This window comes from Vibrio sp. 10N.261.46.E11, from assembly GCF_041472735.1.
GTDB lineage: Bacteria > Pseudomonadota > Gammaproteobacteria > Enterobacterales > Vibrionaceae > Vibrio.
In genome coordinates this window covers 94,799-145,888 of the sequence record NZ_JBFRQW010000004.1, presented here as the reverse complement: position 1 = coordinate 145,888, position 51,090 = coordinate 94,799, and the positions used below count along the sequence as shown (strand labels likewise).

Genomic DNA, 51,090 nt, shown 5'->3' with positions numbered 1-51,090 from the left:
AATCCGCGATGAACCAAAAAGAAACCCCGTTTGGCTTTCACCAAACGGGGTTTATTCTTTTTCGTAGCCATCCTGCTACTGACGTTGTTACTTATTTTTTAATAAGGTCACGTATGCTCCTTGCATCGTTCCTTGATTTGGTTAAATCCTTTAACCTATCCAATCCATCGCCTTCCTAGCGGTGTCCATGCTAACTCATTATCCTGACAAGTAACTCTATCCTAGAGTAAAACTTCCTTGCTGATCACTCATCCTAAGTCATCAAATCTTCGTCCTGAAGATACCTAGTCCGTTAGGCTTTTTCCTGTTCCTGCCAACTTCCTGTCGACATGAGTATTAAACACTTTGGAGGCTTTATTCGCAATTGGCCTTAGGAAATAAATATCCTCGTTAACTAAAATAAATATGCGTGGATTCATATAAAACAAGGGGTTGGGTTTGTGATTTTTCTTTTTTCTGCGAAGCTTGACTGTGATCTCTTACGTTCGGTGTGAGAGATCTCTTACAAATGTTCGGGCGCGGATATCATACTTTGTTGAACTCATTCGTCGATAGGTGAGCAAAATACGCTCAACAAACTCAAAGTAATAGGAAAATATAATGGTTACAGCACTTTACGCAGCCTTGCTGACGGTCGTAATGATTTGGTTGGCGATAGAAGTTATTAAGCAAAGACGAATTAATTTGGTTGCTCATGCCGATGGCGGTGTTGAGTCGCTACAGATAGCACGTTCTGCACAAAGTAATGCTATGGACTATATCCCAATCACGGTGATTTTGATGGGATTTTTAGAGATGAATGGTGCCAGTGTGTGGTTTGTTCATGCCATTGGTGTTGCCTTTATTCTGGGGCGCGTGATTCATGCAAAAGGTATTCTGGCAAAGAACTTAAAAGGTAGAAAAGTGGGTATGGTGTTAACGCTTATCTGCATGGTCTCGTTGATTGTCCTAAACTTAGCTTACCTACCTTTTGATAAAATGTTCTAGGGAGCATTATGGCATTACGCCTTCCACCTGCTTGGGCGATTGTCCTTGCGGGGCTAATACTCAACATCATGGCGATTGTCATGTCGAGCTTGGTGCTCGACAAAATTGAAGCGGAGAAATCGGAATACAAGGATCGTAAATACGGCAATGTGTACTCTATACAATTGGCCTGGAATACGATCGAAACCCTAGAGCGTAAGCGTGAAGCTATTCTTATTCACCTTGATAAGTCATCAGCAGAAATGGCTCAACCCGCCACTATTCTTGATGAAGCGCTGCGCGGCCAACTTCGGAATTGGGTGAGTGATGAGGTGCCGGCCATCTCACTGGCAAATTTGCCCAAGCTTATGATGCTGATCAACAGCGCCCAAGAATCGCAACGTTCACGAATCGATGACTACTATTTGGATAACCTGACGTTGGTTGAATTAATCCAAAGGCTCGATGAGAAAATGGCTTTTTATAAGAATATTGCCCTGTTTCTTCAGGTGTTTGGTTTAGCACTTATCTTAGCTCGCGACCTCGCTAGAAGGCCTTAGTATCTATTTATCTACCACTTATCTACTCACTTACTTAGCTACCTAGTTATCTACCCATCGACTGGTATCGCTAGCGAGACTCACTTGGCAGGTTAGGGTGCTGCTGGCCTTGGTACTTCTGTAATTGTTCTTTTAGCCCTTTAAACGTGCTCAGTGCACTATCAATCGATAATTTGTTCATCAACCAATTTGGCAGGATTCCACCTGCGTTCGCGTAAGCGGTATAGGTGATATAGGTATTACCATTGGTGAGCGGTTGCAGAGTCCATAAGGCATCTACATCATAAATTCGAATGTACCCCGACTCTTTCGCCAAATAATCAGACGCATCCTTGATCGACAAGACAAACTGCCCATCCTCGACGCTGTATTTTGAGTAGGTCACCATATCACGATCTCTGGCAGGCCAAGGCGCTTTGAACTGGGTATAGACGATATTTTCATCCTCAGATATCTGCATTAAGACACGACTTTCCGATACGTTATCTATCCAGTTTGGCACGTTCTCGCTGTCTTCCAATAACAGCAAAAAACTAGAGTAAGTGGTGGGTGTTTGCATTTGTGCTCGTATCTCTACTAAGCCTTCACTGTGAGGTCTCTTGTCAATGATGATGCCGTCTTCACTTTTTACGAACTGCCATGGAGCAGCGTAAGTCAGTGTTGATAAAGCATAGAGTCCGATGGCTAAAATTCTAGGTAATATCATTATTCTTCCATGAAAAGAAAAGCTTATCTTTAGGAGTATAGAATATAAATGGTTTTGATTCGTGCTGAAATCGCACTGATTTTTCTCTGATTTGAGCGTTACATCGCTGTTTATCTTGGTGTAAAACTGACGCTTGATGTTGAACTGGTGTTTTAAGTTGGCCCGTGTCAGCAGGTGAGTGCGTTCACGGGCTTCGCTCGATGTAAAAAAGGCTAGAAATGATTCTTGTAGCAAATGCGCATAGGGGCTCTGAATTGAAAGCGACTAACGAAGTAACCAGTGGCGCAGTGGCGTTTTTTCTATACCAGCGATCAATATAAAGCTCAGGGTAAAGGTGCCGAAGAACACGGCAATGTCTTTAGCGAGTTCAGTGATGCCCAATACTCCGCAGACATTGAATAGCAAAATAATGATCAACAGATGGCAAACGTAGATACCTAGCATACGATTCGAGATAGCGCGAAGCCATGCGTAATCGCCGATGTTTGGACTAGCTAAAAGCCACATGAACACACCAATCCCCCACAAAGCTGTACCAAACAAGAAATCGTGAATATTAAAGGCGATATCAAATTGGGTTAGCCATGCCGCTTCGGCAAAATGGATGACCATGCCTAACGCCAATAACACTAATGCTTTGGCTGAGGACACTTTCCATTGATGCTGACGAATGAGGAAACCTAAGGTCACCATTAACGTGCTGAAGAACGGGCCGTTACGTGTGAAGAAAGGGGCCTCTAACCCGGTTAGCGTTGCGTAGCTTCCTGCCAAAACACCATAGCCATAGAGTGCAACAGCGATAAGAAATAGAAATTTTTGGAGCTTTAACTCAACCAATAGAGCGATGAGCAACACTGCGCACACAAGGGCAGGAATGAACCATAAATGTACCAACCCACCCTCTAACAAAGAGTTAAGTGGGGTATTCATTAAGAAACCCCAATAGCCTTCACGTTCACCTAGATAGCCAAATTCTTCTACTTTCGCGAGATTGAATGGCATCACTAAGCAAATGATGCTCCATGCCAACCAAACTTTGAGTAGTGGTTTGGAGTAGTTGATGAAGGTTGTCCAAGGCGATGCTGTGAGCTTAGGTTGGATCAGATAGCCTGAAATAAGGAAGAACAGAGGTACCGCAAAGCGAGCGGTTTGGTTGAGCACATAACCAACCCATGGCACTTCATCTATTTGCCAATAAGTGAGTGCCATTTGGCCGTGCAAACCAATGATCGCCAAGATAGCAATCACTCTGCCTAACTCGATACTGGCGATGTGTTGTGAAGGCGTATGTTGAACGGAAGACATATCAGATCTCTCAGTAAAATTTTTACGAAATCTAGCAGCCTTTATGCCCAACCAGTTAGTCCTAAATCAAGGCTTATGACCTTTGTTTCGAGGCTTGTGTCGGTTTTTTGAAGCTTGTCGCAGCTATATTAAATCCATTGCAGTGAGTGCAAATATACCTAGTGTACAAGTGATAAGAGAAACAACAGTAGTAAGAGCGATGATGTTAGCCGCGAGTGTTGAGTTTCCTCCCATCGCACGAGCCATAACATAGCTTGCCGCTGCCGTTGGTGCTGCGCTCATCAAGAAGATAAGTCCGAGATCGAGCCCTTCAAACCCTAAGTACCAACCAGCCAGTGTAGTCAGTAAAGGTGAGGCGATTAACTTGTAACTAGAGGCGAACCACGTAGACAACTTTTCTTGTTTAAGCGAACTAATATCTAGAGAACCACCAGTACAAAGTAGAGCCAAAGGCAAAGTCATGTTGGCAAAGTATTGCCCAGCATCAGTCACCATTTTTGGAATGGGAATTGAAAGTGCATAGAAGACGACCGCTAAGAAAATAGCGATGATTAACGGGTTTTTGGTGATGGACTTGGCGATCACTTTAATGGCTTTAGCGCCGGTGTCTTTGCCTTTGGGTGTCAGTGCTATCACGGCTTGAATGTTATACAGTACGGTCAGAGATGCGACATAGATAGCAGCCAATGCCACGCCTTGGTTGCCATAAATATTAGCCACGTAGGCGAGGCCGATGATCGCGGTATTAGCGCGGAATCCCCCTTGGATGATCACACCTTGATCTTTAGAGCTTTTGAATACCAACTTGGTTGAGAAAATCGTGAACAAGAAAAAGACAAAGTTAGCGATGACGCCAAACGCAACTAACGCGCTACTGGCTGAAAAGTTGTGATTCGATTGAACAATACTCAGAAATAGCATCGCGGGTAGGGTGACTTGAAACACCACTTTGGACGCGACATCAATGAAATTATCATTGATCAAACCGATTCGCTTGAGCATCACACCAAGAAACAGCATTAAACAGATAGGGCCTGTTACCGACGCCGAAAACGCAAACTGTTCCCAAAGTGTGTTCATTGTTTTTCCTTTAGTTAGTCGATTTCAATTTCCCTTGAATACTGTCGCATTTTTCCACAGTTTCTGACATCAGAGAAAACAAAATAAGTGTTTTGCAAATAAAAATTGCAAAAAAGAACGAACGTGCTAAAAATGAAACATGAGATTTATTATTGGTGAATAATGAGCAAGGGAAAGATAACCAAAGAGTATATTTTGAGCCATGCATTCGCGCTTGCGAGTGAGAATGGTCTCGAGAGTTTGACGATTGGTGAGTTAGCCAAGCAGTGTGGTATGTCTAAGAGTGGCTTGTTTGCACACTTCAACTCTAAAGAGAACCTGCAACTCTCTGTACTGGAATATTCCAACGCCATATTCACTGAGAGAGTCATTATTCCCGCGCGAGAGCTCGGTGATGGTGATATTGAAGCCAAGCTTAAACAACTGCTCGATAACTGGCTGGGTTGGAACCATTCATTCCAAGGCAGCTGTATGTTTATTGATGCTTGGAAAGATGCAGGCAGCGAAACGTCTGTGATTCAGAAGGCACTGCAGAAAACCATTTCAGTGTGGATTGATTACTTGACGATTCAGGTAGCAAAAGCGGTTGAGAGCAAACAGTTCAGGGCCGATTTAGATCCCAAACAGGCAACCTTTGAATTATATGGCCTTTATTTGAGTGCAAACTTGTTCTACTCATTGCGAGGGCAGCAAGCGAGCCACACGCATTTTTGGAGTGGTGTAGATCGCTTAATCGCTAGCTGGAAAGTCGCTTAATTCGTTTTTAAGCGGAGCATTGTTTAGGTAAGTTAAGCTAGGTAACAGTGACAAATAATTTTAAGAGAAATGGCGGAAAGCTACGATAAACGTCTATAAGTAGCAGCGCCATTTTTTATACTAACAAATAGCACGGTCGTTCGATTTTAGGGCCGAGCTCGATCCGCCAACAATGATGGCGATACAAGGAACGGTCATGAGTGACAAAATCTATTTCAATACATCGAACAAATTTAGCTTCAAGCGTAGCTTGATTGGCGCTACAACCAATCTGCACTACATTTTAGCGCCAAGTCATGCGAAGAAAACTGCGCGTAAACTGCTGCTCACTCCAATGCGTACCGAGCAGAAAAATGCCGATCCGCAAGGGCTTATCAAGAGTGAAATCAAAGGTCGTGATGGCGTTTTAAAAACGTATTCTTTGGGTATGGGTCCAGTTTGGGTTCTGACTCATGGTTGGTCTGGCACCGCGAGTCAGTTTTTCCCTTTAATGGAACATATTGCAGCCAAAGGTTTTACGGCTCTGGCTTATGATCACCCGGCGCACGGTGGCAGTGATGGTGTACATGGCCATATCCCTGCATTTGTGAACGGTCTTGAAGCCATTCTCGATTCAGTGGGAGAGGTAGCAGGTTTGGTCGGTCACAGCATGGGTACCGCTTCTGCATTGGAATGTAAGCACGTTAAATTGGAAAACAAACCTTTGTTGCTAATAGCTCCTGTGTTGGATTATTTAGAAAATCTATTTGGCAGCGTGGCTCGTTCTGGTTACTCAATAAAACTGTTTGAGGCGGTCGTGGGTGAAGTGGAAGAGCAGTTTAACTACCCAATTCAGTCTGTTGATCCTTATGGAAAGCTAGCGCTTCGTGAGTCACAGACGATCATTGTTCATGATGAGCAAGACAAGTTTACTAAGTTTGATGTGTCTCAGCGTGCCGCTAATGAAATGGGTCGCGTTACCTTGATTGCCACTCAAGGCCAAGGCCACGGCCGAGTGATGAAGTGCCCACAAGTATTCGAGAGCTTTGATAACTTGATTAGCTAAGTTTAACGAATCAAGCAAGTAGAACGCAGGTTAAGAAAACCAACACTAAAAAGGCCAACCAGACATTATCTGGTTGGCCTTGCTTTTAGGTGTTTAGTTGCTTTAACTAATCTTGTCCTTAGTTAGCACAGCTTGCTGGGCCGATCTCTTTCCACACGCCCCACGGGCCTGTCGTTGTTGGATCTTCACCTGTTGTCCACCATTTCGCTTCCCAAACCTTACCACCTTGAGTCACTTGGTCGCCGCCAGTGTAAACCGCACCTGAATCCCAAGCGTTAGTACACGTACCGCCGCCTGTGGTTTTCTTAAGAACTTTCACTGAAGTAGCCGCTACCGATGTTTCTGTACCATCACTCACTGTTACAGAGAAGTTCAGTACAGTGTCTTGCGTGTATTCCGCCGCCACAAAGCTTACTGAAGCGCCTTGTACTGTTGCGTTGATACCTGCTGGTACATCCCAAGTGAAGGTTAATGTGTCTTGATCCGCATCGCTAGACGTTGACGCATCAACCACAACAACATCACCCGCATTCACTTCAGCCGGAGCCGTAACCACTGCAACTGGTGCTGTGTTGACTGGGCCTGTGTTTTTAGGGTTTACCGTTACAACAACCGTGTCTGTTGACGTTGCGCCTTCGTTGTCTGTTACGGTTAGGCTGAATGTTAGAGTTTCTTGTTGTGCGACTTCAACAACATCGAAACTCGCAACAGCCGCATTCGCGTTGGCCAGTGTTACGGCAGTTCCGCTTACTTGTGACCAAGCGTAGCTCGCAATCGTGCCGTCGCTGTCTTTTGAAGCACTACCGTCTAGAGAAACAGAAGCTGGGCCTTCAACCGATTGGTCGGCACCCGCAGCTGCCGTTGGCTTGCGGTTGACTGGTGGAGTGGTACCGCCAGCAAGGCCTTCATGCATTGCATTTAGGATATCGCCGTTATCCGCATCAATTTCCCAAGAAAATAGACCCGCAAGGCCAAGGCTACGAACGTATGCGCCTTTTGCTTTTACTGAGCGGTCATCATCAAATGTGATTAGCTGACCTGAAGTACGGTTCCAAACGTAAGGCGCTTCTGCCATTTCGTCGTAGCCATATTCAAAGCCGTTGATGCCTTGGTTGTTTGCACCAAGCATGTTCGCTTTAATGCCTTTGTAATCGATAACGCCATCTTCCCATACACCCTGAGCAGAGCTGCCGGTCAGTTTGCCATTACCCACGCCAGTCATTGGGTCGCTTGGATCTGAAAGTGATGAGGGTAATACGCCTTCCCAACCACGACCGTACATCGCTGTACCAACCACAAGTTTGTTCGCTGGAACACCTTGCGCAAGAAGCAATTGGATGCCGTTGTCTGTGGTGTAAGCAGGGCCTGTGTACTGTTCGCCATTTTCATCAATGCCTGTGCCATCACATTGACCAGGGCGCATGAAGTTACCGCAGTTGAGTGCTGTTTGGTGACCTAACACGTTGTTCCAACCGCCGTAGAAGTCGTAAGTCATTGCAAAGATGTAATCCATGTACTGGATAGCCTCGCCGTAGTTCACGTCTTCAATCTTATCGTGACCAACGCCGATCGCAGATGTTAGCTCGTAAGTACGGCCGTTTTCCGCTTCTAGTTGATCAAGCATAGTGCGCAGCTCTGCCATCAGTGCAATGTAAGCTGGGCCATCATTCACAGGGTCACCAAGGTCTGGCGCCGCACCGCCTCCTCCAGGGAATTCCCAGTCAATATCGACACCGTCGTAGAATTTCCACGTGTTAAGGAATTTCTTAACCGATGCAACGAAGGTGTCTCGGTTAGCTTTGGTTGTGAAATCGAAGAATGGGTCAGACAGCGTCCAACCACCAATTGATGGGATGATCTTCAAATCTGGATTGCGCTGTTTTAGCGCCATCATCATTGCGTAGTTGCCCTTGATAGGGGAGCTGTATTCATGACCCGCTTGCGGGAAACTCTTTTGAAAAGCCGCCCAAGGGTCGTGAATCACCACTTCGTAATCGTTAACGCCCTGACATGCTGTCATGAGTGCGTTGTAACTGTTGCCGCCCACTGATTTCACTGATTCGTTAGGGCCACAAATTGGGATGAAGCCATAAAGGATATGGGTCAAATTGTCAGCAGGTAGGTTATCGACTGTGTAATCACGGCCATAGATGCCCCACTCAACAAAGTAAGTACCTACTACCGTGTTTGGGTCTGTGTTGTATGACTTGTTGTTTGGGTCCACATTCATCGCAAGAGGTGCTAGGTGTGATCCATCGGTATCGGCAATCGTGATTTTAGCGGGTGCGCTTTTGCTACAACCTGTTTCGTCACACGCTTCAATTTCCATATCAAATAAGCCGCCTTGGCCATATTCGAATGAAGCTGTAGTTTGGCTGCCAGTAATTGGGCCAGTAGCAACTTTAACGCCATCAAAGTAGATGTTGTACGTGTTTCCTGATGTTCCGCTCCATTGGTTGAACTTGACATCGACCTTTGCTTTGTCGTGATACTTAACCATCTGGTTGTAACCAGAGGTGGTTTCCATCGCGAGTTCAATTTTAGAAAACTGTAGGTTGTTGGAACCGTACATATCAATGCTAGGTGCTGTTGGCGCGGCCAATGCTGTACCAGATAGCGCTAGAGCAATACTCGCAGCACAGGTGTTTATACGAATCATACTATTTCTCTCATTCCTTGAAGGTTTAGAACCAAGTGGCCCTAGAATCGGCTCCCGTCAGTTTTGAAGGAGCTTCCCCGTCAGTATTCGAGAGAGTTTTAATTTCATGACTGAAAATAAATCCGTTTTCGATGGACAACTAAAAAATTGTATCTTGTTACAATTCTGTTGCTTAATGAATGAGAGGCTGAGTCCATGTTTTATAAAATAAAACTTTACTCAGAAGGAAAGTCTCATAAGTGAAAATACACGACATGAAGTTATGAGAAATTGCTACAAGCTACAATAAAATATCGAGAACTGAAGCAGTATCACAACCTGAAGCACGTCATGCCGGTGCTTGTAAGGGGCATGACGTGTTGATGTAAAGGGGTTTACTAAGCAAAGCGCTGTTGAAAGTATTATTTTTTGAATTGCTCAGCTAATACTGAGCGTCGTTGCTGCATGAGTCCTTGAGTATCACCCGCTACAGTATCTTCATACCCTTCTTTTATGAATTGTTTGGATGGTGTGTTAGGCACTAAACGCTTTAAGCGAGGTGAATTGTAGGTACCGCTAATGGTATAAATCGTTGGGCCTGAACCTGTGTTGATCGTGACATCGTTACCATCAAAATCAAACGAGGTACTGATGAAACGATAGTTCATCATCACACCGTCATCGGAAAGTGTAAGAATATCTGTTTTGTAAGGTGGAGCACCAATCTCGATCCATGTGCCATGGACGTTACTTGGGCTTACAGATTTTTGGTAGGCTTGGTAGCCAAAATAGCCGACGGAGAGGGCAATTATAAAGCCAGCCATTAAGAAGGCGTAGAGTAACGAATTGGCCAATATATCGCTGCTTTTCGTGGTGTTTTTAGCCATTATCTCTTCATTTTAGTTACTCATACTGGTGATGATTCTATAAAATAAAACGATAGGTTGCAAAGGTTCTTATAAGAGTTAGAAGCAGGATCGAATGTTCTTTTGAATCAAACTGCCTCAGTGATTTTTTACCCACACATTCAGTCTTCATGCTTTGTTAAGGAATATTTACTTAGAATGATTAGGTTGTATACCCAATGCCACGCCTAAAATGATTTCATCTCGAACGAAATTTAACTTCGAAAGGTCAAGAGATCCTAAGCTATATTCATTTATTTCTTGTAGGACAGTCTCGAATTGGTTAAAACAATTAGCACCTAAATTTACGTATAGGCTTATTCGTTGAGCCTAGTAATGCAATTTTGAGATAACAAGGAAGTACAATGATTAAAGAAAATACATACTTTGAAGGTGGTGTTAAGTCGTTAGCGTTTAACCAGTCTGGTGCTGATGTGAGTGTTGGTGTGATGGCCGCTGGTGAATACACATTCGGTACTGCAGCTCCGGAAAAGATGACTGTGGTTAAAGGTGCTTTAATTGTAAAGCGTGTTGGCGATGACGATTGGACGACATTCCAATCTGGTGAGTCTTTTGACGTTGCGGGTGACTCTTCATTCGATTTACAGGTTAAAGAAGCGACAGCTTACCTGTGTGAATACTTGTAGGAAGGCCTGAGTTCGTTCAACCAGAGTATCGTTTATCTATGGCTTAATAGAAAAAACCACGCTCTAGGAGCGTGGTTAAATAAGTGATAATAACCGGCAGTGGATAGTGTCACTTGTTTTTACAGTCATCAAATGGATGACCAAATTGTTGTTCGTTGCAAAATCTCTTCAATCTTCAATCTTCAATCTTTAACTTCAATTCAAAGCTAAAAGCTAAAAGCTAAAAGCTAAAAGCGCAAAGACGTCGTTAATCAGTAAGTCTCAAATACGCCGTTGTTGTAATCCTGAATCGTCAGTTCAATCTCTTCCATCGAATTCATGACAAACGGACCATAGTGCACAACAGGTTCATTAATCGGCTCACCAGAAAAAATCAGTACACCTGAATCTTTTAAGCTAACCAAAGACAGCAAGTCAGCTTTAGTGAGCAGTGCAAGTTGCCCTTGGTTGATGACTTTTTCGCCGATCTTAATACTGCCTCGGTACACGTAAGTCATGGCATTGTGATTAACATTTGTCCCTAACGTTATTTCTTGCCCAGAATGAGAGCGCCAATCCGCCACGCTTAACGGCACACCAGTTTGTTGCAGTGGGCCTTGCGTCCGTAAAGCCTCTACATCATGGTCAGCTAGGTTATGCAGTTCGAATACACCAGCAATAACTCTCAATAAACCATTTTGTTCATTTTGATGCTCCGCGATGCTTTCACTTTGGAAGTCGTGATATTGCGCTAGCTGCATTTTGTGGGTTGCAGGTTGGTTTATCCAAATCTGAAATCCATGCAGTGCACCTTCTTCCATCATTGGCATTTCGCTGTGAATCACACCACGACCCGCGGCCATCCACTGTGCACCACCGCTGCGAAGCTCTCCAACATTCCCCATGTGGTCTTTGTGCTGGAAGTGACCTTGCAGCATGTAAGTGAGCGTTTCTATCCCGCGGTGAGGATGTGGAGGAAAGCCGCCAACATAATCTTTGCTTTCATCCGACTTAAGTTCATCAATCATTAAAAATGGAGAGAAACGCGTGTTATTGAAACCAGCGAGTCTTTGTATTTTTACGCCATCACCATCGGAGGTAGCGTGTGCTGCAATCACATGATCTACTGCTCTTACACTCGTCATTTTGAAATCCTCATAAACTTGAATAGCTGTAGTTTATGTAATTTGATTTAAAAAGAAGATGGCACAGTGTTGAGTGACTTATTCGAAAATTTTGAACAGGTAAGAATATAAAATTATGTCTATACTTGAATAGAGAGCAGACCGCCAAGGAGGCCGCTATGGCAGTACAGCAAAAACATGGCGAAAGGCAAGGTCGGATGGGCTTTGATAACGATTTTACAACGGAGCAAGGTCAGCGTTTTACAAAGGTTGCGAATAAAGCGGTTAAGCGCCGTGTTAGAAAGCACCAAGCAGATGGGCCTTTTATACACTCGGCCAAGCAAGCCGCTTTTAAAACCGTTGCTAAATCTAAGAACGAAAACCGAAATTTAGTACGACAAGTCGTATGGATTATTGTTATTGGCTTAGTGAGTTTATGGGCCATGTATATGGCAGGCTAGCGTGGACGCGTTTTTAATAACGTAACATTGCTCCCTTCGACCTTCGCTTCAAGACATCCTTCAAGCTCAGATGATTCCGATTCTGAGAAGGCTAAGTTCGTCGGTAGCTCTTCTATCAAGGTTGATATGGGATTGTCGTGATAATAAGCGTATCGGTTTTTTCCTGAATGTTTGGCAACATACATCGCTTTATCAGCACATCTCGTCAGCTCATGTAATTCTTTAGCATCTTGCGGGTACAACGAAACCCCAACGCTGAGTGTCAATTCTTTGATTCTCTCGTTTGTCTGGCAACCACTTTCGAATAACCCACAAATCCGATCTAAAATACCGTCTAGATCTTTGCGAGTTGGCACATCGTAGAGCATCAAAACAAACTCATCTCCAGCAAAGCGCGCAATCGAATAATCGTATTCATGGCTTACCCTATCTCTGGTTCGGATGTTGTTGCTTAAACGGTTCGCAAAATGCTGCAGGACACTGTCTCCGACGTCGTGCCCGTAGCTATCATTAATGCCTTTAAAGTCATCAATGTCCAAAAAAACTAATGCAGTCAGTGAGCGTTCACTATCCACTGTCGCAAGTTTTTCTGTTGCCCAGCGTTCAAAACTCCAACGGTTTGCCAAGCCTGTTAGTTGGTCTCTATAGGCCAGATCTTCAATCCCCTCTTTATACAGGCGTTGAATATAACTGACGGCTTTTGTGTAGTAATAAGCTGATGTGTGACATACCAAGCTCATTGTAAATAAGCTAAGAATAAACCGGTGTGAGCTGCTAAAAGGTAAAGAAAAGCTGCTAGGCATCGCTGTAATCAAGGTGCTGATAAATACACAAAATGAGGTACTGAATATAATACCAATTCTGAAATCGTTTATGAAAATAACGGCAGCCAAAATCGGGTAGAGCCAGAGTGTCCGCTCGGGAATGGCGTGACTGTACAAGAATAGGATGACTCCTTGAACGAGCAGAACACCACTTAGAATCAATTCTGAATACTCAGCGGCAGTGACTTTTTTCACGTAAAATGCATTGGAGATAGCGATAAGTGCAAAACACAGCTCGAAAATTGACAGTGTGTAATGCTGACCTTGGAAGTAAGCCCAAGTGTAGAATGTGAATAACGCAGCGGCAGCCAATGAAAAGGAGTGGACAATTTTTTGCTTGCGAGTGGATCGTATGTCCGCCATTTCTTCTAGGTGTCTGCCGACGAGCCTTTTCATGTGATTTGTGCCAAAGATTTCAATAATTGGTGTTAATAGTAGATGAAATAAAAGTGATAGCAGAGTGTTAGTGGTCTTTTTAGTGTGACTACTATCAAAGTTCCATATTTAAACAATGATTGGCTCATAATAAATAGTGATTCGTGTCACTAACGGTGCGGACAAGTCCGAGAATGAGACAATTAAAGTTCGAGTTGCAAGAATTGATTTGGTTGTTATCTACTTGCTTTCCAATGCGTTACTCAACATAGTTTGTAGATAGCTAATGTTTATAGATACCTAAATTTGATAGAGGCTCATAATGTTAATTACCTTTAGTTGCAAAGCTCATGCTAGCGTCACGATGTTTGGTGAAGCCGGTCTTCAGTTCATTAAGATGCTTGGACATAGTGGCACTATCCCCGGAGCAATTGATGCTTCAGAGGTTTCTCAAGCGTTAAGCCATTTTCGTGCTGCGATCGCCGCTGAGCAGAGCAAGCAGGTAGAACAAGAAAATACCGATGACGATAATGAAGAGGTTGTTGAAGCGTCTGTTAATATCGGTAGCCGAGCTTTCCCGTTAGTTGAACTATTGAAAGCGGCCATTAAAGACGAATGCGAAGTGATGTGGGAAGACGGTAGCGGTAAGCGATTGTAAGAGTATTCGAGCTCTTTGAATCAGAAAACAAACGTTTTCATAGGTTGACTAATAAATGCAAACTGAAACAATACGCTGCATTTATAGAAGTGTGTTGATCTAAAGGAAATTTGATGAGCTCTTATTCTCACGTTCGCAGTTACGCCAGTTTATTCAGTGTTTTATCGTTGGCGGCTGCGTCAGCTCCGAGTGCAGCTGATATATCAACAACGCCCGTCATTGGTGGCGTGTTTAGCTCCAGTGAAGTGTTGAAAAATCAGGTGCTTTCAAGCCTCAATTATTCTGCCAAACTCACTCGTGATGCGGCTCTTTTCACCATTGGTGGCGTTACATTAGATGCGTATATTCTCGCACTTCCTTTAGATGTCAAAACAAAAGCCAGAGTCGTTGCTCAGTTATCCAACCCGACGTACTCAATTCCTTTGGGTTATTTTCTCTATAGTTATTACGACCGCTATTCAGGTTTGGGCAGTGAAGATGTGTTCAAGTCTTACTTGTCGACGGTTTATGATGAGCAGGCATTAAAGGGCTTTGAACATAGCCTCTATCATGTTGGAGATAAGCCAACCTCAGAGCATCACGAGCCAGATACCTCGACTGAAGCAACGGGACATCATGAAGGTATTCGTATCGATGAACAGTTCATTGCCAACATGGTGGTTATCTACGATGCGTTATTCGAAATTGGTGTTTGGCAGGATATGGACACGCTCCCTGCGAATTACACATACTTAACCAATAGCCCTGAAGATCTAGCGATCATCGCTCAGATTCAACCGATCATTGTTGATTTGATCGGTAAAGCGGCATTGGGAATGGATGACGGCGACATGAAATCTGCAATGTTGGCGATTGCAGAAGATGGTAAACCAGAAAACGCTGATAAGCCGAATAACAAAGCACAAGCTCTTACCATCACGCTTATTGATTTTGTACGCTTAAACTTGCTGAAAGCTTACCGACAATTTGTGTTTAAAGAAGAACGTGCAGAAGCGCTCGATGATTGGATGCAACAAGCGTTCAGTGACCAGCCTGATGCGCTAATACAATTCTTAGAATCCCAACAGCACAAACGTTTTGCGGTCCAAGTGACCGTCGACGGTTTACAGCAGGGGTTGATCGAAGGCTTGGTCGATGAAGATTCACCTTTCATTTCTGTTGCTTACCAAAATCATAAAAACCGAGCGCAATACAAACCTAAGCTAGGAACGGTTATTGAACCTGAACATCAACAGCAGGTGAGGTTCATGGAAGTTCTGTCTGAACAAACCTACCGTGATCCGAATTATCTTCCGTTCTTCAAAAACCTCTATCAAGAGCATCGAGACAATATTAGCCGAGTGGGTATCTCTTCAACTCCCACAATCAGCGTACGTAACCTACCTATCATCAAAACGGGCGCAAAAGTGTCTGGTAACGGTGGTACGGGTATCCCTAATTTCCACTTTGTCGACCGAGAGATCGACCGAGCGTATTACTTCTTTGGTAATGATGCCCTGCAGTTAGATGTGCTGATGGCAGACAACAAGGTGCAAACCATGTTTGATCGCCTTGATTACCTTAAAACGCTGAACTGCAACGCTCAATACGATTGGAATGCTCACACCACTTACGATGGGTTAGTAAACCTAGGTTTGGGTGAGTCACTGCGTGATTATGGCGAGAAACGCTGCGTTAAAGAACTTCAGGAACGTTCTGAAGTCGAAGTAACACTGCGAGAAAAGCGTGCTGCCTTGATTGAAGATATCGAAGCGTATCTGTCTATATCTGGCTTTGATTTTTTCACTAAGTTTTCAAAGAAGGCTCAGGTTAAACAATCGATTACTCAGTTTGCCGAGTTAGATGGAAAAGGGATGCCAGATTACACCTTGGTGTATAACCCATGGCCGGATCACTTTGCACACTTTACCGGTCCTTTTAGTGACGAAATTCTGATGCCGACCGGAGAGCTTAATCGACTAGACTATTGGATACGCCAGATTGAAGCGACCTACCGCAGTGCCGGCGTTTACGATAAAACGCTGTGGGGCATGGCAGGGGATCATGGTTTAACGCCGGTGTTCTACGCGCTCAATCCCGAAAAGCAGGTATTTGAAGGCTTACAAGCAGAGCTAGCGTATCCAATTTTGGTTAAGAAAATATCTTCAGACGAGGGGGAAGGGCCTAAAATCACCAATACCCTAAGCTACCCAAGTTCAAAGGCGTTGGATGTTGTGGTTGCTTCTACTGCTGGTGGTAACTTCATGATGGACTTCTTTAATTCGGCTCACGGGTGGCAGGTTCAGCCGGTTTACCAAGAACTCACGCAGTGGTCTCCGATTGCGGCGCCAACTGGTCAGAATATCGACATCATCAATCAGATAGCGCAACGCTTGCCTGAGAGTCTTGATTATATGGTCGTCAGAGAAAGCATATGTGATCAACAACGTTGCGCTGTTCGTGTGATTGGCAACCGTGATTTAAAGCGGGTCGATGAATTGATCACACGTGAAGGTGACAAGCTTTTTTATGAGTCATTGGAAGACAACCGAGCGCCGATTTTGCTCGATACGCAAAGGTTAAATCCATACCTAGCATCACCAAGCGAAGCTGATTTTGCACAGTATTCTCGATTGGTTGAAAAATGTATTAACCGAGCGGTTAAGGCGGATGTGACAACGTGGTGTAGCAGTGCTGAGTGGACTTCATTGACGCAACCAACACCTCGACCAGATTCAGTAAATCAACTGGCTAATATCTACCTTGAAGATAGGGCTGGCACGGTTAACTTGTTCCCTAAAGCGGGAATTGGCTACAACACTAAGGTACCGGGGCGTCATGCTGGTGAGGATTACTTAGAGAAAGATGCTTTCATCGGATTCTGGGGAGCGCCAATTGGCGATAACTCTCAGAAATTGAAAATCGAAGCTAACGGATCTTTAGCGCCAACGCTGTTTGAGTATTTGACCGGAGAATCGGTGGTCGAAGGCGAGAACGGTTGGGGTTTTCCTTCGTTGCTGAATAAGTTGGATGTTTCAAGCGCGCGCTAAAGTCAACGCTCTCTACCTACTCGCTATCTGTATTTTCTCTATGGTTAGCGAGGCTGAGAGTTAGCTAGATTGAGAGCCAATCCCACGAAATCCTCATCGCTGTCATCAACAACTTGATAGCCAAGCGCCTGATAAAAACTAATGGCACGGGTGTTACTTCTAAAGCTCGACAGAGTGACTTGGTTTCGTTGTTCTTGGTGGGCTTTTTCGTGGATGAGTGACATGACTTCCTTACCAAGCGTACGGCCTTGATATTGAGGGAAAATGATCAGCAAATGAACATGGTATGCGTTGTCATAAGGCTTAAAACATACAAGTCCACCCCTTTGTTTTCCTAGGTATGCCCAATGAAACCAAGAAGGATGGTAATCGTTTAAAAGTCGTTGACGTTGGAAGTCGTCGTCCCAGCCGAAAACGTTATTTACGTGTATGAAAAGCCCTTGTTTAACACACGCAAACAGTTCTTCAAATTCTGAGTTTGAAACGAGTAGGAGTTGTAGTTTTTCATCCTTGACTGTCACTATTTTACTTCCTTATTTTGAGCTCAGTATAAGCAAACAATACCATAATAGATTTATAGACGGATTAAACTAAAAGCCACGCAGTGTGTGCGTGGCTCTGAAAGTCGTATTTGTAGAACTCGTTTAAACGAGCTTAAGCGCGTGATGTCGAGTGAGCTGCTTGTGAAGTGAGTCTTTTAGCTCCATGCGTTCTACTTTGAGGTTGTGCATGCTGTCGTCATCGATAGGGCTGCCAGAGATTTCTAATTGGCGAATGTCGTAGTCGAGTTGGTGGTACTTCTGCATGTCTGCTTTGAATTTTTCGTCGTCGTGGTTGAGCTGAACAATGTCTAATTTAAGATCTGGGAAATCTAAGATAAAGGCATGGTTTTCATTGAGCATTGGCACTTCCTCACTTGTCTAATTAACTTCAGTATAGAGTCTATTTTTGAAGATAAATGTGGTTCAAAACACAAAGCCGTAAAGCGATCAAAAAAGGGCACAAACTCGAGGGATCATCCTCGAACTTGCGCCCTTTTTAATGTTCATAGCTATATATTCAAAGCTATACGTTTAGAGCTATGCAGTTATAGGCCTAAATCAGAAAGCCTACTTTGCTTTCTTACCAGAACGTTGTTGCTCTTTGTGCGCAAGCTTCTCTTTTTTACGTTGCTCGATAAGGTGAGCAGCATCGCCGCCTACGTGGGTTTCGCCACGAGCATTCGATAGCTGAACTTGCTTTTCACGTTCGCGGAAACGCGCTTTCTGCTTGTCGCTGTGTTTATCAATACACTTAGGACAGCTTACGCCTTTCTCAAAGTGCTCAGACGCTTTGTCTTCGTCTGTGATTGGCAGGCGACAAGCGTTACACACGTCGTAACCGCTCTTCTCTAGCTGGTGGTTAACTGCAACACGACCATCAAATACGTAGCAGTCGCCTTCCCACATGCTCTCTTCTTCTGGTACTTCTTCTAGGTACTTAAGAATGCCGCCTTCAAGGTGATAAACCTCATCAAAGCCTTGCTCTTTCATGTAGGCTGTTGATTTTTCGCAACGAATACCGCCAGTACAGAACATCGCGACTTTCTTGTGCTTCTTAGGATCAAGATTTTCTTCAACGTACTGAGGGAACTCACGGAAGGTTTCAGTGTTTGGGTTTACAGCATTTTTGAATGTGCCGATGTCCACTTCGTAGTCGTTACGAGTATCAACCAGAATCACATCAGGATCAGAGATCAGAGCGTTCCACTCATTTGGTTTCACGTAAGTGCCTACAACGTGGCGTGGGTCGATACCCTCTACGCCCATGGTTACGATCTCTTTCTTAAGCTTAACCTTGGTGCGGTTGAATGGTTGTTCTTCGTTGAACGACTCTTTGTAAACAACATCAGCCAAACGAGAATCTTGTTTGAACCATTGAAGAAGAGCGTCGATAGATTCGCGCTTACCTGCAACAGTACCGTTGATACCTTCGCTTGCAAGTAGCAAAGTACCGCGGATTTGGTTAGCTTCTAACACGTCAGTGAGTGGTTGGCGAATTTCTTGGTAATCATCAAGTGCTACGAATTTATACAGAGCACATACAACATATTGAGACATGGTTTTTCCTTTCTGCGAGCTGGAACGTAAATCCAGAGCGGTTGCCTTTTATGATGCAGACTGAGTTTAATTCACTCAGGTTTGCTCATATTGGCTTATTAAAATCCGCCGCAGTATAACCAAGCCAAGGATGGACAAAAACCAACCAAATGTAGGGCTATTTATCACCTCACTTTTTGTGGACTTACAGTTTGAGGAACAAAAAGGCCCTGCTGTAAAACTACAGCAGGGCCTTGGTATTAATCTGCCTGACTTAATCAGCGGCTACGCTTGGTTAAGTACTTCCGCTAAGCGTTTTACCGCTTCGGTTAATTCTTCTGGGTTGGCGTTAGTGAAGTTTAGGCGCAGTGCGGCTTTCGCTTCATCGGCCTTTGGATAAAATACTGGGCTTGGCACAACTGCCACGCCATTCGAAAGCAGAGTTTTAGCCAGTTCAAAGGTGTCGCACTCTGGGATTTCTACCCAAATGAACATTCCACCATCTACGGATTTTAATACGCAGTCAGCAGGCAGTTGTTTCTCTAGTTCTGAAAACAGCACTTCATAACGAGACTTGTACAGGGTGCGAATGTTTTCCATGTGCAGATTGAAATCTTCATGTTTTAGAAGACCAACAAGCAATGCTTGCATAGGAACGCTTGAGTGCAAATCCGCGCCTTGCTTCACTTTAATCAGTGGCTCAAGGTAGCTGCGTTTACCTGTCACCGCACCAATACGTAAGCCTGGCGATGCAATCTTAGAGAATGAACGAAGAACGATAGAGTTATCAGGGCAGAACGAAGAGACCAACGGCAGTTCCGTACCTGTGAAACGTAGCTCACGGTAAGGCGCATCTTCAATAAATGCCACGTTGTATTTGATACAAAGCTCAGCTACTTTTTGACGAGTTTCTGTTGTCCAACATACGCCAGTCGGGTTATGGAAATCTGGCACCGCATAGAACATCTTCGGAGATTGCTGTGCAAAGCACGTTTCTAGTTCGTCTAAGTTCGGACCAAATTCAGTTTGAGACACAGTCACTATATTCGCCTGAACCAAACCAAACACCTGCATCGCACCCAAGTAGCTCGGCGCTTCCATTACAACCACATCATTCGGATCAACATACGCACGAGCAATCAAATCCAGACCTTGCTGAGAACCGGTACAGATCATTGCTGTGTGAGATTCTGGCAATTGGTAGCTTTGTGTTAGGTGATCAAGCAACGGGCCATAACCCGCAGTCGAACCGTATTGAAAAACTTCAGGCATGTTCGCTAGGTTTTCTAACGTAGGCTTCATTAAATCGATAGGGAATGTTTTCGCATCGGGTAAACCACCGGCCAACGAAATAACATTTGGATCGCTTGCGGCTGCGAGGATCTCTCGAATGTATGAAGATTGAATCTGTTGTAATGACTGTGCGATTTCCATGTGTTGTGTCTCGTCGTTTATCGTTTTTATTCTATCGCTTGATATTACACGGCAATTGTAAAAATTGGCGTGTCCGTTTATGCTCTTAAACATGTCCATTTATGCTATTTAAACGATGTCGCGTCAACACATATCCCGAATCAATGATGTTTTGTTCCATATTCACCAAGACATCAGCCAGCCTTTGTCTGCCAAAGCGCTCTCTGAGATCGCTGCGTATTCAGAGCAACACTTTCATCGTACCTTTAAAAGTGTGGTAGGGGAGTCATTGCATCAATACATTCGACGCACTCGAATGGAGTATGCGGCCAATCAATTAATGTTCGATACCAGCTCGTCTGTGGTTGAGATCGCCCATAAATGTGGCTTTAGCTCGGTGTCTTCGTTTAGCCGCGCATTTAAAGCGACCTTTAATATGTCGCCGGGCGAGTGGCGTAAACATGACTTACAGATCGCAGAAAAACCTTACCTTAAAGATCCCGAAGTGTCGGCAGGCTATTTGAATGTCTCGCAGCGGGAGTTGCCGGAACCTAAAATTGTTGAAGTATCAGACCGAATGGCAGCTTATGTTCGACATACGGGCTATAACCGATCCATTCGTAATGCTTGGTTGATATTGAAAGCATGGGCGAACTCTGAACAGCGTGACTTTTCGAGTCAGTTTGGTTTGCATCACTCTAACCCTGCTTGGGTGGAAATGGACCAGTGCCGCTATGTAGCCTGTATCGCTATTGATGAGCCGATTAAGTACCGCAGTGTGGTTAATCAGATGGTGATTCCCGGCGGTTTGCATGCGGTGTTTAGGCTCAATGGTCGTTATGGTGAGCTGCTACCACAGATCAGTATGGTATTAGAAAAGTGGCTACCTACGTCTGGCTTCAAGCAGCGTTCTACCCCGGCTTATGTGCATTATCATCAGAATCACTTTCTCAACACCGATGAAGTGTTTGAGCTTGATTTCTATCTGCCAGTGAGTTTTTATTAGTAACCCCACTTTTGAGGAAAAATTATGTATCTCGTTTTGTATTGCCACAATATTGGTATGACCGATTTTTCATTCTTTGAAACGGAAGACTTCGACAAAGAAGAGGGCTATATCGTGCGAGGTAAATGGCCGAACGAGAAAGCGTTTCGTGATTACTTAACCAAAGAGCTTGGTGACATGAGCGAATTTAAAGTGATCGACCTAATCGCCAAAGGTGCTGAAGCAGAACACTACTCACCAGAAGAGTTGATGAGCTTATCTCTCTAACTGTCAGCTCAGTAACATCTAGCTCAATATCATATTAAAACCGAATAAAGAAATGGCAGCCTGATTGGGCTGCCATTTTTCGTCTTAGGTGTAAGCTATTTGCTCGACACCTTAAGTAGTGAAATTGGGGCTATTGCGCCACTTCGTTAACCAAGTACAAGATTGACTGATACGGAATGCCGCTGTGGTGTGATAAACCGATCTCACAGGTTCGGCTGTTACTAAAGCCGCGAGTACAGTTGCTCGGCACTTGTTCTTTGAGTGGATGCACTGCTGCCTCATTCAACTCTGGTGTAGTAAAGCCTTTGTCACCCGCCCAACCACAACATTGAATATGCTCAGGAACGATGACCTCTTCGGTACACGCTTTAGCAAGGTTCAACATCGCGCCTTCTAAGCCCATTCGACGAGAACTACAGGTGACATGCAGCATCACGGTTTCTTGTAGCGGCTCAAGTGTTAGATGTTCAAGCAAGTATTTGTTCACAAACCCTGTTGGTTCCAGCACCTCTAGTGGCTTGGTGAACTGCTCAATACTGCGTTTGGCACACGGGCTGGTATCCATTAATACTGGGTATTCACCCTGACGACTCGCTTGCCACAACACTTCTTCGAGCTGTTGCGCTTTAGATTGGGCTAAATCGGTCATTCCTTTGCTGTCGTAAGGCATGCCACAACATTGGTCATCGAGCTTCTTCGGAAGAATTACCTCGAATCCTGCCTTGTTGAGCAGAGACATGGTCACTTCAGTAAGAGGGCGTTGATCACCCGCATCGCTTTGCTGTCCCATGGTTCGACTTGCACACGAAGGCAGGTAAACCACCTTCTTATGATTGTTTGAATTTTCTGCCGTCATTGGTGAAGAGGTCAGTGTATGACTGTTGGACTGTGGCATTTCTGGCATCCAAACGGGTGTCGCGCCTTTAGTCATCGAGCGCAAGCCATTGGTTAGCTTACCGACTGTGTTTGCGCCTAATACTTTGCTCGCCACTTGATTGGTTTTGAGGCCAGCCTTGGTGAGTTTTGTAGTGGTCGAGAAATGATCCGCTGTCCACTTAGCGATTGGCGTAAATTTCTCGTACTTGGCAATACGAAGCTTCTTGATCAAGTCGCCAGTGTTGATGCCAACAGGGCAACGCTCGGCACACAGGCCAGTTGCAGCGCAGGTATCGATGCCTTGGTATTCGAAGGTTTTCTCTAGTTCGCCTGCTTCTATTTCTTCACCCGCAGCTCGGCGGCGTTGCAGTTCTCGGTAGAGAACAATGCGTTGACGTGGCGATAGGGTTAAAGTGCGAGACGGACACACAGGCTCACAGAAGCCACACTCAATGCAGCGGTCGACAAGGTCATCGGCAGCAGGCATTGGCTTTAGGTTTGTGATGTGTGAATTCGGATTGTCATTAATAATAACGCCGGGGTTGAGCAGTCTTTCTGGGTCGAACAACGCTTTGATCTGTTGCATCAAGGCATAACCGTCTTTGCCCCACTCTAACTCCACATAAGGCGCCATGTTACGACCAGTACCATGCTCTGCTTTCAGAGAGCCTTGGTATTTCACCGCAACCAGTTCGGCAACGTCATCCATGAAACCGCCGTAGCGATCGATTTCTGTTTGGCTGTCGAAGCCTTGAGTGAATACAAAGTGCAGGTTGCCTTCGAGGGCGTGACCAAAAATGATCGCTTCGCTGTAGTCGTATTTATCGAACAGCTCTTGCAGTTCTCGAATGCCGTTAGCGAGGTTTTCAACGGGGAAAGCCACGTCTTCAATGATAACGGTAGTACCAACTTCACGAACCGCGCCAACCGCTGGGAACATACCTTTGCGAATGCCCCACAGAGTCGCGACTGTCTTTGGATCGGAAGTGAAAGGCACTGATTCAACAATCGTATATTCCGATAACGCATCCAAAATTGATTTACATTGTAAATCTAAGTCCTGCTGGGAGCTGGCGTGTGACTCAACTAAAATCGCCGCTGCTTCTAAATCTAAGCTCGGCATAAACGCAGGCATACCCGGTTTATCCGCGACTGAACGCAGTGCTCTGCCATCCATCAATTCCACCGCAGCAACCGGCGTTTTTGATAGCGTAGTTACGGCTTTACTGGCTTGCTCTATGTCGGCAAACACTAGCAGCGCCGAAGCTTTGTTCGGATGTTCGATCACCGTGTTGTAGGTGATCTCAGCGATGAAGCCTAGCGTGCCCTCTGAACCAATCATCAGATGTTTAATGATCTCGATTGGATCGTGATAATCGACCAAGGCATTGAGCGCGTAGCCCGTGGTGTTCTTAAGGCGGTATTTATGACGGATTCTGTCGGCCAGTTCTTGGTTTGAAGCTGTCTGTTGATGTAATTCGACAATGCCTTCAAACAGCGCTTTGTGTGATTGCTTGAACGCCTCAACACTGGCGTTATCAGCAGTATCAAGCAGGGTGCCATCGCTCAGTACGACTTTCATGCTCTCGACGGTGCGATAAGAGTTTTGCGCAGTACCACAACACATGCCACTGGCGTTATTCGCCGCGATACCACCGATTTTACAGGTGTTGATTGAGGCTGGGTCGGGGCCTATTTTACGTTGGAAAGGGGCAAGATATTTGTTGGCATCAGCACCAATTACACCAGGTTGAAGAATGATTTGATTGCCGTTATCGACGATTTCGTGGCCACGCCAGTCATCAGTCAATGTGATGAGCACCGAGTCTGAAACCGCTTGCCCTGAAAGGCTGGTGCCCGCGGCGCGAAAGGTAAAATGAATCCCCAGTTCGCGACAGCTTTGAATGGTGAATATGACTTCGTCTAAGTTTTTGAGCCTTAGAACCATTTTCGGCACCAAGCGATAGAAACTCGCATCGGTGCCGTAAGCCAAGCGCTTTGCCTCTTGAGTGACAATGCGTTCCGTTTCTATTTTTTGAGCCAGTATCGCTTCAAGCTGCTGATAAGCTTGTGCGTCTACTACTCGCTCATTAGATGTGGTTGTCTCCATCTTTGCTTCCTTGTGCTTCTTATTTGGCACTGATTTGTTTTTTGTTTTTTGTTTTACTTTCCAGTGCTTAAACGGTGTCACAACGACAGTGGAATTGCTGTGACACCGATTGAACTTCAGCCTAAGTAGACCAAAGCATGAGTCTGAATCTTAGTCATGGAGATTTAGTCTAGCCCCACCAAAGATTCACGAGTTAAGTCTTTGATTGTCTTTGCGCCTGTTAATGTCATCGCAACACGCATCTCTTTGTCGTAAAGGTCGAGCAGGTTCTCAACGCCGGCTTGTCCTTGCGCTGCTAATGCGTAGACGAAACAGCGACCAAGCAAGGTGCAGTCTGCGCCCATCGCCATCATGCGAACTACATCTAAGCCAGTACGAATACCAGAGTCGACCAGAATCTTAGTGTCGCCTTTTACGGCATCTGCAATTGCAGGCAGTGCTTTAGCACTTGATAGAACACCATCAAGCTGACGACCACCGTGGTTTGAAACTACGATACCGTCTGCACCAAATCTTACGGCATCTTTTGCATCTTCTTCATCAAGAATGCCTTTGATGACCATTGGACCGTCCCAGAAATCACGGATCCACTCTAGGTCTTTCCATGAAATCGACGGGTCAAAGTTTTCACCCAACCAACCGATGTAGTCTTCCAATTTGGTTGGAGAACCTCGGTAAGTTGAGATGTTGCCAAGATCGTGTGGCTTGCCCAACAGACCAACATCAACAGCCCAGCTGGGATGACGCATAGATTGAAATACACGACGCATTGCTGCGTTTGGACCACTCATTCCGGAATGCATGTCACGGTAGCGCGCGCCGGGTACCGGCATATCAACCGTGAAGACTAAGGTGGTCACGCCCGCTGCTTTTGCACGTTCAAGAACGTTCTTCATGAAGCCGCGATCTTTTAGTACGTAAAGTTGGAACCACATTGGGCGTTCAATTTTAGGTGCGACTTCTTCAATCGGACACACCGATACGGTCGACATGGTAAAAGGGATACCTTTGTTGTCGGCTGCTTTTGCCGCTTGTACTTCACCACGTCGTGCGTACATACCTGTTAGACCAACAGGAGCTAAGGCAATCGGCATCGCCAGCTTTTCGCCAAACAATTCGGTTTCCAAATTTAGGTCCGACATGTCATTGAGGACACGCTGCTTGAGCGCGATCTCTGCAAGATCGGCCGTGTTGCGGCGTAGGGTATGTTCTCCGTAAGAACCGCCGTCAATGTAGTGGAAAAGAAACGGTGGTAATTTCGCTTTTGCTGCTGCGCGGTAATCAGTCGATGCGGATATGATCATAATTTCAGTCCTAAATTCTTGGGATATTGCCCTTCTATGAGAGCTTGGCTTGGGCTGCTTTAATTACTTGAAAAGTAAGTGTTTGTTCTTTCTTAAACAGTGAAGCGATTAACCAGTTAAGCAATTAATCGGTGAAGCAAATAAACAATGAAACAGAGAAGCAATAAAATGGCGTTAATACCCGAGGGTGTTGATGGGTTTTAGTTTCCATTCCGAAACTCATCAACTGTCTTGTTAGACGGTGTTGCAGTCGGGGAATTGAGTATTAACGCCAAGTGCTTTTGTAACGACTTATGGTTTACATAAGTGCGTCTGTCATTTTTAAGCCGTAGATAACCACTAGGCCGATGATTCCTGTCATTACCAAGTAGTAGAACGTTGGAATGATAGTCTTACGTAGTGTTGCACCTTCGCGTCCTAACAAGCCTACGGTTGCTGATGCGGCTACCACGTTGTGAATCGCAATCATGTTACCTGCTGCAGCACCAACGGCTTGCAGAGCAACAACCACAGCACTAGAGATAGACAGTGTTTGTGCTACTTCGAATTGGAATTGGCTGAACATCATGTTTGAAACGGTGTTCGAACCTGCAATGAAGGCACCTAACGCACCAACCGTTGCACTTAACGCTGGGAATGCGCCGCCGACTAGGTCAGCTGCAAAGTTGGCAGTGGTTACTGGCATACTTGCTAAATCAGCGCCGTTCACGCCAGAGTTAATGAAGATACGAACCATTGGGATGGTGAACACCAACACAAAGCCTGCGCCAATCAGAGTCTTGCTCGACTCACCAAAAGCTTTAGCCAGTGGTGTTGCGCTGCGTGATTGCATTAGAACAGCAACCAGTGCGACGAAGACCAAGATACCGCCAGGTAGATACAGAGGTTGAATCGCTGTGCTTACGCCTGTCTCACCAAGGATGTTGCTGAAAGAAAGGCTAACGCTCTTAAGCAGGCCTTTGAACTCAGGGCTCACACGGCTAGCAACTAGAGTGACAGCGAGCAGCACGTAAGGTGCCCATGCCATCGCCATGCTCATTTTCTTATGACCTTGCTTACTGTTTGAATGAGTGTCATCTAGATCGATTTTCAAAGAGCCTAGCCATTCTGCTGGCCACTTATCTTCGCTTTCGAAATCCCATTTTGATTTAGGGACTAGGAAGCCACGTTTTGCTGCTGTTACAACAATAGCAAGGCCAACCAAACCACCAATCAGTGATGGGAACTCAGCTCCGAGGAAAACCCCCGTTAGTGCGTAAGGAATGGTGAAAGCGGCACCTGCGAACAGTGCGAATGGCAGGATATCAAGACCTTCAGTCCAGCTTTTGTTCTTACCGAAGAAGCGAGTCAGCATCATTGCCATCAATACAGGAATCATCACACCAACGCAGGCGTGGATGATCGCAACACTTGATGTGATCTGTTGTAGGTAAGCATCCCATGTTGAACCATTGGCAATCAGGCTTTCACCGATGTTGTGCGTATCCAAACCTTTGTTTACGCCAACAATGATAGGTGTACCCACCGCGCCGAACGATACCGGCGTAGATTGAATCATCATGCCCATCAGTACCGCAGCTAACGCTGGGAAGCCAATTGCAACCAACAATGGAGCGGCGATTGCCGCGGGTGTGCCGAAGCCAGATGCGCCTTCAATGAAGGAACCGAAACACCAAGCAATGATGATTGCCTGAACGCGACGGTCTGCGGATATATCTGTGAAGCCGTTGCGGATAGTGGTGATAGCTCCTGTGTGTTTCAAAGTGTTTAATAAAAAGATAGCGCCGAACACAATCCAGAGAACCGACACAGTAATGCCGAAGCCTTGGAATACGGAAGCCAACACGCGAGTGCCAGACATATCCCATGCGAATAGGGCGATAGCAACGGTTAGTGCAAATGCCACTGGCATCGCTTTTTTCGCAGGCCAGTTCAGGCCGACCAGCAGAATCGCTGCAACAACTATTGGTGAAAAGGCCAATAGAGCTAGTAGAGTTTCACTCATGGGTACTTCCTCGTACTGTTTTCAAACGTTCATGTTTGAAGTAAAGATCACGTTATGGTTTGTCGTCATTTGAATCGCTCTGGCCTCTAAACGGATACCTTATTTGGGCGACTCTTGTAATTGGAATGACTGTTTTTGTAATTGTTTTGTTAATTTGGCGTGAATTTACCCCTTTATTTTTTATTGATATAGGGAAATAATGAAAATAATTAATTCCAAAATTGGCATAATCAAATGCGAGCAGACGATTTGATCCTGTTTTCACAGGTAGTAGAGCTGGGTAGTTTTAGTAAGGTGGCAGAACAAAATAACCTTACAAATTCGGTAGTTAGTAAGAGAATTGCGCGTTTGGAAGAAGAGATTGGCGTGCAATTATTGTATCGAACCACGCGTAAATTGACCCTGACCGAGGCAGGTAAGGCAATGCTACATAGCGCCAAAAATGTGAAGCAGGCGGCTCAAGAGGCTATGGACGCAGTTTCAGGCTTTGGTGAAAATGTCAGTGGTCATATCAAAATGTCAGTGCCTACTATCTCCGGAGATTTGATACTCGCAGACGCTGTTGCCGAGTTTTGTAATATGCACCCAGGTTTAACGGTCGATATGTCTCTTAACAATCGCTTTGTTGATTTGGTGGAAGATGGCTTGGACTTAGTGATTCGTACCGGTTATCTAGAAGATTCGAGCTTGATCGCCCGTCATATATTGGATTCACAATGGGTAGTGTGCGCTTCCCCTTCTTACATCGCCAAGAACGGTAAGCCGATGTTGCCTAAAGACTTAGTTGAACACAATTGTTTGCAATACGCGTATCAAACAACAGGCGCCAGTGAGTGGCAGTTTCTGCACAGTAAAGATGGCTGTACCGACAACGATAAATACATTGTGCGTGTCTCAGGCTCTTTTTCGACTGACAATGCGACGGCACTAAGAAAAGCGGCGTTGGGTGGTCATGGCGTCGCGTACGTGCCACGTTGTCTGGTGTATCACGATATTCGTAACGGCCAGCTGGTGGATATCTTCCCTGACTTGGTGGGGAAAAAGCTCGGTATCTATGCGGTGTACCCATTTACTCGCCAGCCCCCGAATAAGATTAAGTTATTGATTGAACACATCAGAACGCGTTACCTGACGATTTCACACTATTTTTAATAAGGATCACGATGAGCTATTTAAAAGAGTATCAATATCCAATCACCAATAAACAGATCGTCAGCGATGACTATTTTGGTCAAATAATCGAAGACCCATATCGCTGGTTAGAAGACGACAGAAGTGACGAAACCGCGCAATGGGTGGCGAGTCAAAATGAGGTCACGTTCGATTACCTTGCTCAGATCCCGTATCGCGCAGAACTGCGAGAGCGATTAGCGAAAGCGCAAGACTACAAAAAGAGTTCGCAGCCGTTTGTGCGAGGTGAGTACACCTATTTCTATAAGAACGATGGCCTGCAGAATCACAGTATTCTCTATCGTCAGAAAGAAGGGCAACAAGAAGAAGTTTTCCTAGATCCGAACACTTTCTCGGAAGATGGCACTACATCACTGGGTTCGGTGTCGTTTTCTAAAGATTACAGCCTAGTGGCGTACAGTATTTCAGAGGGTGGTAGCGACTGGCGCAAGATCTTTGTTATCGATACCGAGACCAAACAACAGCTTGAACCCGAAATCACAGACGCCAAATTTACCGGCATCTCTTGGTTAGGCAATCGTGGCTTCTATTACTCCAGCTACGACAAACCAGATGGCAGTGAGCTTTCGGCTCGTACTGAACAACACAAGCTGTACTTCCACGAGTTAGGTTCAGAGCAAGCGAGCGATAAGGTGATCTTTGGTGCGAACAACGCCGAGCAACACCGTTATGTGTCAGGTTACACCACTGAAGACGACCGTTACTTGATCATCTTAGGGCGAGAGTCAACATCGGGTAACAGACTGTTCTATATCGACTTAAACTCACCAGAACAACAGCTGAATACGCTGATTGATCATGTGGATAGCGATATGTACCTCATCGATAACCGAGATGAAGTCTTCATTTTATACACTAATCTCGATGCGCCTAATGGCAAGGTGGTGAGCTTTGATACTCGCGATGGGAAATGGCTCGAAATCATCCCTGAAAAGCCACAGCCATTGGATATCAGCACGGGTGGTGGCCACTTGTTTGCTCACTACATGGTGGATGTGGTGTCTAAGATTGAGCAGTTGGATTACCAAGGTAACCTAGTTCGTGAAATTCATTTGCCTGGGCTGGGAACGGCCAGTGGCTTGGGTGGTAAAAACGAGCAAACCGAGCTTTATTACACCTTTACCAACTATGTAACGCCACCAACCATTTTCTCTTTCGATGTCGAATCAGGCAATTCTGAAATCTACCAACGCTCTGAAGCGCCGTTTGAATCGGATCAATTTGAGTCTAAACAAGTCTTCTATACCTCGAAGGATGGCACTCAGGTTCCGATGCTTATCTCTTATAAGAAGGGACTAAAACTGGACGGCAATAACCCAACCATGTTGTACGCCTATGGTGGTTTCAATGTCAGCCTAACGCCTTCTTTCTCGGGGACGGTTGGCAGCTGGCTAGAACTGGGAGGCGTATATGCAGTGCCGAACCTGCGTGGTGGTGGCGAATATGGCAAAGCGTGGCACAAAGCGGGTACACAACAACAGAAGCAAAACGTCTTTGATGACTTCATTACCGCAGCCGAGTTCTTAATCGAAGAAAACTACACTAGCAGTGATAAGTTGGCGATCCGTGGCGGTTCTAATGGCGGCTTGTTAGTTGGCGCTTGCATGACACAAAGGCCAGAGCTGTTCCAAGTTGCTTTACCTGCGGTTGGAGTGTTGGACATGTTGCGTTACCACACCTTCACGTCTGGCGAAGGTTGGGCGTACGACTACGGCACCTCCGCGCAAAACAAAGAGATGTTCGAATACCTGCTTGGTTATTCTCCGGTTCACAATGTGGTGCGCGGGGGCGATTACCCAGCAACACTGGTTACTACCGCTGATCATGACGATCGCGTGGTGCCAGCCCACTCTTATAAGTTCATTGCAGAGCTGCAAGGTAAGCATGAAGGTGGTGCGCCTGTGATGATTCGTATTGACGTAAATGCAGGGCATGGTGCAGGAATGCCGTTGAGTAAAGCGATCGATCTCACTGCCGATATTTACGCGTTCACATTGTTCAATATGGGGCAGGTAAGCTAAAACATTTCTGCCCTAAAACGTTTTAGTTACAATCACTACTGATTATATCGAATCTTATTATTGATCTAACTAATCTAATTGATTGATACACAATAATCAGGTTGTAAAACGTTGGTGGTTGCTGAAAGCAAATATGTCGTCCTTGCTATTCATTGACGATGCGACTCCCTATTTCAATCATCATATCTTTCATCCAGTTATAGAAAGGGTCGTCACTAAGCCCGATAGACCAGCACATAGAAATAGGAATAGGCTTTAACATTGGCAGTGGGATGCTGCTGTAGCAGTTTTTGTCATCAATGCTTTCAATAAACTTGCTAGGCCCAACCAGATAAGCGTCCGTTGATTTGACGGTTTCCAGAGCTAACCAGAGTGTCGCTTCGTCAAGCAGTACCGGGCTCTCGCCGATCAGCTCATCATATATGTTCTGATATCGGTGCGAGCCTCGAATTTTAACAATCGGGAAGCTTGAAAGAGACTGTTCTAATTGGTCGTTAATAGAAAAAATCGCGTGCTCACGTCTCGCAATCAGTGAACTAGAGGTCTCTCCGATTTCATGAGTCTCGAACCCAGAAAGGCCTTCTGGCAGAGACCCTAACGCAAAATTGATCTCACCCAAGGTCAGTTTCTTTATATTCTCATAGCTCCAACTCTTGCAGGTCACCGTCACATTAGGGGCATACGTTGATACATCTTTAATGATTTGCGCCATCCAATGAGGGCTTGCGTAATCTGAAAGCATGATAGTGACATTCTGTGTCACCTCACTTAAATCAAGCTCTTCTGAATCGACTAAGTTTTTGAACTGATTACATAGCAGCTCGACTTTGGGATATAACTGAATCGCTTTTTGCGTGAGCACCAATTGATTCCCAACTCTCACCAAAAGAGGATCATCAAACATCTCTCGAAGCTTTGATAGCTGCTTGCTAACAGCAGGTTGAGTAATAAACAGCAGCTCTGAACTTTTAGAAATATGCTTTTGCTCTAATAGAACAAGCAGTGTTTTTAGTAAGTTGAGATCAAGCGATCTAATCTTTGAAAACTCACTATTCCTCATAGTTATGCCCTTCATAAATATTCATCACTTCAAATTCTAAGCCCAAGCGTTATTCTTTTCAAAAGAAATCAATTAGAAATGGTCATTGGAGCAAAATATGATGAGAAAAAGCGTGTTAGCTACCGTTTTAGCCGGTGTACTGCCTTCCCTATCAGCAACGGCAACAGAGCAACCCAATGTGGTCATTATGATGGTCGACAACTTGGGCTTTGGAGAGCTTCAGTCGTATGACAGTACGCGAGGCGTCGCGACACCAAACCTAGATAAATTAGCAGAAGAAGGCATCAGGCTGACAAACTTTAATGTTGAGCCTCAATGCACTCCTACCCGTTCGGCATTTATGACTGGTAGACGCCCATTGAGAACGGCAACAACAGAGGTTGTTTGGGGCATGGATTACGGCATGGTGAACTGGGAGGTTACCATGGCAAATAAGTTTAAGGAGCAAGGTTACAACACCGCCATGTATGGTAAATGGCACCTTGGTGATACTGAAGGTCGTACACCTTTGGAACAAGGGTTCGATGATTTCTTTGGGGTACTGAATACTTCAGACGAATCACTCTATTCGTCACAACTCCACTTTGAAAACGAAGATGGGTACGTCCCAAAGATCCAAGACACCGTCGATGGAAAGACAAAAGATGTCATGGATTTTAATTTAGAGACTCGCCGAACTATTGATGAGCAAGTCACTCAACGAGCGATTACACACATCAGTCAACAATTAGAAGAAGGCAACCCTTTCTTTACGTTTGTGTCTTTTACTCAGCCACACCTGCCTACAATCCCTCACCCAGATTTTGCAGGAGTGACAGGCAAAGGAGATTACGCCGATGTTTTACATGAAATTGATTTTCGTGCAGGGCAAATTATCAACACCATTGATAAAGCCGATGCAAGAAAAGACACATTAATTATCTTTATGTCAGACAACGGTCCAGAGTGGCACTACCCTCATCATGGTATCGCAGCACCATGGAGAGGCAATTATTTTACAGCGCTTGAAGGGTCAATACGTGTGCCATTTATCGCTTCTATGCCAGGCACCGTGAAGGAGAAAAACGTCAGTAATGAAATTGTGCATGTTGTTGATGTCATGCCATCAATTGGCGAACTTGTCGGCTATGAGATGCCATCTGATCGTCATATCGATGGTATTAGCCAGTGGGCTCATCTGAAAGGCGACATGGAGCAATCTAATCGTGATGGTTTTTATATCAGTAATGGACAAATCATTCAGGCATACAAATGGAATGATTGGAAACTGCATTTCTACGATCAAGATATTATGCCAGAAGCCCCTGTTAAACGTCAGATCCCAGCCGTCTATGATCTGTCTAGCGACCCTCAAGAAATGTATGACATGCGAGCTGATGGCGTCCGTATTTTCCCTACGGTAGTTAAACGAAACGTCGCGATTCAACAAAACCTTGCGGTAAGTTGTGACACCATTCCTTTCCCTGCACCTATGGAGTACAAACCGGACTGTAAAGGCGTTGATTTCACTCAGCATATACCTGACGGTTTTAGAAAAGCTGAAAAGTAACAACCATTTGCACGACTGTCATTAACGTTAGGCAGGTAGGACATAAAATCCTACCTGCACAATCTGAGGAATAAATATGGAAGTATCTAAGTCTGTTCATATTATGAGTAAACCAACGGGTTCTGTATGCAACCTAGATTGTGACTATTGCTTTTATCTTGAGAAAGAAAAGTTATACCCCGAGCGTAATACTAACTGGAAAATGTCGGATGAAACGTTAGAAGTTTATATTGAGCAACACATATTAGCTCAACATACTGACCATGTGACATTTGCTTGGCAAGGCGGCGAGCCTTTGATGATGGGGATTGAGTTCTATAAAAAAGCAGTCCAATTGCAAAACAAATATTCGAAAGGGAAATCCATAGAGAATACGCTGCAAACTAACGGCCTATTACTCAACAATGAATGGTGTCAATTTTTCAAAATAAACCACTTTTTGATTGGTATTTCAATTGATGGACCAGAGCATCTTCACGACAAATACCGCACGAGTCGCTCTGGCAAAGGTTCCTACCGCAAGGTAGTACAAGCCATCGACTTATTGCGTGCACATCACGTTCAGTTCAACACTTTAACGGTCATTGGCAGCCACAATGTTGACCATGCATTGGAGGTATATCAACATTTAAAAGCTTTGGGTAGCGAAGTACATCAATATATTCCCTTAGTCGAAAGAACAGCAGCCAAGCCGACATTAGAAGGCTTATATTTAGTTGACCCAGAGCATGATAGCTCGGCTAAGTTGACGAAATGGAGTGTACCTTCTTTAAAGTTTGGGCAATTCCTCGCAACCATCTTTGACTATTGGGTGAAGCATGATGTTGGTCAGATATTCGTGCCTTATTTCGATAACACTCTCGCAGGTTGGGCGGGTGAACAAGGCAATATGTGCACAATGGCCCCGCGATGTGGCAGTGCTTTTGCGATGGAAGCAAATGGAGACATCTACAATTGCGACCATTATGTTTATCCGGAGCATAAACTAGGGAACATTCACTCAAAAACGATTAATGAAATGAACTTTAGTACCCAGAACTACGAGTTTGGTATCAAGAAGAAAGATCTCAGCGAAAAGTGTAAGCAATGCCCGTATATTAAACTCTGCAATGGCGGTTGCCCAAAACAACGCTTTATTCCTAGAGCCAATAGCTCCCACGACAACTACCTTTGCGGAGGCTATGAGCATTTTTTCCGTAGTAGTGAAGCAAAGATGAAAACAATGTGTGACTTATGGTTTGCTGGCCGCTCTCCAGCAGAAGTGATGAAGCTTTAGACATCTAATTAAAGGCTGTCATTCTGCGGTTTTTGATTATTTTCTGTATTGGATAAGTTAGCTGAACTATTATTTTGTAGACCGTTTGAATACTTTGCAGTGGTTGAGGTTATTCATAAGATCTTTAATCTACTATATTTCACTTCGTTAATGAATTTGGCCTACTGCTTGGAGGGGCTTATTTATTTTAGAAAAGAAAAGTTATATGAAAAACGAGACACTCGCTCCCGTCGTAACTCATTTTTGTCCAAAAACGAGTTGAGCGAAGCAGCTCTGCGACTGTGAGTCGACTACCAGCTAACCCTGTTAAAAGTCCGGCAATATGAGCAAACCCTCATAATCACCGGCACGAATCGCTGAGTTGATTTTTCATATACGCCAGAAACGAAAAATGCCGCATCCATGCGACATTTTTCTTTTGGCGGCCAAACCAGTTTTGCTATATCCATTCTAGATTTCAATCCATTAGGAGATTATTCAGAATGTACTTATAAGACGCTGTTAATCTTGATTAGTTCCCTTTACGCGGCATCTTTATTCGATTTATTTTCTAAGTCGAATGACGCAGCGATGAGTTTCTTGGTGTAGTCGTTTTTCGGCGCATTGAAAATCTCTTCTGCAGCGCCTTCTTCCATCACTTCACCTTTCTGCATCACGAGTACGCGATCCGATAATGCTTTCACTACCGAAAGGTCGTGGCTGATGAATAGGAAGCCGATATTGTGCTTGGCTTGGATGTCTTTCAGCAGGTCAATCACAGTGAGCTGTACAGAGCGATCAAGAGCTGAAGTCGGTTCATCTAAAAGAATGAAAGAGGGCTCAAGAATCAACGCACGGGCAATCGCAATACGTTGTCTTTGTCCACCCGAAAACTCATGTGGATAACGGTTTATTGAATTCGGTTCTAAGCGAACCTCAATCAGTGCTTTGCGTGCTCGTTCCAATCGTTCTTTCTTAGAGAGTTGAGGTTGATGCACCGTTAAGCCTTCGGTGATGATCTCCCCAACGGTCATGCGTGGTGATAAAGAACCATAAGGGTCTTGGAATACCATCTGTACATCTTTCTTGAGCTTGTGACGTTCTTTATCGGTTAATAAACTCACATCTTGGCCTTTGTAAACAATACGTCCGGTACTTGGCAGTAAGCCGATCAGTGCGCGTCCCAGCGTTGATTTACCTGATCCAGATTCACCAACAATGCCTAACGTTTCACCTTGTTTTAGGGTCAATGAGATGCCTTTTACAGCTTCGAAATATTGACTCTTACTCTTAATGAAGTGGGATTTCACCAAGAATTGAACACGGATATCATCGGCACACAGTAGCTCTGGTGCCGATGCTTCTACAGGAACCTTAGCGCCTTTCGGAATAGAGTTGATCAGCATGCGTGTGTAATCGTGCTTAGGATTTTCGAATAGCTCTTGAGTGAGCCCTTCTTCGACCAATTCCCCTTTACACATCACGAGTACTCGGTCGGCAAAGTGTTTCACTACACCGAGATCATGGGTAATGAACAAAATCGCCATGCCCATCTTGCTTTGAATTTCTTTGATAAGAGAAAGCACTTCAGCCTGAACCGTTACATCTAAAGCCGTAGTTGGTTCGTCGGCAATCAGAATGTCTGGTTCATTGATCAGAGCCATTGCGATCATGATGCGTTGTAACTGGCCGCCTGAAAACTCATGCGGGTATTTGTTATATGCCTGTTCTGGCATTGGCAGATGCACAAGGTTGAAAAGCTCAAGCACACGCTGCTTCGCTTGAGATTTCGATACATTACGATGACACATAATGGCTTCAGCCACTTGTGTACCCACGCGCAGGTATGGGTTGAGAGAGGTCATTGGTTCTTGAAAGATCATTCCGATCCTGTCACCACGAATTGACTGCATCTCTCGTTCAGTCTTTTTGAGTATCGACTGACCTTCAAATTCGATTTCCGATTGAGCATCAATAATCGCGTTGCCAGGAAGCAAACGCATCAAAGCGTTGGAAGAGACAGATTTACCTGAACCCGATTCGCCAACAATGGCCAAGGTTTCACTAGAATTGAGAGTAAAGTTAATCTTTTTTACCGCATCAATGATTCCATCATTGGTTATGAATTTAACGGAGAGATTATTAACTTTAAGAATGGCCCGGTCCGACATGATATATCCTTATCAATTTAAGACATTAGGTGAAGATTGAACTTCTGAAGTGGTTTTAAGTTGCCCAAAATGGTGATGAGCGCGTTGAATTTGTTCTAGCTCGAGCATCCAATGTGAGCTGCGCTGAGCACTGCAAAATGCGATCAGGTGATTGAGTAAATCTTCGCTCTGCTTTTCCAATAACCTAAAGGTACGTTGAATCAACTCTGTACCCTCAAGAGAGATAAATTGCATCAATGCATAAGATTGGTTCAAGGTATCGAAGGCTTGTTGCTGTTGGCCTAAACGATTGAGAATCTCTGATTGAGCGACACTGGCGTCTCTAAGGCCTGAAATTAAGCAAGCAAACTGGCAGGGTTTGATTTCACTTTGGTATGCCGCGTCTTGGATGTGATGAGGAAGAGAGGTGAGAACATCATTATAGAGGCGCTGTGCTTCGGGCCAATGACCTTGTTCCATTAACTGTTCAGCTTTTAGGTAGTGCATCCAGCAGCGTTCAATTTCCATGTCCACATCCTTAATTTTAAATACTCTAAAATGTTAATGATATTTATTATCAATTGCAAATTAAAATCATTCACGTGTTAAGTTGGTGAATTAAATCTCTGGTTAATGCTAAAAATGGGCTAAAAATGGGCTAAATTGGATGTTATTTGTTCAGTTGAACAGCTGTGCAGCGTAAGTCACTAAATTTATAGGTAATTACATCTACACTGATTTTATCTACACCCAAGTAATGAAGGACTAAGGAGGCGGCGATGGCGATGCAAAGACTCAATGCAGAACAGCTGTATAAGGTAGCGGAACTCGACAAGCTACCATGTAAGTCGACCAAAGAACTGGCTCCAATTGACGAAATCGTCGGGCAAGAACGTGCACAAAAAGCCGTTGAGTTCGCGATGTCAATCAAGGAAAAGGGTTACAACATTTATGCGATAGGTCGAAATGGTCTTGGTAAACGCACCATGATCTTACGCTACCTAAACCGACACCCTCAAGAAGTGCAGGAGCTTTTTGATTGGTGTTATATCGCGAATTTTGAAGACATTCGTACACCTAAGGTGCTGAAATTGCCTCGTGGTGTTGGCAGCAGTTTGAAGCAAGATATTGAAAAGCTGATGCGTAAGCTTCTTAAAGCAATGCCACTCGCATTCGATAACGAGATGTACTTTAACCGCGCTGACCGATTAAAAAATCAGTTGGCTGCTAAGCAACAAGCGGCGTTAGAAGCGATCAGTCAAGAAGCAAAAGATAAGGGCATTAACCTGACTATCACCACTCAGGGTGATTACCAGTTTGTCGCGATGAATGGCGATGATCTTCATACCGAAGAGAGCTTCGATCTGCTTTCAGAAGAAGAACAAGACCAGTTCGACAAAACCATTGATGCATTGGAAGTTGGTCTGCGCACCATTTCTCGTGAACTGACTGAGCTGGAAGAGACGTACACAGAGAAAGTTCAAAAGTTGAATGATGATACGGCGCGAGATGTTATTACCCACTTCATCAAGCAACTGAAGCAAGATTACAGCCAATATCCAGACATTAAAAAGTACCTGACAGCACTGCGTAAAGACATTGTCGACAACGCCGATATTTTCTTAGAAGAGAGTACAGAGCAAGCAGAAGTTGCAACCGCCTCTTTGGACAAGAAAATGCCACGTCGCTACAAGGTGAACGTGATTGTGAGCCAGAAGGAGGAGACTCTGCCGATAGTGGTTGAAGAGAATCCGAATTATCACTCTCTGTTTGGCTATGTCGAAACGGCAACGTTCAAAGGCACCGTATTTACAGACTTCTCTTTGATTCGTGCTGGTAGTTTGCATAGAGCCAATGGTGGCGTCTTGCTGATGGATGCGGTCAAAGTACTTGAACAACCTTATGTGTGGGAAGGCTTGAAACGCGCGCTGCGTTCGCGTCAATTGAGCTTCACATCATTAGAAAAAGAGGTCACGTTAACGGGGGCGGTATCACTTGATCCTGAGCCTATTCCATTGGACGTTAAGATCATCTTGTTTGGTGATTATCGAACTTATCAACTACTGCAACATTACGATGCTGAGTTTGGTGAATTGTTCCGTGTGACGGCCGATTTTGAAGATGAGATGAAGCGTACTGCGGATTCTGAAATGCATTACGCCCGCTTCATTTCAAGCATCGTGCACGACAACAACATGCTGCATTGTGACCGTAAAGCGATTGCTCGCATTATTGAGCACAGCTCTCGTCAGGCGGGTGACCAAAGTAAGTTGTCGCTGCACTCTGCACACATTGCCAACCTGCTTCGTGAGTCAAACTACGTGGCGAAAGGGGCGAAGTCGAACCTGATTCGTGCTACGCATGTCGACCAGGCGCTATCTAACCAACAGATGCGTGTCGGGCGACTTCAAGACAGCGTAATGGAGACCTTCACCAACGGTACAACGCTGATTCATGTGGATGGTCAGGCTGTCGGGCAGGTCAATGCGCTGTCTGTACTCAGCACGACTGATCATATGTTTGGCGCACCGAACCGAATCACGGCAACCACGGCTTATGGTGACGGTGAAGTGATTGATATTGAGAGAAACGTAGATCTAGGCGGCAGTATTCACTCGAAAGGGGTGATGATCTTATCGGCTTACCTTTCTTCGGTATTTGGTAAGACAGCGAAAGTACCGCTTACTACCAATATCACCTTCGAACAATCGTATGGTGGCGTCGATGGTGATAGCGCGAGTATGGCCGAGTTTTGTGCGGTGGTGTCTGCATTTTCTAAGCAGCCGAACCGTCAAGACATCGCGATTACCGGCTCTATGAACCAGTTCGGTGAGTCCCAGCCTATTGGTGGTGTGAATGAGAAAATTGAAGGCTTCTTTGATGTGTGCGAAATCAAAGGACGTTCAAATGAGCAAGGGGTGATCATCCCACGTCCAAATGTTCACAACCTGATGTTGCGTAATGACATCGTAAAAGCGGTTGAAAAGGGCGAGTTTAATATTTGGGCTATCGACCATGTGACCGAAGCGATTGAGCTGTTTACAGGCAAAGCCGCCGGTGAGGCGAGTGATGAGGGGAGTTACCCAATCGATACTATCTTTGGTATCGCTCAAGCTAAACTGAACGCACTGCGTAAATAGCTTAATGCCTAGGGTAAGTTAACCAAATAATAGTTAACCGTAAATGAAAAAACAGCCATCGATATTCTCGATGGCTGTTTTTTGTTTTTTTCTTGTTTATGACAGGCACTTAAGCACTACGCAAGCAGAGCTTGGTGCCGTCGAACTTCAGTTTCGCCAACAAGTGTTTGGCGTTAGAGCGGCCAATATCATCAAACTCTACCCCGTATCGAGCGTAGTGCGTTGACTTTTGGAGATTACAGATGATGCCTTTCAATGGTGGTATCAGTGGACCATTGTAGTTCTCAGGAGTAACCTCAATAGATATTCTATCGGCAATTTGAATAGCACGAGAAGTCGGTGAGGTGACAAAACGACAACCACTTTTCGACAAGTCTCTTATCTCACAATTTGCGCGTTGATCGTTGAAGATGATTCTTGAAGCTAAGTTCACCTCGTAGCGTGTCTCTTTACGCAGTTGAGTTACTTGCATCGAACTTGGTGTAGAAAGCACAAGAATGGGGAAAGGATCTCCCACCCTATGGTGAATTTGGCTTTTAAAGTGGATAAGCGCACCTTCGCCTCGTAGAGAATAAGCACGAACGGTCATCCAAAAACCTTCTTGAAAGAAAAAACTCAAATCTTCGTTGGATACATCAGGTACCTCAACCACAATACAATTATCACTGTGCGTACCGATTAGTTTGGTGGTGGCGAGAAACTTGGTGCCAACCGGAGTCGCTACATTTAATGTCAGTTCGCTGCCGTGCTCAATCATGGCCAGCGCATCGGTACTATTTAGCGTAGAAATGGTGCGGTTACGAGGATCTTGAAGTGCCTGATTATGCTCCAAAGGCTTCTTCAGTGGTGCGTTCATTATATGTTCTCCATGCGCCAACATGCGTCTGCTAGTTATATTGGTAGCTTGCTAATAAGGGGCAAATACGTGCTAGATTTAGCAGGTGCTCTTACATAAATTAAGTGTATGCACTTGTGTATATCTATAGGGTGCTTTTATCTTTACTCATTCGTCATTAAGCCGATGGTTAAAATTATTTACTTTGTTTGCAAGTACTTAGTTCTGTTTGTATGTGCTTGAGTTAGTCTATTACAAGAAATTAATACTTCAAATTTTTATTGTTTTTCGTATCAATTATTTTCAGGAGTTGAGAATGCAGGCAACAAAATGGGATCAAGAAGCGAACCAGATCACAGTTGAACTCGAATCTAACCAGTTCGCAGTTGTTCAGTATCAAAAGGATGGGGATGTACTACATATCACATCGACACGTATTCCTGATGAGCTTCAAGGTAAGGGCTTCGGTAAGGTGATGATGGAGTCGGTACTGCCTGAAATTGAACAAGCAGGTTTTAAAATTGTACCGATTTGTAGTTATGTGATTCACTATATGAATAGGCAGCCACAGTGGGCTCATCTTCTATCCGATAAAGCATAGCAACGAGTATATGTCTCAATCAATATCGTCAAATAATCGAGCTCAACCAGCAGCGGTTTCAAGTCAAAATCAGCCAGAGCTTTATCAAAAAATAGCGGCCTCACTGGGTTGTCATCAAGGGTTTGATGTCCAGGTAATTCAAAGCCTATGGGGCGGGTATGGTGAATTAGTTCGCTTGGTCTTTGCGAAATATTGTAGTGCTTCTATGAACAGCGTGATTGTTAAACATGTCGCATTGCCAGATAAAGCAGAACACCCTAAGGGGTGGAATACTAAGCTATCTCATCAGCGCAAAGTACACTCATACCAAGTGGAAACGGCTTGGTATCAATCGTTCACTCAACAATGGGATGAGCGTTGTCCTGTGCCTGTAGGGCTACAATGTGAGCTACAAGAGAACGAATGGCTTATCGTCATGCAAGACTTGGCCGAAATCGGTTTTCCGTTAACTTCTCAGTTTGATGTGCTTGCTGCTTTTGATGATTTAGCGATCAAAGATACTCAGCCTGATCAGGCGCCTGGTTACACATTAGAAGAGAAAAACCAACGCGATGCTTGCCTTAAATGGCTCGCTAACTTTCACGCAAAGCACATCAGTGTAGATCAACAGCATTCAGCTTCATTGTGGCAAGTCGGCACATATTGGCATTTAGACACGCGGCCTGACGAGTTAAACGCGTTGGCTGATTTACCGCTTAAGAGCCAAGCGCAGCACATTGATAATCTATTAAGGGCCTGTCCATATCAAACCTTGGTACATGGTGACGCTAAGCTCGCCAACTTCTGCTTTGATTTAAAAAGTGAGCGCGCTGCTGCCGTCGATTTCCAATACGTTGGGCGTGGTTGTGCGATGAAAGATGTGGCCTTGTTTATGAGCAGCGCGGTTAGGCCGCAAGATTGCGCAGCACTTGAACCAGAGATATTGGACGTTTACTTTCGATACTTGAAAGCGGCACTCACGTACTATCAACCACAACTTTCTTTCGACGATGTTGAAGCCGCATGGCGACCCATGTTTTACGTCGCGTGGGCTGATTTTCAACGTTTTGTTAAAGGTTGGAGCCCAGAGCACTGGAAGATAAACCCGTATACCGAGCAACTAACCTTACGAGTGCTTAACCAATTAGACGAGCAGGAGTCCGTCAATGTTCGATAAAACCGCGAGCTGGAAAACGCCGCAAAACTTCTTATTACTGATTTCGATTGTTGTCCCTATCGCGTTTTCGAGCTGGATGGCGCTGCTGAATAACTTCGTTATTGAGAAAGCGAACTTTGATGGTGCGGATATTGGTTTATTGCAAAGTGTGCGTGAGATCCCTGGCTTCTTGGCCTTTACCGTGGTGTTTGTGTTGGCGTTCATTCGCGAGCAACGCTTCATGTTGATATCGCTGGCGATGCTCACAGTCGGTACGGCGATCACTGGCTTATTTCCTTCGCTCACTGGCCTACTGCTGACCACAATTTTGATGTCGACGGGTTTTCACTATTTTGAAACGCTCAAGCAGTCTTTGTCACTCCAATGGCTGAGTAAAGAAGAAGCCCCTGAGATGCTGGGGAAAATGATCTCTGTTGGCGCGTTGGCCTCGTTAATTACTTATGGCTCAATCTGGGTGATGTTAGAACAGCTGAAGCTCGATTTTGTTTGGGTGTACGGCATTACTGGGGGTATTGGATTTATTCTAGTTTTGGTTATGACCTTTGGTTTTCCTGAGTTTCAAACCAAGACTCTACAAAATAAGAAATTGGTGCTGAGAAAGCGTTACTGGCTCTACTACGCGCTCACCTTTATGAGTGGCGCGAGAAGACAGATTTTCACGGTGTTTGCTGGCTTTCTGATGGTAGAGAAGTTTGGTTACTCGGCTGCTGACGTAACACTACTGTTCTTAATTAATTACCTATTTAACTTCTTGTTCGCGAAACGCATTGGACGATTTATCGGTGTGGTGGGTGAGCGCAAAGCGTTGATCTTCGAGTATGTTGGTTTGATTGGTGTGTTTATCGGTTATGGTTTGGTACAAAGCGCGGAATGGGCAGCGGCGCTGTATGTTGTCGACCATCTGTTCTTTGCACTCGCATTAGCGATCAAAACCTATTTCCAGAAAATCGCCGATCCTGCCGACATGGCATCAACCGCAGGTGTCTCTTTCACCATCAACCATATTGCAGCGGTTGTTATTCCGGTCGTATTTGGGGTGATTTGGTTATCGTCCCCTGCAACGGTTTTCTACATAGGTGCTGCGATGGCGGCGGTATCTTTGGCGTTGTCTTTAAACATCCCTAAGAAGCCGGAAGAGGGCAATGAAGTGCGAATGTTTAGCTGGCGCTAACTCTGGATAAAGACTAATAAAAAGCTCCAATAGTGATATTGGAGCTTTTTTGTATGTGCTAGATGGAAATATCTAGTCAGCTTCCGGTAGGGTTAGCTTTCAGTAGGATTAGCTTCTTGCGGTTTTTAATCCACCACCTAACTTGAAGATTCCTTTTGGAGCCTTAGTAAGCAAGATGCCACAAAGCAGAGGAATCATCATAACCAGTGACTGTTCAGATAGCACTTCTCCATTGATGTAGCAAGAGATCAGTAGTGCAACCACAGGGAAAATCAGGAAGCAGATAGACGCTTGGAACGGCGTCGAAACTTGTCCGAGTTTAAAGTAGGCAACAATGCCGCCAACACTCGCTACAAAGCCTAGGTAAATTACTGCTGAGATTGAATCCCAAGTGAAGGATTCAACATTCACGCTTTCACCCATCGCCGAAACGGCGAACAAGAACAGAGAAGCAATCAGACTTGGTACTGCGTTGTACGTCAGTACTTCGATGCCTTTACAGTGCTTTTGAACTAACACATACATCACAGCGTGTATTGCCACAGCAAGACCTAAGCAAACTGTACCAACTAGGTAGTCATCGCCACCCATCTGCATTTCATTGCCGAGGATCAAACATAGGCTTACAACAGCGGTAGCCAAACCAAATATTTGGTGCTTAGCCAATCGTAAGCCTAGGAATAGGCCTGACATCAACATAACAGCGACCGGCATGTTAGCGAAGATGATCGACGCTAGACCAGAAGAAATGTATTGCTCGCCATAGATCATCAAAGTAAATGGAATCGCAAAGTACATCAGTGCAACAATCAGCAACCATTGACGTTTACCTTTAGGAAAAAGCAATGGCTGGTTGAACACTTTGGCCAATACTGCAAGCAAAGGTGCGGCTAACAGAAAACGCAATGCAGTGGCAAAAATAGGTGGGATAGAATGCAATGTCACTTCCATAGCGAACCAAGTGGTTCCCCAAATTAAACAAACAGAGACAAAAAGCAAGATAGTTAGCGACTTCGAATTCATGGTGACTACTCATTAATAATTATTTTAAATCATAGGCTTGTGGCGCCTTAATGACGTGGCACAGTATAAGGAGGTCGTCGGAGAAAAGTTTTGTCTTTTTGTCTCTAATTGAAATTGTTTGTAGAAGTTAAATATCTAATATAGCTATTTGATATAAATTATTTCTATAAAAATAGATTAAGATAAAGTCATTATTCTTTGTGAGGTTTAATTTCGTTTAAGAAACGATCAACTTCGCGAGTATGGCTATTTGAGGGATTACTGTCAGCGTAGCAACAGAAAGCGCCCTTTAATTCATTATAATAAGATGTAAGGCGCGTTATTATTCTTAGTATAGCCAGTAGATTCTACTACGTAACAGGCTTAACTTGTTTGGATTGTCTTACTGCCAGAATCAGTTGCGGTAGCAGTGACATGATGATCATCCCCGTCATTAGCGAGTACTGGAGTGGGGTAAAGGATTCACCCATTAACACCATACCGGTCACGATGCCCGCAACTGGGTTTGCAATACCGCCGAAGGTGAAATCAACCACCGACATACGTTGTAGCAACCACACATACATGCCGTAACCCAGCGCTGTGTTCAACCCAATCACCCACAATAGACCCATAGCATTACGAGTATCGAAATGAGTGACAGCGTTAACATAAGGCTGCGGGTCGATTAATGCGTGAACGCCAGACGCGACAGATAAAATCGTACCGCCTAGAATCAGTTGCCACGTTAATACCTTCCACCAGTGCATGCGATTACCCAGTGACTTGGTAATGCTACTGCCGATAACGATACACATGATTGCAGCGAACATGGCGCCTAAACCTATTGGGTTTAATGCGATTTGACTTGGATTAAACAATATCCACGCCAATGTGATTAATCCAACACCAGACAAGGCTTGAATCAATTGCGGACGCTGTTTCTTTACTACCCAATGGAAGATCATCGCAAACACTGGCACAGAGATCATACCTACACCGGAGATTGCCGAAGGCAACGTCAACGCCATCACGAAGATTAAGCTAAAGAAGGTCGCAATATTGATAAGACCCAATGTGAAAATGATCTGCCATTCGCCTTTTTGAGGCAGTGTCGGTTTTACTACTAGCAATAACAAACCAGCAGGCAACGCACGCAAAGCACCCAATAATAAGGGGGGCCATTCCTGTAGCGTAAATTGCGTCACTGCATAGGTTGTTCCCCAAAAGAACGCGGGAATCATTGCTAATAATATGTTCATATGAAATATCTTTACATTAAGATAATGGTTGTATGAACTGTATACCTAGATCATATGGTTGTAAAGTATCTTTATGTTAAACTAGTTTGAATTAATCAGACTAACAACGGAGCGAGATCGCAAATGGATGCTATCGACCGCGTAGTAGAGCAATGGGCAAAGGAAAAGCCTGAATTAGAAACTGAGCCAATGGCAATGATGGGTCGGATTATGCGTATTGCCAAGTATATGGAGACGCAAGTTGCCGAGCTTCATAAAAAATACGACATGAAGCTGGGTGAGTTTGATGTGCTGGCGACGTTGCGACGTTCTGGAAAGCCTTACCGACTGACGCCATCAGAACTGATTGGGTCGATGATGCTGACATCTGGTGCGATGACCAATCGCCTTGATAAGCTAGAAGCCAAAGGGCTGATCAGCCGTGAACACAGCAAAGAAGATAGACGTAGCGTGAGTGTTCAGCTAACCAAAGATGGTCTTATTCTGATTGACCAAATGATGACAAAGCATGTCGAAACGCAGAAAAAACTGGTTAAATCATTGTCTGCGAGTCAGAAGAAGAACACCAACCAACTTCTGAAAACATGGTTGAGTGCGTACGAATAATTTTTAGGTGACTGAGTAGGGTACGACTATGGACAGTATTCAAAATAATACGGAAAAAACAGATATGCTTGAGAAAGTAGAGCACGTTGTATCAATTAATGGATTGGAATATGAGGCTAGCGGAAATGTTCTTAATCTTAAGCTAGGCAGAGCGGGTGGAAAGGTAAAAATCAAATACGATTACGCGACGAATTCATACGTCTACAACTGTAATGAGTATGCTATTGGTTTTTCCAGTCTCATCTTCTTCGTTCTTTCGTTCAATACTTTGTATCAAGTTGATCACCAAGCATGGTCTGGTTATGTCGCGGGTCTGATGCTTGCGGGAGCAATATTCAATTTGATCCAATTAGTGCTATCTCACATCCAAATGTTAGACATTAAAGCCCAGCTAAGAGAAGTCGGTATCTACCTCAAGTCTGGCGCGTAAGAGCCTTTAGCATCTTGTGTATCGTGAACAACTGAACAACTGAACAACTTAGCCATTTCTGAGTAACGAGTGGTTAAGCCCTGCCATCGGTGGTTATAGGCCCAAATAAACAGCGTTAACACCAATTTTTAGTGCTGTTTTTACTTTCCTCTTACACACTTTTCTTATATCGAACCTAGTATCAAATTTCTCTTGGTTATACAGGCAAGCTTCTCATTATGAAGAACTTTTTCGATAGCGAGCTCATGCTCTCTAGCTCCTTGAACTTCGTTCTGCTGTCACTTGGACTAACGCTCCTCTTACATATTCCAATTTGGTGTGGATTCAACCTGAGTCGGCGAAAATGGAAGCGTATGGATTATTTATGGCCGTTTTTAGCGGGTATCGGAATGCTTGGTGCCGTGTCTGAGATTCGAGCGAAGGTGGCGGGTGATTGGGTTGAAACCGAACAAACCAGAGCGGTGGCGATTTTAGAATCTGTTCAGCAGTTCTCTTTGGATAAGCTGAGAAGTGATACCTGTACAGGTATCACTTCTCTAGACAATCACGGTCAGCACCACGACGCGTGTTTGTGGTACTTGAATACGGCGATCACGTTTAAAGATGTCGATTTCACCTTGTTACCCAATGCATCGGATTTTACGGTTCCTGCGCCTAGCGTGTCGTTAGTTGAAAGTGATGCGGTGTGGGTAGATGGTATGCTGAGTCAGTATGAAAAGCAGAAAAACCAATATATAAAAACCAGAGAAGCTCAGGTGAAGCAGCCGCTAGAAAGTATCTTTTGGTATGTGAGTCCGTACTTAGTGTGTTTCGCGATTGCATTACGTCTTACTAAGGTGACAGCCGAGCTCAAGTTGGATAAATGCTCATAGTTCACTGAATGTTTGTAGTTCACGGTTCATCGCTATATCAATGGGTAACTCAATAGCTAGGCAAGCGTATAACTTTAGGTAAGCGTATAACTAATAGGATGTGTCTGAATTAGAGATAAAAAAATAGCGTCAGTATTGAATTACTGACGCTATTTTTATGTTAGATCCAACAGTAGCGGAGAATTGTTTAAAAAGGTGGCTACTTAAATTGGTATCTAACCGAAAGTTGTAATTGAGGGCCGTAAAGACCGTTGTTTTTAGAACCAACTGCAAACACGGCTTTATCTGTGGCATGGAACCTGGCTCCAAACGTAAAGATTGAGTGCTCTCCGTTAGAACCCGCAAGTACGTGGGCTTCTACTCTCTGAGTGATCCACGCTCGAATACCCGCATTAAATTCGACGTAAGCTTTCGTTTCTCCAGCTGCGTATGAGTTTTTGTTGAAATGGAGTAGCAGCTGCGTATTTAAGTCGATCCCTTGAGTTATTGGACCATAAACTTGAGGGCCGATGTACGCGTCAAAGTTGCTTTCATCTTGGGCCGTATTGGTACTAAGGCCGCCCAAAATCGCTAAGCTATCGTTGATGTCTCGTCCACCATCCACGCTTAACCCCATAGGCTTTGCTTGCATCCCAAGTTCTACAAAGTCCGTTGTGAAATTTGCCGCAGATATAGCTTGATGAGAGAAGAGGCACAGCAGTAGAGGTATTACATTTTTAATTTTCATATGACTTACAAAAGATAGTAATAGTGGAGTAAGGCGCTGGTCGTGCATTATTTATTGTCACGCCAAAGCGATGAAATTCTTCGAAAGTTAAGTCAAAGACAATATGTGTTTTTCATATCCATATTCATTGCACTGTATAGGGGAGTGAAAAACCATTCCTTTCCTTGATGGTTGTATATTAAACATAACTGCAATAACCAACAACGATTTTAATTTTTTTTTGTGTCGCTCTATGTTCTGATTCTCACCTGAATTAATTGAAAATAGACACGCGGTCTAAATTTCGTTATTAGGAATAAATGTATGAAGAAAATCGTTGGTTTAATCTTGTTAGCTTCACTTACAGCATGTGGTGGAGGCGGCGGTGGCGGTGCGACTAAAGGTAGCAATACTGGCAGCAGCACTGGTGGTAGTACCGCAGTTTCTACTCAAGCCCCAGTGCGTTCTGCTCTTAAACTTAGTGTGGGTGATGTACAGAAATTGAGCTCTGTTGCTTTCTCATCTGCAAGCATTACTGGGTTTGAAGCTCCAAGTCAGTCTAAATAAACTACTAGAAGGAACATAAAATATGACAAAGACACTATTGCCATTAGTGCTGGGCGTTTCTTCACTTGCGACAATGGTTCATGCAAACGAAGATATTAATCTACAGGGCTACTATAAATCTAAGGCGGCGATAAAGTTTGCTGTAGATAAAATTCAGCAAAACAAAGTTGAATTTATGAACTTAGATAAGGCGCTTACACTTTCCCCTAGCACTTCTCCGCAAACTCTAGTTTCTATTGATGATCTCGCTAATTCTAAGCCAGCACACAGTGATGTGTTTGTGTCGAAGGCTAAAGAGTTCAAATTAACCAATAAAGTGTGTGTGATCTCTAAAGATGGCGCGACGATTGCCTTCGAAGCTGATGATAGTGCGACGACTTGTGCCTTTGATTTAGATAAAGTACACAAAGCAATGGCCAAAACGTCTAAAGAACTTGTTTTCTTTAAACGCTATGGAACAGGCGAAGAGACTCAATATACCATTGATAAGATAAGCCTTATTGGTTTAGATATTTCTAATACGTTCTTGTATACATCTAAGGGTAAATTGCTAGGTGATATCGTCAAGGTCAAGACGAGCTCATCTGATAAGTACACCGTTGAACATTACGTGGATGCAGGTCCTGAAGACGGAACTAAAATTGGCTTTAAGGCATATCAATGGGCTGACGATATGGAAGATGGTCAGAAAGCGATAGTTAACTCTGTGTCATACCATTACGGATCGAGAGTTACGCTGGACAACAAAAAGACAGCATTTCATTGGGCGATAAAGGATCATGTAGCGCCTTCTAATGCTAACGGTGATTTCTACTTTGCTGCAGCGGTTAGCCGTTTAGCGCGTTCTTCTGTCGACAACAATATTCAACAAAAGGATACGTACTCTAGCAAATCACCGTCTGATTTGATCGCCTACAACTTCAATAATGCGAATAAATTGGTTGGTCTGAGCCCTGATGCTTGTACGGTTAAGCAAATCGCTGACGGTAAGGCCTCGGTAACTTGGTACACTGGATTTAATCGAGGAAAGGATTGTTCAGCAACAGCCGCTGACCTTGCGGGTAAAAAGAAAGTGACCACTTCTACTCTTACGAATGATGGCGGTAATAAAGTCTCGGTTGCTAGCTTGCAAAAAAGTGCGTCAGATATTCTTCAAGCAGTGGAGCTCGACTCGACATCAGCTCCTGGTTTAACAGAAGCTGAGTTTACTGCAATGAAAGCGAAATATGATGCAGCGACAAAGCAATACAAAGACTTCAATAGCATTCAATTCTGGAAGTAGCTGACTCTAATTCCTGACTTTCTGAACACAAAAATGGGCAGTTTATCTGCCCATTTTTTATGTCTGTTTCAATTTGAATATTATACCAATCACAGTGAGTAAGTGATCAAACATAGC

44 protein-coding genes are annotated in these 51,090 nt (G+C 44.4%); 23 read left to right on the top strand and 21 right to left on the bottom strand.

Annotated elements, in window-relative coordinates:
- Positions 1 to 600: 600 nt before the first annotated feature.
- A complete protein-coding gene (locus tag AB4407_RS02685) occupies positions 601 to 987 on the top strand; it encodes an MAPEG family protein (RefSeq protein ID WP_372118368.1) in 387 nt (128 codons plus the stop codon).
- A gap of 8 nt (positions 988 to 995) precedes the next feature.
- A complete protein-coding gene (locus AB4407_RS02680) occupies positions 996 to 1,526 on the top strand; it encodes a DNA mismatch repair protein (protein WP_372118366.1) in 531 nt (176 codons plus the stop codon).
- A gap of 70 nt (positions 1,527 to 1,596) precedes the next feature.
- Here the strand turns inward: AB4407_RS02680 and AB4407_RS02675 are convergent, their stop codons facing one another.
- The 3 genes from AB4407_RS02675 to AB4407_RS02665 form a co-directional block, all read right to left on the bottom strand.
- On the bottom strand, positions 1,597 to 2,232 hold the full coding sequence (locus AB4407_RS02675) for an START domain-containing protein (RefSeq protein WP_372118363.1): 636 nt from the start codon (positions 2,230 to 2,232) through the stop codon (positions 1,597 to 1,599).
- A gap of 264 nt (positions 2,233 to 2,496) precedes the next feature.
- Positions 2,497 to 3,537 (bottom strand): acyltransferase, encoded by a 1,041-nt coding sequence (locus AB4407_RS02670; RefSeq protein WP_372118360.1) that lies wholly within the window; start codon positions 3,535 to 3,537, stop codon positions 2,497 to 2,499.
- A gap of 123 nt (positions 3,538 to 3,660) precedes the next feature.
- Positions 3,661 to 4,617 carry an AEC family transporter gene (locus tag AB4407_RS02665; protein WP_009846120.1) on the bottom strand — a complete coding sequence of 319 codons (957 nt, stop codon included), beginning with the start codon at positions 4,615 to 4,617 and terminating at the stop codon, positions 3,661 to 3,663.
- 162 nt (positions 4,618 to 4,779) lie between these two features.
- Here AB4407_RS02665 and AB4407_RS02660 point away from each other — a divergent pair, with 162 nt between their 5' ends.
- Both AB4407_RS02660 and AB4407_RS02655 read left to right on the top strand, forming a co-directional pair.
- Positions 4,780 to 5,373, top strand: coding sequence for a TetR/AcrR family transcriptional regulator (locus tag AB4407_RS02660; RefSeq protein WP_372118358.1), 594 nt, complete (start codon positions 4,780 to 4,782; stop codon positions 5,371 to 5,373).
- Positions 5,374 to 5,569: 196 nt separating this feature from the next.
- On the top strand, positions 5,570 to 6,418 hold the full coding sequence (locus AB4407_RS02655; protein ID WP_372118356.1) for an alpha/beta fold hydrolase: 849 nt from the start codon (positions 5,570 to 5,572) through the stop codon (positions 6,416 to 6,418).
- Positions 6,419 to 6,536: 118 nt separating this feature from the next.
- Here the strand turns inward: AB4407_RS02655 and AB4407_RS02650 are convergent, their stop codons facing one another.
- Together AB4407_RS02650 and AB4407_RS02645 are read right to left on the bottom strand one after the other, a co-directional pair.
- Entirely contained in the window at positions 6,537 to 9,077 is a 2,541-nt protein-coding gene (locus AB4407_RS02650) for a glycosyl hydrolase family 18 protein (protein WP_372118353.1), read from the bottom strand.
- A 401-nt stretch (positions 9,078 to 9,478) separates the two neighbouring features.
- Positions 9,479 to 9,943, bottom strand: a complete 465-nt coding sequence (locus tag AB4407_RS02645; RefSeq protein WP_372118350.1) for a DUF2850 domain-containing protein — start codon at positions 9,941 to 9,943, stop codon at positions 9,479 to 9,481.
- Positions 9,944 to 10,326: 383 nt separating this feature from the next.
- Here AB4407_RS02645 and AB4407_RS02640 point away from each other — a divergent pair, with 383 nt between their 5' ends.
- Entirely contained in the window at positions 10,327 to 10,608 is a 282-nt protein-coding gene (locus tag AB4407_RS02640) for a pyrimidine/purine nucleoside phosphorylase (RefSeq protein WP_009846125.1), read from the top strand.
- A 251-nt stretch (positions 10,609 to 10,859) separates the two neighbouring features.
- On the opposite strand, the gene AB4407_RS02635 is transcribed toward AB4407_RS02640, so the two are convergent.
- Positions 10,860 to 11,732, bottom strand: a complete 873-nt coding sequence (locus tag AB4407_RS02635; RefSeq protein WP_372118347.1) for a pirin family protein — start codon at positions 11,730 to 11,732, stop codon at positions 10,860 to 10,862.
- 158 nt (positions 11,733 to 11,890) lie between these two features.
- Between AB4407_RS02635 and AB4407_RS02630 the strand changes: the two genes are divergently transcribed.
- The gene (locus AB4407_RS02630; protein WP_372118345.1) at positions 11,891 to 12,172 is read left to right on the top strand and encodes a hypothetical protein; all 282 of its coding nucleotides are present in this window, start codon (positions 11,891 to 11,893) and stop codon (positions 12,170 to 12,172) included.
- Here the strand turns inward: AB4407_RS02630 and AB4407_RS02625 are convergent.
- Entirely contained in the window at positions 12,169 to 13,359 is a 1,191-nt protein-coding gene (locus tag AB4407_RS02625; RefSeq protein ID WP_372118377.1) for a GGDEF domain-containing protein, read from the bottom strand. The two genes, AB4407_RS02630 and AB4407_RS02625, sit on opposite strands and share 4 nt — an antisense overlap.
- A 334-nt stretch (positions 13,360 to 13,693) precedes the next feature.
- Here AB4407_RS02625 and AB4407_RS02620 point away from each other — a divergent pair, with 334 nt between their 5' ends.
- Positions 13,694 to 14,029 (top strand): DUF1840 domain-containing protein, encoded by a 336-nt coding sequence (locus tag AB4407_RS02620; protein WP_372118342.1) that lies wholly within the window; start codon positions 13,694 to 13,696, stop codon positions 14,027 to 14,029.
- Positions 14,030 to 14,142: 113 nt separating this feature from the next.
- Entirely contained in the window at positions 14,143 to 17,058 is a 2,916-nt protein-coding gene (locus AB4407_RS02615) for an alkaline phosphatase family protein (RefSeq protein WP_372118339.1), read from the top strand.
- A gap of 44 nt (positions 17,059 to 17,102) precedes the next feature.
- Here the strand turns inward: AB4407_RS02615 and AB4407_RS02610 are convergent, their stop codons facing one another.
- The 4 genes from AB4407_RS02610 to AB4407_RS02595 all read right to left on the bottom strand — a co-directional run bounded on the left by AB4407_RS02610 (position 17,103) and on the right by AB4407_RS02595 (position 20,570).
- A complete protein-coding gene (locus tag AB4407_RS02610; protein ID WP_372118337.1) occupies positions 17,103 to 17,579 on the bottom strand; it encodes a GNAT family N-acetyltransferase in 477 nt (158 codons plus the stop codon).
- Positions 17,580 to 17,702: 123 nt separating this feature from the next.
- Positions 17,703 to 17,960: a YdcH family protein gene (locus AB4407_RS02605; protein WP_102277184.1), complete on the bottom strand. Its 258-nt coding sequence runs from the start codon at positions 17,958 to 17,960 to the stop codon at positions 17,703 to 17,705.
- Between the two features lie 207 nt (positions 17,961 to 18,167).
- Positions 18,168 to 19,157 carry a rhodanese-related sulfurtransferase gene (locus AB4407_RS02600; RefSeq protein ID WP_372118334.1) on the bottom strand — a complete coding sequence of 330 codons (990 nt, stop codon included), beginning with the start codon at positions 19,155 to 19,157 and terminating at the stop codon, positions 18,168 to 18,170.
- 264 nt (positions 19,158 to 19,421) lie between these two features.
- The gene (locus tag AB4407_RS02595) at positions 19,422 to 20,570 is read right to left on the bottom strand and encodes a PLP-dependent aminotransferase family protein (protein ID WP_372118332.1); all 1,149 of its coding nucleotides are present in this window, start codon (positions 20,568 to 20,570) and stop codon (positions 19,422 to 19,424) included.
- Between the two features lie 115 nt (positions 20,571 to 20,685).
- On the opposite strand from AB4407_RS02595, the gene AB4407_RS02590 reads away from it, so the two are divergent.
- Positions 20,686 to 21,555, top strand: a complete 870-nt coding sequence (locus tag AB4407_RS02590; RefSeq protein ID WP_372118329.1) for a GyrI-like domain-containing protein — start codon at positions 20,686 to 20,688, stop codon at positions 21,553 to 21,555.
- 24 nt (positions 21,556 to 21,579) lie between these two features.
- On the top strand, positions 21,580 to 21,822 hold the full coding sequence (locus tag AB4407_RS02585; RefSeq protein ID WP_210445522.1) for a hypothetical protein: 243 nt from the start codon (positions 21,580 to 21,582) through the stop codon (positions 21,820 to 21,822).
- A 130-nt stretch (positions 21,823 to 21,952) separates the two neighbouring features.
- Here AB4407_RS02585 and AB4407_RS02580 read toward each other — a convergent pair whose 3' ends face one another.
- The 3 genes from AB4407_RS02580 to AB4407_RS02570 all read right to left on the bottom strand — a co-directional run bounded on the left by AB4407_RS02580 (position 21,953) and on the right by AB4407_RS02570 (position 28,117).
- A complete protein-coding gene (locus AB4407_RS02580) occupies positions 21,953 to 24,808 on the bottom strand; it encodes an FAD-binding and (Fe-S)-binding domain-containing protein (protein ID WP_372118326.1) in 2,856 nt (951 codons plus the stop codon).
- A gap of 164 nt (positions 24,809 to 24,972) precedes the next feature.
- Positions 24,973 to 26,112 carry an FMN-dependent L-lactate dehydrogenase LldD gene (gene lldD / locus AB4407_RS02575; RefSeq protein ID WP_372118324.1) on the bottom strand — a complete coding sequence of 380 codons (1,140 nt, stop codon included), beginning with the start codon at positions 26,110 to 26,112 and terminating at the stop codon, positions 24,973 to 24,975.
- A gap of 298 nt (positions 26,113 to 26,410) precedes the next feature.
- On the bottom strand, positions 26,411 to 28,117 hold the full coding sequence (locus AB4407_RS02570) for an L-lactate permease (RefSeq protein ID WP_372118321.1): 1,707 nt from the start codon (positions 28,115 to 28,117) through the stop codon (positions 26,411 to 26,413).
- A 234-nt stretch (positions 28,118 to 28,351) separates the two neighbouring features.
- Here AB4407_RS02570 and AB4407_RS02565 point away from each other — a divergent pair, with 234 nt between their 5' ends.
- Together AB4407_RS02565 and AB4407_RS02560 are read left to right on the top strand one after the other, a co-directional pair.
- Positions 28,352 to 29,269 carry a LysR family transcriptional regulator gene (locus AB4407_RS02565; protein ID WP_132981897.1) on the top strand — a complete coding sequence of 306 codons (918 nt, stop codon included), beginning with the start codon at positions 28,352 to 28,354 and terminating at the stop codon, positions 29,267 to 29,269.
- 11 nt (positions 29,270 to 29,280) lie between these two features.
- Positions 29,281 to 31,329: a prolyl oligopeptidase family protein gene (locus AB4407_RS02560; RefSeq protein WP_372118318.1), complete on the top strand. Its 2,049-nt coding sequence runs from the start codon at positions 29,281 to 29,283 to the stop codon at positions 31,327 to 31,329.
- 145 nt (positions 31,330 to 31,474) lie between these two features.
- On the opposite strand, the gene AB4407_RS02555 is transcribed toward AB4407_RS02560, so the two are convergent.
- On the bottom strand, positions 31,475 to 32,404 hold the full coding sequence (locus tag AB4407_RS02555; protein ID WP_372118315.1) for a LysR family transcriptional regulator: 930 nt from the start codon (positions 32,402 to 32,404) through the stop codon (positions 31,475 to 31,477).
- Positions 32,405 to 32,486: 82 nt separating this feature from the next.
- On the opposite strand from AB4407_RS02555, the gene AB4407_RS02550 reads away from it, so the two are divergent.
- Complete coding sequence (locus AB4407_RS02550; protein ID WP_372118313.1) at positions 32,487 to 33,938, top strand: sulfatase-like hydrolase/transferase; 1,452 nt, start codon at positions 32,487 to 32,489, stop codon at positions 33,936 to 33,938.
- Positions 33,939 to 34,014: 76 nt separating this feature from the next.
- A complete protein-coding gene (locus AB4407_RS02545) occupies positions 34,015 to 35,214 on the top strand; it encodes an anaerobic sulfatase maturase (protein ID WP_372118311.1) in 1,200 nt (399 codons plus the stop codon).
- Between the two features lie 521 nt (positions 35,215 to 35,735).
- Here the strand turns inward: AB4407_RS02545 and AB4407_RS02540 are convergent.
- Entirely contained in the window at positions 35,736 to 37,364 is a 1,629-nt protein-coding gene (locus tag AB4407_RS02540; protein WP_372118308.1) for an ABC transporter ATP-binding protein, read from the bottom strand.
- A gap of 12 nt (positions 37,365 to 37,376) precedes the next feature.
- Entirely contained in the window at positions 37,377 to 37,871 is a 495-nt protein-coding gene (locus AB4407_RS02535) for a hypothetical protein (protein WP_372118305.1), read from the bottom strand.
- A gap of 251 nt (positions 37,872 to 38,122) precedes the next feature.
- On the opposite strand from AB4407_RS02535, the gene AB4407_RS02530 reads away from it, so the two are divergent.
- Entirely contained in the window at positions 38,123 to 40,483 is a 2,361-nt protein-coding gene (locus AB4407_RS02530; protein WP_372118302.1) for a Lon protease family protein, read from the top strand.
- Positions 40,484 to 40,592: 109 nt separating this feature from the next.
- On the opposite strand, the gene AB4407_RS02525 is transcribed toward AB4407_RS02530, so the two are convergent.
- A complete protein-coding gene (locus AB4407_RS02525) occupies positions 40,593 to 41,339 on the bottom strand; it encodes a flagellar brake protein (RefSeq protein WP_372118299.1) in 747 nt (248 codons plus the stop codon).
- Between the two features lie 295 nt (positions 41,340 to 41,634).
- Between AB4407_RS02525 and AB4407_RS02520 the strand changes: the two genes are divergently transcribed.
- Genes AB4407_RS02520 through AB4407_RS02510 form a run of 3 tightly spaced genes read left to right on the top strand, consistent with a single transcriptional unit; the run spans position 41,635 to position 44,246 of the window.
- A complete protein-coding gene (locus AB4407_RS02520; protein WP_372118296.1) occupies positions 41,635 to 41,919 on the top strand; it encodes a GNAT family N-acetyltransferase in 285 nt (94 codons plus the stop codon).
- A 10-nt stretch (positions 41,920 to 41,929) separates the two neighbouring features.
- On the top strand, positions 41,930 to 43,075 hold the full coding sequence (locus AB4407_RS02515; RefSeq protein WP_372118293.1) for a phosphotransferase: 1,146 nt from the start codon (positions 41,930 to 41,932) through the stop codon (positions 43,073 to 43,075).
- Positions 43,065 to 44,246 carry an MFS transporter gene (locus AB4407_RS02510; protein WP_372118291.1) on the top strand — a complete coding sequence of 394 codons (1,182 nt, stop codon included), beginning with the start codon at positions 43,065 to 43,067 and terminating at the stop codon, positions 44,244 to 44,246. Before AB4407_RS02515 ends, AB4407_RS02510 begins: the two co-directional genes overlap by 11 nt.
- Before the next feature lie 108 nt (positions 44,247 to 44,354).
- Here AB4407_RS02510 and AB4407_RS02505 read toward each other — a convergent pair whose 3' ends face one another.
- Positions 44,355 to 45,269: a DMT family transporter gene (locus AB4407_RS02505; protein WP_372118289.1), complete on the bottom strand. Its 915-nt coding sequence runs from the start codon at positions 45,267 to 45,269 to the stop codon at positions 44,355 to 44,357.
- Positions 45,270 to 45,619: 350 nt separating this feature from the next.
- Positions 45,620 to 46,510: a DMT family transporter gene (locus AB4407_RS02500; protein ID WP_372118286.1), complete on the bottom strand. Its 891-nt coding sequence runs from the start codon at positions 46,508 to 46,510 to the stop codon at positions 45,620 to 45,622.
- A gap of 123 nt (positions 46,511 to 46,633) precedes the next feature.
- Between AB4407_RS02500 and AB4407_RS02495 the strand changes: the two genes are divergently transcribed.
- From AB4407_RS02495 to AB4407_RS02485, 3 genes are all read left to right on the top strand, one after another.
- Positions 46,634 to 47,116, top strand: a complete 483-nt coding sequence (locus AB4407_RS02495) for a MarR family winged helix-turn-helix transcriptional regulator (protein WP_009846181.1) — start codon at positions 46,634 to 46,636, stop codon at positions 47,114 to 47,116.
- Positions 47,117 to 47,144: 28 nt separating this feature from the next.
- Positions 47,145 to 47,546 carry a hypothetical protein gene (locus tag AB4407_RS02490; protein ID WP_372118284.1) on the top strand — a complete coding sequence of 134 codons (402 nt, stop codon included), beginning with the start codon at positions 47,145 to 47,147 and terminating at the stop codon, positions 47,544 to 47,546.
- Between the two features lie 353 nt (positions 47,547 to 47,899).
- Positions 47,900 to 48,418, top strand: coding sequence for a hypothetical protein (locus tag AB4407_RS02485; protein WP_372118281.1), 519 nt, complete (start codon positions 47,900 to 47,902; stop codon positions 48,416 to 48,418).
- A gap of 199 nt (positions 48,419 to 48,617) precedes the next feature.
- On the opposite strand, the gene AB4407_RS02480 is transcribed toward AB4407_RS02485, so the two are convergent.
- Positions 48,618 to 49,145 (bottom strand): hypothetical protein, encoded by a 528-nt coding sequence (locus tag AB4407_RS02480; RefSeq protein WP_372118278.1) that lies wholly within the window; start codon positions 49,143 to 49,145, stop codon positions 48,618 to 48,620.
- A 303-nt stretch (positions 49,146 to 49,448) separates the two neighbouring features.
- On the opposite strand from AB4407_RS02480, the gene AB4407_RS02475 reads away from it, so the two are divergent.
- Both AB4407_RS02475 and AB4407_RS02470 read left to right on the top strand, forming a co-directional pair.
- Complete coding sequence (locus tag AB4407_RS02475) at positions 49,449 to 49,691, top strand: hypothetical protein (protein WP_372118275.1); 243 nt, start codon at positions 49,449 to 49,451, stop codon at positions 49,689 to 49,691.
- Positions 49,692 to 49,713: 22 nt separating this feature from the next.
- Positions 49,714 to 50,973: a hypothetical protein gene (locus tag AB4407_RS02470; protein WP_372118273.1), complete on the top strand. Its 1,260-nt coding sequence runs from the start codon at positions 49,714 to 49,716 to the stop codon at positions 50,971 to 50,973.
- The last annotated feature ends 117 nt before the right edge of the window (positions 50,974 to 51,090 follow it).

Bases quoted from the DNA above. Each gene is read 5' to 3' on its own strand.
- AB4407_RS02470 (WP_372118273.1), top strand. From the start codon at position 49,714: ATGACAAAGACACTATTGCCATTAGTGCTGGGCGTTTCTTCACTTGCG.
- AB4407_RS02630 (WP_372118345.1), top strand. From the start codon at position 11,891: ATGGCAGTACAGCAAAAACATGGCGAAAGGCAAGGTCGGATGGGCTTT.
- AB4407_RS02670 (WP_372118360.1), bottom strand. From the start codon at position 3,537: ATGTCTTCCGTTCAACATACGCCTTCACAACACATCGCCAGTATCGAG.
- lldD (WP_372118324.1), bottom strand. From the start codon at position 26,112: ATGATCATATCCGCATCGACTGATTACCGCGCAGCAGCAAAAGCGAAA.
- AB4407_RS02620 (WP_372118342.1), top strand. From the start codon at position 13,694: ATGTTAATTACCTTTAGTTGCAAAGCTCATGCTAGCGTCACGATGTTT.
- AB4407_RS02595 (WP_372118332.1), bottom strand. From the start codon at position 20,570: ATGGAAATCGCACAGTCATTACAACAGATTCAATCTTCATACATTCGA.
- AB4407_RS02640 (WP_009846125.1), top strand. From the start codon at position 10,327: ATGATTAAAGAAAATACATACTTTGAAGGTGGTGTTAAGTCGTTAGCG.
- AB4407_RS02480 (WP_372118278.1), bottom strand. From the start codon at position 49,145: ATGAAAATTAAAAATGTAATACCTCTACTGCTGTGCCTCTTCTCTCAT.
- AB4407_RS02530 (WP_372118302.1), top strand. From the start codon at position 38,123: ATGGCGATGCAAAGACTCAATGCAGAACAGCTGTATAAGGTAGCGGAA.
- AB4407_RS02645 (WP_372118350.1), bottom strand. From the start codon at position 9,943: ATGGCTAAAAACACCACGAAAAGCAGCGATATATTGGCCAATTCGTTA.
- AB4407_RS02680 (WP_372118366.1), top strand. From the start codon at position 996: ATGGCATTACGCCTTCCACCTGCTTGGGCGATTGTCCTTGCGGGGCTA.
- AB4407_RS02625 (WP_372118377.1), bottom strand. From the start codon at position 13,359: ATGGCGGACATACGATCCACTCGCAAGCAAAAAATTGTCCACTCCTTT.
- AB4407_RS02540 (WP_372118308.1), bottom strand. From the start codon at position 37,364: ATGTCGGACCGGGCCATTCTTAAAGTTAATAATCTCTCCGTTAAATTC.
- AB4407_RS02655 (WP_372118356.1), top strand. From the start codon at position 5,570: ATGAGTGACAAAATCTATTTCAATACATCGAACAAATTTAGCTTCAAG.
- AB4407_RS02600 (WP_372118334.1), bottom strand. From the start codon at position 19,157: ATGTCTCAATATGTTGTATGTGCTCTGTATAAATTCGTAGCACTTGAT.
- AB4407_RS02525 (WP_372118299.1), bottom strand. From the start codon at position 41,339: ATGAACGCACCACTGAAGAAGCCTTTGGAGCATAATCAGGCACTTCAA.
- AB4407_RS02685 (WP_372118368.1), top strand. From the start codon at position 601: ATGGTTACAGCACTTTACGCAGCCTTGCTGACGGTCGTAATGATTTGG.
- AB4407_RS02490 (WP_372118284.1), top strand. From the start codon at position 47,145: ATGGACAGTATTCAAAATAATACGGAAAAAACAGATATGCTTGAGAAA.
- AB4407_RS02615 (WP_372118339.1), top strand. From the start codon at position 14,143: ATGAGCTCTTATTCTCACGTTCGCAGTTACGCCAGTTTATTCAGTGTT.
- AB4407_RS02590 (WP_372118329.1), top strand. From the start codon at position 20,686: ATGTCGCGTCAACACATATCCCGAATCAATGATGTTTTGTTCCATATT.
- AB4407_RS02580 (WP_372118326.1), bottom strand. From the start codon at position 24,808: ATGGAGACAACCACATCTAATGAGCGAGTAGTAGACGCACAAGCTTAT.
- AB4407_RS02675 (WP_372118363.1), bottom strand. From the start codon at position 2,232: ATGATATTACCTAGAATTTTAGCCATCGGACTCTATGCTTTATCAACA.
- AB4407_RS02555 (WP_372118315.1), bottom strand. From the start codon at position 32,404: ATGAAGGGCATAACTATGAGGAATAGTGAGTTTTCAAAGATTAGATCG.
- AB4407_RS02510 (WP_372118291.1), top strand. From the start codon at position 43,065: ATGTTCGATAAAACCGCGAGCTGGAAAACGCCGCAAAACTTCTTATTA.
- AB4407_RS02570 (WP_372118321.1), bottom strand. From the start codon at position 28,117: ATGAGTGAAACTCTACTAGCTCTATTGGCCTTTTCACCAATAGTTGTT.
- AB4407_RS02550 (WP_372118313.1), top strand. From the start codon at position 32,487: ATGATGAGAAAAAGCGTGTTAGCTACCGTTTTAGCCGGTGTACTGCCT.
- AB4407_RS02605 (WP_102277184.1), bottom strand. From the start codon at position 17,960: ATGCTCAATGAAAACCATGCCTTTATCTTAGATTTCCCAGATCTTAAA.
- AB4407_RS02635 (WP_372118347.1), bottom strand. From the start codon at position 11,732: ATGACGAGTGTAAGAGCAGTAGATCATGTGATTGCAGCACACGCTACC.
- AB4407_RS02495 (WP_009846181.1), top strand. From the start codon at position 46,634: ATGGATGCTATCGACCGCGTAGTAGAGCAATGGGCAAAGGAAAAGCCT.
- AB4407_RS02545 (WP_372118311.1), top strand. From the start codon at position 34,015: ATGGAAGTATCTAAGTCTGTTCATATTATGAGTAAACCAACGGGTTCT.
- AB4407_RS02535 (WP_372118305.1), bottom strand. From the start codon at position 37,871: ATGGAAATTGAACGCTGCTGGATGCACTACCTAAAAGCTGAACAGTTA.
- AB4407_RS02475 (WP_372118275.1), top strand. From the start codon at position 49,449: ATGAAGAAAATCGTTGGTTTAATCTTGTTAGCTTCACTTACAGCATGT.
- AB4407_RS02665 (WP_009846120.1), bottom strand. From the start codon at position 4,617: ATGAACACACTTTGGGAACAGTTTGCGTTTTCGGCGTCGGTAACAGGC.
- AB4407_RS02500 (WP_372118286.1), bottom strand. From the start codon at position 46,510: ATGAACATATTATTAGCAATGATTCCCGCGTTCTTTTGGGGAACAACC.
- AB4407_RS02650 (WP_372118353.1), bottom strand. From the start codon at position 9,077: ATGATTCGTATAAACACCTGTGCTGCGAGTATTGCTCTAGCGCTATCT.
- AB4407_RS02515 (WP_372118293.1), top strand. From the start codon at position 41,930: ATGTCTCAATCAATATCGTCAAATAATCGAGCTCAACCAGCAGCGGTT.
- AB4407_RS02520 (WP_372118296.1), top strand. From the start codon at position 41,635: ATGCAGGCAACAAAATGGGATCAAGAAGCGAACCAGATCACAGTTGAA.
- AB4407_RS02505 (WP_372118289.1), bottom strand. From the start codon at position 45,269: ATGAATTCGAAGTCGCTAACTATCTTGCTTTTTGTCTCTGTTTGTTTA.
- AB4407_RS02565 (WP_132981897.1), top strand. From the start codon at position 28,352: ATGCGAGCAGACGATTTGATCCTGTTTTCACAGGTAGTAGAGCTGGGT.
- AB4407_RS02660 (WP_372118358.1), top strand. From the start codon at position 4,780: ATGAGCAAGGGAAAGATAACCAAAGAGTATATTTTGAGCCATGCATTC.
- AB4407_RS02585 (WP_210445522.1), top strand. From the start codon at position 21,580: ATGTATCTCGTTTTGTATTGCCACAATATTGGTATGACCGATTTTTCA.
- AB4407_RS02560 (WP_372118318.1), top strand. From the start codon at position 29,281: ATGAGCTATTTAAAAGAGTATCAATATCCAATCACCAATAAACAGATC.
- AB4407_RS02485 (WP_372118281.1), top strand. From the start codon at position 47,900: ATGGATTATTTATGGCCGTTTTTAGCGGGTATCGGAATGCTTGGTGCC.